This is a genomic window from Burkholderia sp. Ac-20344, assembly GCF_017104975.1.
Taxonomy (GTDB): domain Bacteria; phylum Pseudomonadota; class Gammaproteobacteria; order Burkholderiales; family Burkholderiaceae; genus Burkholderia.
Genome location: NZ_JAAGPP010000077.1, coordinates 1 through 42,622, shown reverse-complemented (window position 1 = coordinate 42,622; position 42,622 = coordinate 1). Strand labels below are relative to the sequence as shown.

At 65.9% G+C, this 42,622-nt stretch carries 40 protein-coding genes; 23 read left to right on the top strand and 17 right to left on the bottom strand.

What is annotated here, in order from left to right:
• From G3N64_RS23055 to G3N64_RS23045, 3 genes are all read right to left on the bottom strand, one after another.
• Positions 1-1,056, bottom strand: a 1,056-nt coding sequence (locus G3N64_RS23055; RefSeq protein WP_205785973.1) for an ATP-binding cassette domain-containing protein, incomplete at its 3' end; no start/stop codon positions are given.
• 18 nt (positions 1,057-1,074) lie between these two features.
• Complete coding sequence (locus tag G3N64_RS23050; RefSeq protein ID WP_205785972.1) at positions 1,075-2,487, bottom strand: LLM class flavin-dependent oxidoreductase; 1,413 nt, start codon at positions 2,485-2,487, stop codon at positions 1,075-1,077.
• Positions 2,488-2,498: 11 nt separating this feature from the next.
• The gene (locus G3N64_RS23045; RefSeq protein ID WP_205785971.1) at positions 2,499-3,329 is read right to left on the bottom strand and encodes a MetQ/NlpA family ABC transporter substrate-binding protein; all 831 of its coding nucleotides are present in this window, start codon (positions 3,327-3,329) and stop codon (positions 2,499-2,501) included.
• Positions 3,330-3,749: 420 nt separating this feature from the next.
• On the opposite strand from G3N64_RS23045, the gene G3N64_RS23040 reads away from it, so the two are divergent.
• From G3N64_RS23040 to G3N64_RS23020, 5 genes are all read left to right on the top strand, one after another.
• Entirely contained in the window at positions 3,750-5,114 is a 1,365-nt protein-coding gene (locus G3N64_RS23040; protein WP_205785970.1) for a 2-hydroxycarboxylate transporter family protein, read from the top strand.
• Between the two features lie 127 nt (positions 5,115-5,241).
• Entirely contained in the window at positions 5,242-7,125 is a 1,884-nt protein-coding gene (locus G3N64_RS23035) for an ATP-binding protein (RefSeq protein WP_205785969.1), read from the top strand.
• Positions 7,115-8,476 carry a sigma-54 dependent transcriptional regulator gene (locus tag G3N64_RS23030; protein WP_205785968.1) on the top strand — a complete coding sequence of 454 codons (1,362 nt, stop codon included), beginning with the start codon at positions 7,115-7,117 and terminating at the stop codon, positions 8,474-8,476. The genes G3N64_RS23035 and G3N64_RS23030 overlap by 11 nt, the downstream gene beginning before the upstream one ends.
• Positions 8,477-8,498: 22 nt before the next feature.
• Complete coding sequence (locus G3N64_RS23025; RefSeq protein WP_205785967.1) at positions 8,499-8,828, top strand: DUF3579 domain-containing protein; 330 nt, start codon at positions 8,499-8,501, stop codon at positions 8,826-8,828.
• A gap of 273 nt (positions 8,829-9,101) precedes the next feature.
• The gene (locus G3N64_RS23020; RefSeq protein ID WP_205785966.1) at positions 9,102-9,953 is read left to right on the top strand and encodes an alpha/beta hydrolase; all 852 of its coding nucleotides are present in this window, start codon (positions 9,102-9,104) and stop codon (positions 9,951-9,953) included.
• 127 nt (positions 9,954-10,080) lie between these two features.
• Here G3N64_RS23020 and G3N64_RS23015 read toward each other — a convergent pair whose 3' ends face one another.
• The gene (locus G3N64_RS23015) at positions 10,081-10,524 is read right to left on the bottom strand and encodes a PACE efflux transporter (protein WP_205785965.1); all 444 of its coding nucleotides are present in this window, start codon (positions 10,522-10,524) and stop codon (positions 10,081-10,083) included.
• A gap of 101 nt (positions 10,525-10,625) precedes the next feature.
• Between G3N64_RS23015 and G3N64_RS23010 the strand changes: the two genes are divergently transcribed.
• A complete protein-coding gene (locus G3N64_RS23010; protein ID WP_205785964.1) occupies positions 10,626-11,516 on the top strand; it encodes a LysR family transcriptional regulator in 891 nt (296 codons plus the stop codon).
• Positions 11,517-11,654: 138 nt separating this feature from the next.
• Entirely contained in the window at positions 11,655-11,867 is a 213-nt protein-coding gene (locus G3N64_RS23005) for a hypothetical protein (protein WP_241021160.1), read from the top strand.
• Between the two features lie 90 nt (positions 11,868-11,957).
• On the opposite strand, the gene G3N64_RS23000 is transcribed toward G3N64_RS23005, so the two are convergent.
• Positions 11,958-12,371 carry a hypothetical protein gene (locus G3N64_RS23000; protein WP_205785963.1) on the bottom strand — a complete coding sequence of 138 codons (414 nt, stop codon included), beginning with the start codon at positions 12,369-12,371 and terminating at the stop codon, positions 11,958-11,960.
• 208 nt (positions 12,372-12,579) lie between these two features.
• On the opposite strand from G3N64_RS23000, the gene G3N64_RS22995 reads away from it, so the two are divergent.
• Entirely contained in the window at positions 12,580-13,179 is a 600-nt protein-coding gene (locus tag G3N64_RS22995; protein WP_205785962.1) for a GNAT family N-acetyltransferase, read from the top strand.
• Between the two features lie 154 nt (positions 13,180-13,333).
• Here G3N64_RS22995 and opcM read toward each other — a convergent pair whose 3' ends face one another.
• The 4 genes from opcM to G3N64_RS22975 are packed head-to-tail and all read right to left on the bottom strand — an operon-like array spanning position 13,334 to position 20,235.
• Positions 13,334-14,869 (bottom strand): multidrug efflux transporter outer membrane subunit OpcM, encoded by a 1,536-nt coding sequence (opcM, locus tag G3N64_RS22990; protein ID WP_205785961.1) that lies wholly within the window; start codon positions 14,867-14,869, stop codon positions 13,334-13,336.
• A 10-nt stretch (positions 14,870-14,879) separates the two neighbouring features.
• The gene (gene ceoB / locus G3N64_RS22985) at positions 14,880-18,080 is read right to left on the bottom strand and encodes a multidrug efflux RND transporter permease subunit CeoB (protein ID WP_205785960.1); all 3,201 of its coding nucleotides are present in this window, start codon (positions 18,078-18,080) and stop codon (positions 14,880-14,882) included.
• Positions 18,081-18,125: 45 nt separating this feature from the next.
• Positions 18,126-19,343: a multidrug efflux RND transporter periplasmic adaptor subunit CeoA gene (gene ceoA, locus G3N64_RS22980; RefSeq protein WP_205785959.1), complete on the bottom strand. Its 1,218-nt coding sequence runs from the start codon at positions 19,341-19,343 to the stop codon at positions 18,126-18,128.
• 31 nt (positions 19,344-19,374) lie between these two features.
• Positions 19,375-20,235 carry an alpha/beta hydrolase gene (locus G3N64_RS22975; RefSeq protein ID WP_027790468.1) on the bottom strand — a complete coding sequence of 287 codons (861 nt, stop codon included), beginning with the start codon at positions 20,233-20,235 and terminating at the stop codon, positions 19,375-19,377.
• 174 nt (positions 20,236-20,409) lie between these two features.
• On the opposite strand from G3N64_RS22975, the gene ceoR reads away from it, so the two are divergent.
• Positions 20,410-21,414, top strand: a complete 1,005-nt coding sequence (gene ceoR / locus G3N64_RS22970) for a putative multidrug efflux transcriptional regulator CeoR (RefSeq protein WP_205785958.1) — start codon at positions 20,410-20,412, stop codon at positions 21,412-21,414.
• 18 nt (positions 21,415-21,432) lie between these two features.
• On the opposite strand, the gene G3N64_RS22965 is transcribed toward ceoR, so the two are convergent.
• Both G3N64_RS22965 and G3N64_RS22960 read right to left on the bottom strand, forming a co-directional pair.
• Positions 21,433-22,140 (bottom strand): hypothetical protein, encoded by a 708-nt coding sequence (locus G3N64_RS22965; protein ID WP_205785957.1) that lies wholly within the window; start codon positions 22,138-22,140, stop codon positions 21,433-21,435.
• 265 nt (positions 22,141-22,405) lie between these two features.
• The gene (locus G3N64_RS22960; protein ID WP_175884551.1) at positions 22,406-22,723 is read right to left on the bottom strand and encodes an H-NS histone family protein; all 318 of its coding nucleotides are present in this window, start codon (positions 22,721-22,723) and stop codon (positions 22,406-22,408) included.
• Positions 22,724-23,053: 330 nt separating this feature from the next.
• Between G3N64_RS22960 and G3N64_RS22955 the strand changes: the two genes are divergently transcribed.
• Complete coding sequence (locus G3N64_RS22955) at positions 23,054-23,740, top strand: response regulator transcription factor (protein WP_175884550.1); 687 nt, start codon at positions 23,054-23,056, stop codon at positions 23,738-23,740.
• Positions 23,741-24,123: 383 nt separating this feature from the next.
• Positions 24,124-24,417 (top strand): DUF4148 domain-containing protein, encoded by a 294-nt coding sequence (locus tag G3N64_RS22950; RefSeq protein ID WP_124595390.1) that lies wholly within the window; start codon positions 24,124-24,126, stop codon positions 24,415-24,417.
• A gap of 223 nt (positions 24,418-24,640) precedes the next feature.
• Here the strand turns inward: G3N64_RS22950 and G3N64_RS22945 are convergent, their stop codons facing one another.
• From G3N64_RS22945 to G3N64_RS22930, 4 genes are all read right to left on the bottom strand, one after another.
• Positions 24,641-25,720: a purine nucleoside permease gene (locus G3N64_RS22945; protein ID WP_205785956.1), complete on the bottom strand. Its 1,080-nt coding sequence runs from the start codon at positions 25,718-25,720 to the stop codon at positions 24,641-24,643.
• Positions 25,721-25,975: 255 nt separating this feature from the next.
• Positions 25,976-26,566, bottom strand: coding sequence for a LysE family transporter (locus tag G3N64_RS22940; RefSeq protein WP_205785955.1), 591 nt, complete (start codon positions 26,564-26,566; stop codon positions 25,976-25,978).
• A 73-nt stretch (positions 26,567-26,639) separates the two neighbouring features.
• Positions 26,640-27,704: a selenide, water dikinase SelD gene (gene selD / locus G3N64_RS22935; protein ID WP_205785954.1), complete on the bottom strand. Its 1,065-nt coding sequence runs from the start codon at positions 27,702-27,704 to the stop codon at positions 26,640-26,642.
• Between the two features lie 145 nt (positions 27,705-27,849).
• Entirely contained in the window at positions 27,850-29,361 is a 1,512-nt protein-coding gene (locus tag G3N64_RS22930) for a PLP-dependent aminotransferase family protein (protein WP_205785953.1), read from the bottom strand.
• A gap of 126 nt (positions 29,362-29,487) precedes the next feature.
• On the opposite strand from G3N64_RS22930, the gene G3N64_RS22925 reads away from it, so the two are divergent.
• Both G3N64_RS22925 and gabD read left to right on the top strand, forming a co-directional pair.
• The gene (locus tag G3N64_RS22925) at positions 29,488-30,771 is read left to right on the top strand and encodes a 4-aminobutyrate--2-oxoglutarate transaminase (protein WP_205785952.1); all 1,284 of its coding nucleotides are present in this window, start codon (positions 29,488-29,490) and stop codon (positions 30,769-30,771) included.
• A gap of 102 nt (positions 30,772-30,873) precedes the next feature.
• Positions 30,874-32,343: an NADP-dependent succinate-semialdehyde dehydrogenase gene (gabD, locus tag G3N64_RS22920; protein ID WP_205785951.1), complete on the top strand. Its 1,470-nt coding sequence runs from the start codon at positions 30,874-30,876 to the stop codon at positions 32,341-32,343.
• 133 nt (positions 32,344-32,476) lie between these two features.
• On the opposite strand, the gene G3N64_RS22915 is transcribed toward gabD, so the two are convergent.
• On the bottom strand, positions 32,477-32,794 hold the full coding sequence (locus G3N64_RS22915) for a hypothetical protein (protein WP_205785950.1): 318 nt from the start codon (positions 32,792-32,794) through the stop codon (positions 32,477-32,479).
• Between G3N64_RS22915 and G3N64_RS22910 the strand changes: the two genes are divergently transcribed.
• The 10 genes from G3N64_RS22910 to G3N64_RS22865 all read left to right on the top strand — a co-directional run bounded on the left by G3N64_RS22910 (position 32,793) and on the right by G3N64_RS22865 (position 41,514).
• Positions 32,793-33,920, top strand: a complete 1,128-nt coding sequence (locus tag G3N64_RS22910) for a phosphoribosyltransferase domain-containing protein (protein ID WP_205785949.1) — start codon at positions 32,793-32,795, stop codon at positions 33,918-33,920. The genes G3N64_RS22915 and G3N64_RS22910 overlap by 2 nt on opposite strands.
• Positions 33,910-34,668, top strand: a complete 759-nt coding sequence (locus tag G3N64_RS22905) for a trehalose phosphatase (RefSeq protein WP_205785948.1) — start codon at positions 33,910-33,912, stop codon at positions 34,666-34,668. The genes G3N64_RS22910 and G3N64_RS22905 overlap by 11 nt, the downstream gene beginning before the upstream one ends.
• Positions 34,661-35,755, top strand: coding sequence for a cysteine protease StiP domain-containing protein (locus G3N64_RS22900; protein WP_205785947.1), 1,095 nt, complete (start codon positions 34,661-34,663; stop codon positions 35,753-35,755). Before G3N64_RS22905 ends, G3N64_RS22900 begins: the two co-directional genes overlap by 8 nt.
• Entirely contained in the window at positions 35,752-36,702 is a 951-nt protein-coding gene (locus tag G3N64_RS22895; RefSeq protein WP_241021158.1) for an HpcH/HpaI aldolase/citrate lyase family protein, read from the top strand. The genes G3N64_RS22900 and G3N64_RS22895 overlap by 4 nt, the downstream gene beginning before the upstream one ends.
• Before the next feature lie 257 nt (positions 36,703-36,959).
• Positions 36,960-37,553: a TerD family protein gene (locus G3N64_RS22890; protein WP_205785946.1), complete on the top strand. Its 594-nt coding sequence runs from the start codon at positions 36,960-36,962 to the stop codon at positions 37,551-37,553.
• Positions 37,550-38,758: a TerD family protein gene (locus G3N64_RS22885; RefSeq protein WP_205785945.1), complete on the top strand. Its 1,209-nt coding sequence runs from the start codon at positions 37,550-37,552 to the stop codon at positions 38,756-38,758. Before G3N64_RS22890 ends, G3N64_RS22885 begins: the two co-directional genes overlap by 4 nt.
• Before the next feature lie 48 nt (positions 38,759-38,806).
• Positions 38,807-39,256, top strand: coding sequence for a tellurite resistance TerB family protein (locus tag G3N64_RS22880; protein ID WP_205785944.1), 450 nt, complete (start codon positions 38,807-38,809; stop codon positions 39,254-39,256).
• Positions 39,257-39,267: 11 nt separating this feature from the next.
• Complete coding sequence (locus G3N64_RS22875) at positions 39,268-40,299, top strand: TerC/Alx family metal homeostasis membrane protein (RefSeq protein ID WP_205785943.1); 1,032 nt, start codon at positions 39,268-39,270, stop codon at positions 40,297-40,299.
• Between the two features lie 28 nt (positions 40,300-40,327).
• Positions 40,328-40,903, top strand: coding sequence for a TerD family protein (locus G3N64_RS22870; protein WP_205785942.1), 576 nt, complete (start codon positions 40,328-40,330; stop codon positions 40,901-40,903).
• Positions 40,904-40,935: 32 nt separating this feature from the next.
• Positions 40,936-41,514: a TerD family protein gene (locus tag G3N64_RS22865; RefSeq protein WP_205785941.1), complete on the top strand. Its 579-nt coding sequence runs from the start codon at positions 40,936-40,938 to the stop codon at positions 41,512-41,514.
• A gap of 118 nt (positions 41,515-41,632) precedes the next feature.
• Here the strand turns inward: G3N64_RS22865 and G3N64_RS22860 are convergent.
• Positions 41,633-42,622: methyl-accepting chemotaxis protein (locus tag G3N64_RS22860; protein WP_241021157.1), on the bottom strand; the 990-nt coding region annotated here is incomplete at its 5' end.

Below are 42,622 nucleotides of genomic sequence, written 5' to 3'. Positions count from 1 at the left end.
CCCTTGCGCGTGCCCCTGGATGCGCTCGATCCCGCCGTGCAGGAACCGCACGGAGCCGCCGAGCGCGGCCGCGAGCGCGCCGACATCCGGCTCGCCGCCGCTCTCGCCCGTATAGCGGACGTCGAGCACGACCTGCGCGCCATCGGGCAACGCGGACAGCTCGGGCAGCGGCTGCACGCGCGCGGCCAGTTCGGCCGGCAGGTCGTGCACGAGCGTGCTGAGCAGCGCGCGCGTCGCGCCGTGGCGCGGATCGCCGAACACGCGCCACACGGGGCCCGTTTCGACGACTTCGCCCTGTTCGATCACCGCGACCGTGTCGCACACCGCGCGGATCACTTCCATCTCGTGCGTGATCAGCACGATCGTCAGCCCGAGGCGGCGGTTGATGTCGGCGAGCAGCGCGAGGATCGACTGCGTCGTCTCGGGATCGAGCGCCGACGTCGCCTCGTCGCACAGCAGCACCTCGGGATCGTGCACGAGCGCGCGGGCAATGCCGACGCGCTGCTTCTGCCCGCCCGACAGGCTCGCCGGATACGCGTCGCGCTTCGCGGCGAGCCCGACGAGTTCGAGCAGCGCCTCGACCTTGCGCACGCGCTCGGCCTTCGGCACGCCCGCGATCTTCAGCGGCAGCGCGACGTTCTCGAACACCGTCTTCGCGGACAGCAGGTTGAAATGCTGGAACACCATGCCGGTGCGGCGCCGCAGCGCGACGAGCCCGTCCTCGTCGAGCGCGCCGACGTCGATGCCCTGCACGCGCACGCGGCCCGAGCTCGGCCGTTCGAGCCCGTTCACGAGCCGCAGCAACGTCGACTTCCCGGCGCCGCTGCGGCCGATGATCCCGAATACCTCGCCGCGCCGCACGTCGAGCGTCACGTCGCGCAACGCGGCGGCCTGGCCGCGCGGTGTCGCGAACACCTTGCCGACCTGTTCCAGCGACACGGCGGCCGCGCCGGCCGATGCGGCCGACGTGGCCGCTTCGTCACGCGTCCGGGCAGTATCGCCGGCATGCGCGGCCGATGCGTCGATGAAACCCAGCGTATCGAACAATTGCGTCATCGCTTCGCTCCGTCACGTTCAGGCATGCGCGGGATGCGCGGGTTCGGGCACGGCCACCGGCCGGTGCTGCGCGCCCGTGTGCCACACAGGCAGGCGCGGGCCCGCGCCGAACAGCTTCTCGCGCAGCGTCGGCGCGGGATCGTAGTCCTCCTTGTAGACGCCGCGGGTCTGCAGCTCGGGCACGACCCAGTCGACGAAATCCTCGAACGATTCGGGCATCACGGTGCGCGTCAGGTTGAAGCCGTCGATGCCGGTCTCGTCGATCCACGACTGCAGCTCGTCCGCGACCTGCGACGGAGAGCCGACGATCGGCGCATAGCGGCCGCCGAGCGACATCTGCTCGAGCATCCGCCGCACGGTCCACGTGCCGGTCGTGCTCTTGCGCGAGATCGCGTCGACGGCCGACTGGATCGAATCGGTCTTCACGTACGAGATCGGTTCGTCGAGGCCGTACTTCGCGAAGTCGATCCCGGTCGAGCTCGCGAAATGCGCGAGGCCGGCTTCGGGGCTCGCGTAGCGCCGGTATTCGTCGAACTTTTCGCGCGCGAGCCGCTCGGTTTCCGCCGTCACGACGCTCACGCCCGCGAAAATCCGGATCGATGCCGGGTCGCGCCCCTGCCGGGCGGCGGCCGCGCGGATGTCGAGTGCCGCCGCGCGCGCGGCGGCCTTGCTTTGGCCATTCACGAACACGCATTCCGCATGACGGCCCGCGAACTCGACGCCGCGCGCGGACGAACCGGCCTGGTACAGCACCGGCGTGCGCTGCAGCGACGGCTCGCTCAGGTGGATCGCGTCGATCGAATAGAACGGCCCGTCGTGCTTCACGCGCCGCACCTTGCCCGGCTGCGCGAACACGCGCGCCTGCGCGTCGCGGATCACCGCGTCGTCGTCCCAGCTCTGTTCCCACAGCTTGTAGACGACGTCCATGTAGTCGTCCGCGCGCTCGTAGCGGTCGTCGTGGCCGATCTGCTGCGCGAGGCCCATGCCGCGCGCGGCGCTGTCGAGATAGCCGGTGACGATGTTCCAGCCCACCCGCCCTTTCGTCAGATGATCGAGCGTCGACATGCGGCGCGCGAACAGGTACGGCGGTTCGTAGGTCAGGTTCGCGGTCACGCCGAAGCCGAGGTGCCGCGTGACCTGCGCCATCGCGGGCACGAGCAGCAGCGGATCGTTGACGGGCACCTGCACCGATTCGCGCAGCGCGGCATCGGGGCCGCCGCCGAACACGTCGTACACGCCGACGATGTCCGCGAGGAAGATCCCGTCGAACTTGCCGCGTTCGAGCGTCTTCGCGAGGTCGGCCCAGTAGTCGAGATCGGTGTAGTGCGCGGAGCGGTCGCGCGGATGCGTCCACAGCCCGTGGTTGATGTGCCCGACGCAGTTCATGTTGAACGCGTTGAGCAGGATCTTCTTGCGATTCGCCGTCGTCATGCCCGCCTCCGTCACCACGCGATCGCGTACAGCGAGCCGAACGCGTTGTCGAGCGCACGGCGCACGGCCGGCGACTGCTGGTAGATCGAGATGAACTTGCGGATGCGCGGATCGTTCACGCTGTCCGGCCGCACGACCCACTGGATCGCGAAGATCTTGTTCTCGGTGCCGTCGAACAGCAGTGCGCTGTTCGGGTCGGTCGTACCGGCGAGCTTGATGAAGCTCGGGTAGCCCTGCGCGAGATCGACGTCGTCGAGCGAACGCGCGAGTTGCGACGCCTCGAGCGGAATGATCTTCAGGTGCTTCGGGTTCGCGACGATGTCGTGCGTCGTCGCGCGGTAGTCGGCGCCCGGCTTCAGCGTGATCAGCCCCGCGCGCTGCAGCAGCAACAGCCCGCGCCCGCCGTTCACCGGATCGTTCGCGATCGCGACCTTCGCGCCGTCCTTCAGCTCGCTGAAGCTTTTCACCTTCTTCGAATAGAGGCCGATCTTCATGATGGTGCCGGGCGCGATCGACACGAAGTTGTAGCCGCCCTGCTTGTTCGCGTTCTCGAGGAACGGGATGTGCTGGAAGTAGTTGACGTCGATGTCCTTGTTCGCGAGCGCCGCGTTCGGCGTATTCCAGTCGGTGAATTCGACGATCTTCACGTCGAGCCCCTGCGCCTTCGCCTCCTTGGCGGCGACTTTCAGCGCTTCGATCTGCGGGCTGGTCGAGATGCCGACCTTCAGCGGCGCGGTGTCGGCGTGCGCGCCATCGAGCAGCGCGACGCCCAGCACGGCGGCGGCCAGCAGGCGCGCGACGCGGCCGGCGGAAAAGCGGGCGGAAAAAACGGCATGCAGCATGGAAACCACTCTCCTGTCCAAAGACGGTATCGACGGATGAGCGATGCCGCGGCGAACGCACGGGCGTTCTCCGGACAGGGGTCATCGAGTCGGAAAAGGATCAGCCGATGATAGAGAGCGGCGTGGGGACGGTCTACGAAGCGATTGTGCGAAGAAAATCGCGCGCGGCGATATGGGAGCGGCCGAGCAGGATCGGGGGCCCGACCGCGCGCCAGGCCGAAATCTCGGCCCGGGCGCCGGGCGAATTCCGAAATCTCGGCCAGCCGATCGTTCCACCCTTTCCGCAGACGAAACAAATTCCTTATAAATCAATGCATTGAAAATCTTCCGGCAGGCCGGATTCCTGGCACGAGGGTTGCGTAATAGACCGCACACGATGCCGCGACGCCATGCGAGCATTCCAACATCAGGAGACACGTCTTGCAGACCTCAATCCCTACCCCGTCCCATCCGGAGCCGGTTTCCGACGCCGTCGCCGCCCCGCGCGAGCGCTTCTGGCCTGAAGGCTGGTGGAAACTGATGGAAATCCGCATCGGCATCATTCCGCTGCCCGTCTACTTCATCCTGCTCGCGCTGATCGTCGGCTTCTCGGTCACCGGCAAGGTGCCCGGAGAGATCTCGATGGCGATCGCGGTGCTCGCGTTCTTCGGCTTCACCTGCGCGGAACTGGGCAAGCGCCTGCCGCTGTTGCGCAACATCGGCGCGGCCGCGATCTTCGCGACCTTCGTGCCGTCGGCGCTCACGTACTACCACGTGCTGCCGAAGCCGGTGCTGAACATGACGGTCGAGTTCACGAAGTCGACCAACTTCCTGTACCTGTTCATCGCGTCGATCATCGTCGGCAGCATCCTGAGCATGGATCGCCGCGTGCTGATCCAGGGCTTCGTGAAGATCTTCATCCCGCTCGCGGTCGGCTCGGTCGCGGCCGCGATCGTCGGCACGGCGGTCGGCACCGCGCTCGGCCTCGGCGCGCGCCACACGCTGCTGTACATCGTCGTGCCGATCATGGCAGGCGGTGTCGGTGAAGGCGCGATTCCGCTGTCGATCGGCTATTCGGAACTGATGCACCTGCCGCAGGGCGAGATGTTCGCGATGGTGCTGCCGCCGGTGATGCTCGGCAGCCTGACCGCGATCATCCTGTCGGGCGCGCTCGACATGATCGGCAAGCGCTTCCCGCACCTGACCGGCAACGGTCGCCTGCAGGTCGGCGAATCGGGCGACATGACGCCCGAGAACGAGGAAATCCGCGGCCACGTCGACGTCTCGCACATCGCGGGCGCCGGCATCACGGCCATCACGCTGTACCTGGTCGGCCTGATGGCGCACAAGCTGTTCGGCCTGCCCGCGCCGGTCGCGATGCTGTTCCTCGCGGTGCTCGTGAAGCTCGCGCGCGCGGTGTCGCCGCCGCTCCAGGAAGGCGCGTTCGTCGTCTACAAGTTCTTCTCGACCGCCGTCACGTATCCGCTGCTGTTCGCGATCGGCGTCGCGATGACGCCGTGGGACAAGCTGACCGCCGCGTTCACGATCGTCAACGTCGTCACGATCGTGTCGACCGTCGCGACGCTGATGGGCACCGGTTTCGTGGTCGGCCGCCTGATGAAGATGTACCCTATCGACACCGCAATCGTGAACGCCTGCCACAGCGGGCAAGGCGGCACCGGCGACGTCGCGATCCTGACCGCCGCGAACCGGATGCAGTTGATGCCGTTCGCGCAGATCGCGACGCGTATCGGCGGCGCGATCGTCGTCACGATCACGCTGATCCTGATCGCCCACTTCGGATGACGCGCCGCCGCGCGCGCCGTCGCGCCGGCCGCTTCGCACGCGCCGCCGCCGGCCCAGCCGGCGCGCGGCGCGCGTCGTTCAGGGCGTCGTTTCGGACGTCATGCCGTGCGGACGGTTGCTGGCTTCGATGAGGGCGAACGTGCAGAAGAGCTTCAAGGGCATCCCGTGGTGGGGCTGGGCATCGGCCGGCGTGCTGTATGTGTGCGTGGCGGCCGTGGCCGTCGATTTCGCGTGGGAACGCGCGATCGACGCGCTCGAGGAAACCGGCGCGCACCGGCTCGACCTGTATGCGTCGAGCCTGAAGAGCGAACTCGGCCGCTTCGAAATCCTGCCCGGCCTGGTCGCGCGGCAGGACGGCGTACGCGCGATGCTGAAAGCCGCGCCGCATGACGCCCCCGCGCTCGTGCACACGGTCGACACCTACCTCGAAGCCGTGAACCGCGACGCGGGCAGCGGCGCGGTCGACGTGATCGATCTGCAGGGCGACGTGATCGCCGCCAGCAACTGGAACGAGACGCTCAGCTTCGTCGGCACCAACGTGTCGTACCGGCCGTACTTCAAGGACGCGCTCGCGCGCGGCAGCGGCCGCTTCTTCGGCATCGGCACCAACACCGGCGTGCCGGGCGTCTACTTCGCCAGCGCAGTGCGCGCCGACGGCGTGGCGATCGGCGTGGCCGCCGTGAAGATCAGCGTCGATCCGCTCGAATCGGCGTGGCGCGCGCCGGGCGTCGCCGCGATGGTCGTCGACAGCAATGGCGTGGTCGTGATCTCGACCGAACCCTCATGGAAATTCACTGCGCTGCGCCCGATCACCGCGCAGCAGCAGCGCGACATCCAGGCGTCGCGGCAATACGCGGGCCGCACGGTCGACGCGCTGCCGTACCGCCATATCGGCGACCGCAGCACGGCCGCCTGGTTCGGCACCTTCCCCGATCCGCGCCACGCCGGCCGCACCACGCGCTATCTCGTGATGTCGCGCCCCGCGCCGCAGGCCGGCGATTCGCTGATGGTGCTGCTCGACATCGCGGGCGCGCGGCGCCAGCAGCAGACGGCCTTCGTGTTCGTCACCGGCGCGTTCCTGATCGCCGCGCTGCTGGCCGGCTACGCGATCCAGCGCCGCCGGGCGATCGTCGCGCGGCTGAACGCGCAGGACGCGCTGCGGCGCGCGAACGACCAGCTCGAGCTGACCGTCGCGCAGCGCACGGCCGCGCTGACGGCCGCGAACGAACGGATGCAGCGCGAGATCGTCGAGCGCGAGCGCACCGAGCAGCGGCTGCGCGCGTCGCAGCAGGAAGTCGTGCACGCGGGCAAGCTCGCGGTGCTCGGGCAGATGGCCGCCGGCCTCACGCACGAGCTGAACCAGCCGCTCGTCGCGATCCGCACGCTGTGCGACAACGCGCGCACGTTCTTCGAGCGCGGCCAGCCGGCGCCGGCGCTCGCCAATCTCGAACGGATCGGCAAGCTCGTCGACAGCATGGCCGTGCTCACCGGCGAGCTGAAGACCTTCGCGCGCAAGCCCGACGTCGAGCGCGTCGCGGTCTCGCTGAACGAGGCCGTCGCGCATGCGCGGCTCATCTACGACGCGCGGATCCGCGACGAAGGCGTGCAGCTCGACGTGAACATCGCGCCCGGCACCGCCGTGTCGGCCGAATCGAGCCAGCTGCAGCAGGTGATCGTGAACCTGCTCGGCAACGCGCTCGATGCGGTGCACGATGCGCCCGTGCGCCGCATCGTCATCGAGGCCGCCGGGCCGGACGAAACCGGCCGCGTGCGCTTCACGCTCGCCGACAGCGGCGCGGGCATCGCGCCCGAGGTGCTGCCGCACCTGTTCGAGCCGTTCGTCACGACCAAGCCGCGCGGCCAGGGCCTCGGGCTCGGCCTCGCGATCACGTCGCGCATCGTCGAGGCGTTCGGCGCGAAGATCGCCGCGACGAACCGCGACGAAGGCGGCGCGCAGTTCAGTATCGAATTCGCGGCGGCCACGCTGCAAAGGACAGAGCATGGAAGATGAGATTCGGGTGCTGGTCGTCGAGGACGATGAAAACGTCCGGATCGGCGTCGAGCAGGCGGTTGCGCTGGCCGGCTTCGCGGTCGACGCATTCGCATCGGCCGCCGACGCGCTGCATCACGTCGCGCCCGGCGCGCCGGTCGTGATCGTGTCGGACGTGCGGATGCCGGGCATCGACGGGCTGCAGCTGCTCGATCGCGTGATGGCCATCGACGCGCAGATCCCGGTCGTGCTGATCAGCGGCCACGCCGATATCTCGACGGCCGTCGGCGCGATGCAGGTCGGCGCGTACGACTTCATCGAGAAGCCGTTTTCGTCGGACGTGATCGCGGGGCGCGTCGCGCGCGCGGTCGAGAAGCGCCGCCTGACGCTCGAGGTGCAGGGGCTGCGCGCCGCACTGAACAACTGGCAGGGCATCGAGGCATTCGTGCTCGGCAAGTCGCCCGCGATGGCCGACGTGCGCAAGAAGATCCTGCGCCTCGCCGATACGTCGGTGTCGGTGCTGATCACCGGCGAAACGGGCACCGGCAAGGAACTGATCGCGCGCAGCCTGCACGACTTCGGCGGACGGCGCGACGCGCATTTCGTTGCGCTGAACTGCGGCGGCCTGCCGGAGCAGATCTTCGAGAGCGAGCTGTTCGGTCATGAAGCCGGCGCATTCACCGGCGCGATCAAGAAACGCATCGGCAAGATCGAATGGGCGGACGGCGGCACGCTGTTCCTCGACGAGATCGAGACGATGCCGATCACGCTGCAGATCAAGATGCTGCGCGTGCTGCAGGAGCGCGTGGTCGAGCGGCTCGGTGCGAACGAGCTGATTCCGGTCGACTGCCGCGTGGTCGCCGCGTCGAAGGCCGATCTTGCCGAGCTCGCGGCCGACGGCCGCTTTCGCGCGGACTTGCTGTATCGCCTCAACGTCGCGCAGATCGAGCTGCCGCCGCTGCGCGAACGGCGCGAGGACGTGCCGCTGCTGTTCGAGCATTTCGTGCTCGCGGCCGCGCGGCGCTTCGGGCAGCCGGCGCCGGTCGTCACGGCTGCGCAGGTATCCGAACTGATGACGCACGCCTGGCCCGGCAACGTGCGCGAGCTGCAGAACGTGGCCGACCGCTTCGTGCTCGGCCTGACCGGCGACAGCCTGCTGTCGTCCGGCGATACGCCGGCTGCGGGCGGCACGCTCGCGGAACAGCTCGCATATTTCGAACGGATGCTGATCGAGGACATGCTGCAGCGTCACAACGGCAACGTCGCGGAGGCGAGCGAAGCGCTCGGGATGCCGAAGAAGACGCTCTATCACAAGCTGCGCAACCTGCGGATTCCCGCGCGCGGCGACGCGGCGGCCGATGGCGGCGAATGACGCGAACGAGGACACGCACAGCATGGATCGCATCGAAGTCACCGAACAGGGCCGCATCGCCGGCCACCTGATCCGCGGCGTCACGCGCGCGCAGAAAACCTTCCGCCCGAGCGACTGGCCCGAGCGCCTCGCGGGCGTCATCACGCTGTTCGTCGGCGAACGGCGGCCCGGCTATCCGTGCGCGCTGTCGCGGCTCGCGATGCCCGTCGTCGACGGCGGCGTCAAATGCCTGTTCGTGTCGGACGAATTGCGCACGGTATGCGCGGACGCATTCGACTTCGCGATGCAGTTCGCCGCCGACAACGACCTCCCCGTCGAGCTTCAGACCGCGCCTGCGCTGGCGGTGCGGTGAAACGCGGGCCGCTTTCGCGGCTCGCGTCCTCCCCTTTTTCCACGGTTGCGATGCGCGGGTGCGCAGGCCGCCGCACGCCCGTTTCAGGCCTGTCCGGCTTCGCGACCCATCGTTAGACGATTGAAAGCATCGACACCCCTCCCCCCATCCGACAAGGGTTTGCGACCGAGCCATCAATAAAATTGATCGTCACGATGAAAATTATGCGTTTTCCTTGCAGATCGCCGTGATGCATAGTTGCGTCGTGTTGACGCACCTTTGAGTCTTTCAGTCATGAACATGCGAATCGAGCCGTCCGTGCTCGCGAACCCCGACCTGCAATTTGCGACGCTTTCGTCAGGCATCAGCCTGCCGTATGTCGAGCGGGGCAGCGGCGCGCCGATGGTGTTCGTGCACGGCTCGCTGTGCGACTACCGCTACTGGGATCCGCAGCTCGCCTCGCTGTCGGCCCACTACCGCTGCATCGCGCCGAGCCTGAGCCACTACTGGCCGGCCGTCGAAGCGGGCATCCAGGACGAGTTCGGCTGGCAGAACCATGTCGACGAGCTCGCCGAATTCATCGACGCGCTCGATCTCGGCCCCGTGCACCTGGTCGGCCACTCGCGCGGCGGCAGCGTCGCGTTCAACGTCGCGCGCCAGCATCCGCACCTCGTCGAGTCGCTGACGCTCGCCGATCCGGGCGGCCCGCTGCAACAGCCGGGCGTGCGCGAAGCCGCGCTGCCCGCCGCCGCGATCGCGCTGCGCACGAAGGCCGTGAACCTGATCGGGCAAGGCGACGTCGAATCGGGCCTCGAGATGTTCGTCGATTCCGTGAGCCTGCCGGGCGCGTGGAAGAAGAGCACGTCGCGCTTCCGCACGATGGCGATCGACAACGCGAGCACGCTGCCGAAGCAGTTGCAAGATCCGTTGCCCGCGTATTCGCAGCACACGGCCGGCGACATCGCATGCCGCACGCTGCTGATCGATGGCCAGCGCAGCCCGAAGATGTTCCGCAATAACGTCGATACGCTGTCGCAGTGGATCGGCAACGCGCAACGGCAGACCGTCGCCGGCGCGTCGCACGGGATGAATGCGGCAAGCCCCGCCGTGTTCAACCGCTACGTGCACGAGTTCGTCGCCGCGTAAGTGCCCTCGGGCGGCTTCTGCGCCGCCCGTTCTCCTCGCTGTTCAACGACGATGCGGATACGCGCCGCATCGCCGCTTCTTCAACCGCTGTCCCGTCAATCTGCCTGCGCAATTCAGCCAGCGCGGCTCACCATGCAGCCGGCTCCGCCTTGCGCGTCACAGCATCCGGCAACCCGAACACGCTGTCGAACGCCCAGTTGTACGTGAACGTGAAGATCGGGAAGAACACGATCAGCACCGCGTCGTACAGGAATGCCTGTAGCAGCGACACGTCGAGCCACCACGCGATCAGCGGAATCAGGAACGTCACGAGCGCGATCTGGAACCCGATCGCATGCACGACGCGCCGCCCGACGGTGCGCATCGTTTCCGCACGCCGTCGCTCCCACGCCTCGAACCCCAAGTTGTACAGAAAATTGACGGTGACGCCCGTCGTCGAGATCATCACGCCGAGCAGGCCGCTCGTCTCCGCGCTCGCGCCGCTCAGCATGCCGAGCACCGTCGACGCGATCAGGATGCCGAGCACCTCGAACATCACGACGTAGACTATGCGTCTCTTCCATCCTTGCATGACCGACCACCTTCGTTTCGAACAAGGTGGCGAGACTACAGCGGGCCTTGCGTCCGCAAAAGTCAGGTCCTTTCAATTTTTCTGACAGGAGGCGGCCGACCATGCTGACCAGCGATCACATCGACATGCTGCTGACCGTCATCGACAAAGGCTCGTTCTCGGCTGCCGCGCGTGCGCTCGGCCGTACGCCGTCGGCGGTCAGCATGGCGATCGCGAACCTCGAGGCCGAACTCGGCCTCGTGCTGTTCGACCGCGGCACGCGCGAGCCGACGCCGACCGCCGCAATGGCCGCGCTGCTGCCCGACGCGCGCTCGATCGCCGAACGGCTGCACGCGCTGCGTGCGCACGCGCAGCATTTGTCGGAGGGAGTCGAGGACACGCTGCGGCTCGGGCTCGCGGCCGAACTCGACGGCGCGCCGGTCGCCCGCGCGCTCACGGCCGTGGCCGCGAAATATCCGGCGCTCGCGATCAGCATCGTCACGGCGCCGCAGGATGCGATCGTCGATGCGCTGCATCGCGGCGCCGTCGACCTTTGCGTCGCGTACGGCGGGCTCGATCTGCATCCGCAGGAACAGATTCATGCATTGTGGACCGAGACATTGATCGCGGTCGCCGCGCCCGACCATCCGGCGATTGCCGAAGCCGCGCATCCGGAGGCGATCGAGCGATTGTCGGGGTTTCGGCAGATCGTGATCGCCGATCCGGAACGGCCGTTGACCGACGTGCGGCCGTTGATCGGCAACCGCACGTGGAAAGTGACCGACATGGCGACCGCGATCGCACTCGTAAAGGCCGGTCATGGCTGGGCGAACTTGCCGGAATCGATGATCGGCCGCTACGTGGCCGATGGCGAACTCGCGGCGCTCGTGTTCGCGAACATCCGCAACGGGCTGCCGTTGCCCGTGTTCCTGCGGCGACCGAAGCACACGGGGCTCGGCAAGGCGGCCAGCGAACTGGTGCGGGCCCTGCGGGCTGGCGGCGACGAGCAATGACCGGAGTGGCGGCGCAGGCCGCCACTCCGCCGGTCAACGCATGACGGGCTGACCGTTAGTTGCGATTAATGCGCGACCAAGCCTGTCCCGGAAGTGATGTGCGCCGACGACGAGACGCGCGACGCGTAAGAGCAGGCATTGCGGCAGATCGTCAATGAAGTGTCGTCCAGGCTCGGCGAGACGCCCGACGACGATCGCGCGATCGCGTTCCTCGCGCTGCTGTCGGGCGGCGTCACGCTCGCGCGCGCGGTGCGCGATCCCGAACTGGCGCAGCGCATCGCCGATGCGGTCGGCCGCTACGCAGTGGTGATCGCCGAGCGCTCCGACGTGCGGCCCGAGCAGCAGGCATGACGGACGGCCTACAGAAAGATTCTTCGTGGATTTCCGTGGACATCGCCTTCCGACCCGGCGTGGTCGCTTGTCGACCCGCTGCTCGAAAAGTCAGCGGATAAGCTGTCTGGAAACCCGAGCCCACACCGCGCGAAGGCGTCGCGCACGGTCCTCGAAGAGATAGGAAGCCGCAAGCGTCAAGAGACCTGAAATTGCACCCGTCACGATGTGCTCGACATACGGGACACGGTAGTGACTCGTATGCGAGTATGCATCGCCCAACGCTGTCAGGACACCAACGACCAGCGCATTGCCGTATCGATGCGCGTAGAGTTTCCCCACAGGCGTGAAAGTCAGAAGTACGGCCAGGAGTCCGGTCAGCAGCCCCGTATGAAATGCGATGGTCCAGTGGGCCAGGCTCGCGATGTTTCCCCAACTCCCCGGCATGCACGTCATGCACGCACTGGTCGGCTGCCAGAAACGCTGGACAAACAGTCTGACGCGGTGCTTCCACTCGGTTGACATGATGTGTTCCCATCAACGCCGTCGTCGCGGATGGGTCCGCTGTGCCCCGTCGAGTCCGGGCAATAACGACATGGGGAAATACTACTCCACGAATAGGCGGCAGCTGTGTAGACAGAGATTCGACTCTCGCGTCTATCGGCGTGGGCCCGTCCGCGACGCGCGTCGAATGAGGCGCTTGCGCGCGAAGTCGACGGCAGGCACCCTGAAGATGCCACTCGACTTTCCTCCAAGCGGACGTTCGCGCAACGGTGCAATGCACCACTGCCGAATGAGCCGGCTTAGAATCGAATTTTCCATTTCGCTCAAGTACCCGATGCTCACAGCGCGCCCGCTTGTCAGCGAATCCGCTAGCGACCGCGCAAACGTCTTGCGCGTCTTCATTGAAGCACCTTCGTACACGGAACTCGTTGCAGGCCGATCGCCCTCCCCGGAAGACGTCAACGATTTCTTCTTCGGCAAGCCAGTGGGCACGGATGCAGCACAAAAATCAGTCTTCGGATTCTTTGTCGAACGGGAGATGATCGGCTGCGCAGACGTGATTCGTTCGTATCCAACGGACGACTGCATATGGATTGGCCTGATGCTTCTCACCGAAGCGAATCAGGGTCGAGGCCATGGAAAGGCAGCTTTAAGGCTGTTGATCGAGATGGCAGACGAGTGGGGCTATCGCGCCGCACAACTCGCAGTCGTTTCAACCCATCCTCGGGCATATGCATTTTGGCAACGCGAAGGCTACGAGGAGATTCGACGCGCGAGCAGTCCGGAATTTACCGGTGATCTGATCGTCATGCAGCGCTCAATTGGATAGCGCGCTCGATCGGCTCGAAATGGTCAATCGCCGACGCGCCTCACCGACAGTTCGCGACGAACCATAAAAAACCCCCGGCATGCAGACCTGCGCCTGCATGCCGGGGTTCTTCGCGTCACGGCCGGCGAGCGACGAATCGCCCGCCGTTCACGCCTCAACGCGCTGCGACCTCCGCCTTGACGGCCGCCGCATCGCCGACGGCCGTCGGCGCCGCGCCCCACCCGCCGCCGAGCGCGCGGATCAGGTTGACGGTCGATACGGCCTGCGCGCCAGTGAGCTGATTCGCCTGCAATTGCGACTGCAGCACCGAGCGCTCGCTGTCGATCACGTCGAGATACGCGACCTCGCCTTCCTGGTACTGCGTGCGCGACAACGTCGCCGCGCGCCGCGACGCGTTGACGGCCGCATCCTGCGCGCGGATCTGGTCGTCGAGCAGGCGCAGGTCGGCGAGATTGTCCTCGACCTCGCGGAACGCGACGAGCACCTGCTGCCGGTAGTTCGCGACCTGCTCGTCGTACTGCGCGCGCGCCTGCTGCACGCCGGCCGCACGGCGCCCGCCGTCGAACAGCGGCAGCGTCAGCGCGGTGCCGGCGAACGGCCCGAGCAGGAACGTGCGGCTCGACCACAGGAACAGGTTGCCGAGCGTCGACGCCTCATAGCCGAACGCCCCCGTGATGTCGAGCTTCGGGAAGTACGCCGATTTCGCGAGGCCGATCCGCGCGTTCGCGGCTGCCATCGCGCGCTCGGCCGCCGACACGTCCGGGCGGCGTTCGAGCAGCGCGGACGGCAGGCCCGGCGGCACCTTCACCGCAACCGGCACGATCGGCGTTTCCTTGAACGCGAAATCCGCGGGCGCCTTGCCGAGCAGGATCGCGAGCGCATGCTCGGATGCCGCGCGCCGGCGCGCGACGCCGACCGCATCGGCCTGCGCGGTCGCCAGCTCGTTCTTCGCGCGCGACACGTCGAGCTCGCTGATGTCGCCTTCGTTGAAGCGGCGCTGCACGAGCTTCAGTGCCTGGTCGCGCAGTTCCACCGTGCGGCGGTACAGATCCTGGTCGGAATCGAGCTGACGCAGTTCGAAGTAGTTCTGCGCGACGTCCGCCTGCAGCGCGAGCTGCACCGAACGGAACAGCGCCTCGCTCTGCGCCTGGTCGGCACGCGACGCCTCGACGTTGCGGCCGACGCGGCCGAACAGGTCGGCTTCGTACGACACCGTGCCCTGCGCACGCCACAGCGTCGCATTGGTCGGGCCCGTGCCCTGCGGCTGGAACTGCGACGCCGACGACAGCCCTTGGCGCGTCGGCCCGAAGCCGGCACCGATCTGCGGGAACCACTGCGAACGTGCCGAACGCGTCGCCGCGCGCGCTTCCTCGACACGTGCGGCTGCGGCCTTCAGGTTCTGGTTCGCGGCGAGCGCCTGCGTCTCGAGCGAATCGAGCACCGGGTCGCCGAACACCTTCCACCATTCGCCGCGATGCGTGCCGTCCGACGGTTCGGCCGTCTTCCACGTGCCGGCCTGTTCGCCGGCGGCGAGCGTCGGCGCTTCCTTGAACGCGGCGGGCGTCGGTGCATCCGGACGCTTGTAGTCGGGGCCCACCGCGCACGCGGCGAGCAGCGTCGCGAGCAGGGTGCTCGCGGCCGCGACCTTCGCGAAACGCATCAGGCCATTCGTGTTGTGCAGGTTATTCATCTTCTTGTCCTCAAGCATCCGATGCCGGTACGCCGGGTGCCGGCACGCCGTAACCCGCCGAATCCTTGCCGGCGACGTGAATCTTGCCGCCCGCGAGCGTGCGCAGCACCACGTAGAACACCGGCGTCAGCATCAGCCCGAACAGCGTCACGCCGAGCATCCCGAAGAACACCGCGACACCCATCGCATGGCGCATTTCCGAACCGGCGCCCGTCGACGTGACGAGCGGCACCACACCCATGATGAAGGCGATCGACGTCATCAGGATCGGGCGCAGCCGCAGCCGGCTTGCCTCGATCGCGGCCTCGAGCGGCGTCCTGCCGTCGTGTTCGAGTTCGCGCGCGAATTCGACGATCAGGATCGCGTTCTTCGCCGACAGCCCCACCAGCACCATCAACCCGATCTGCGTGAAGATGTTGTTGTCGCCCTGCGTGAGCCACACGCCCGTCAGCGCCGACAGAATGCTCATCGGCACGATCAGGATCACCGCGAGCGGCAGCGTCAGGCTTTCATACAGTGCCGCGAGCACGAGGAACACGAGCAGCACGCTGATCGGGAACACATACATCGCCGAATCGCCCGCGAGGATCTGCTGGTACGTGAGGTCGGTCCACTCGAACCGCACGCCGCGCGGCAGCGTCTCGTGCGCGATGCGCTCGACCGCGGCCTGCGCCTGGCCCGACGAGAAGCCCGGCGCCGGGCCGCCGTTGATGTCGGCCGCCGTGTAGCCGTTGTAGCGCACGACCATTTCCGGGCCGAACGTCGGCGTCACCGTGACGAGCGACGACAGCGGCACCATCTCGCCCTTGTCGTTGCGGGTCTTCAACTGCAGGATGTCGTCCGCGCGCTGGCGGAACGGCGCATCGGCCTGCACGCGCACCTGGTACACGCGCCCGAAGCGGTTGAAGTCGTTCACGTACAGCGAACCGAGATACACCTGCATCGTGTTGAACACGTCGGTGACGGGCACGCCCAGCTGCTTCGCCTTCACGCGGTCGAGATCGACGTTGAGCTGCGGCACGTTGATCTGGTAGCTCGTGAACAACGGGCCGAGTTCAGGCGCCTGCTGCGCACGCTTGATGAAGTCGTTGGTCGCATCCGCGAGCCGCGCATAGCCGACCGCACCGCGATCCTCGATCTGCATCTTGAACCCGCCGAGCGTACCGAGGCCGAGCACCGGCGGCGGCGGGAACACCGCGACGAACGAGTCCTTCATCGCGCCGTACTTCTGGTTCAGCGCACCGGCGATCGCACCCGCCGACAGTGCCTTGCCGTGCCGTTCCGAGAACGGCTTCAGCGTGACGAACACGATGCCCGCGCTCGAGCTGTTCGTGAAGCCGTTCACCGACAGCCCCGGGAACGCCACCGCGCTCTCGACGCCCGGCTGCTTCAGCGCGATCGAGCCCATGTCGCGGATCACCTTCTCGGTGCGGTCGAGCGATGCACCGTTCGGCAGCTGCGCGAACGCGATCAGGTATTCCTTGTCCTGCGCGGGCACGAAGCCGCCCGGCACGACCTTCGATACGAGCACGGTCGCGCCCACCAGCACGAGGTACACGCCGAGCATCAGCGTCTTGCGCGACAGCACGCCGCGCACGCCGCGGCCGTAGTTCTCCGCACCGCGATGGAACACCTTGTTGAAGCCGCGGAAGAAGCCGCCGAGCACGCGGTTCATCACGCGCGTGAGCCAGTCTTCCTTGTCGCCATGGCCCTTCAGCAAAATCGCGGACAGCGCCGGCGACAGCGTCAGCGAGTTGAACGCCGAGATCACCGTCGAGATCGCGATGGTCATCGCGAACTGCTTGTAGAACTGGCCGGTCAGGCCCGACATGAACGCGAGCGGCACGAACACGGCGACGAGCGTCAGCGCGATCGCGATGATCGGCCCGCTCACTTCCTGCATCGCCTTGTAGGTCGCCTGCCGCGCGTTCATCCCGCTCTCGATGTTGCGCTCGACGTTCTCGACCACCACGATCGCATCGTCGACCACGATCCCGATCGCGAGCACCATCCCGAACAATGACAACGCGTTGATCGAATACCCGAATGCGAGCAGCAGCGAGAACGTGCCGATGATCGACACCGGCACCGCGATCAGCGGAATCAGCGACGCGCGCCAAGTCTGCAGGAACACGATCACGACGATCACGACGAGCGCGATCGCTTCGAGCAGCGTGTGCACGACGGCCTTGATCGACGAACGCACGAACTGCGTCGGGTCATAGACGATCTTGTAGTCGACGCCCGCCGGCATGTCCTGCTTCAGCTCGGCCATCGTCTTGCGCACTTCGTCCGAGATCTGCAGCGAGTTCGCGCCCGGCGACTGGTTGATCGCCATCGCGACGGCCGGCTTGTTGTCGAGCAGCGAGCGCAGCCCGTATTCGGATGCGTCGAGCTGGATCCGCGCGACGTCGCGCAGGTGCGTGACGCCGCCGTCCGGCGTCGTCTTCACGACGATGTCGCCGAACTCGTCTTCCGTCTGCAGGCGGCCGCGCGCGTTCACCGACAGCTGCAGCGGCGTGCCGGGCAGCGACGGCGACGCGCCGATCACGCCGGCTGCAACCTGCACGTTCTGCTCGCGGATCGCCTGCACGACGTCCTCGGCCGACAGCCCGCGCTGCGCGACCTTCTGCGGATCGAGCCACACGCGCATCGCGTAGTCGCCCGAACCCCACAGCTGCACCTGGCCGACGCCCTGGATCCGCGACAGGCGATCCTTCACGTTGATCAGCGCGTAGTTGCGCAGGTAGGTCATGTCGTAGCGGTTGTCCGGCGAGATCAGGTGGACCACCATCGTCAGCGTCGGCGAGCTCTTCACCGTCGTGATGCCGAGCCGCTGCACGTCCTCCGGCAGGCGCGGCAGCGCCTGGTTCACGCGGTTCTGCACGAGCTGCGTGGCCTTGTCCGGATCGGTGCCGAGCTTGAACGTGACGGTGATCGTCATGTTGCCGTCGCTGTTCGCCTGCGACTGCATGTAGAGCATGTCCTCGACGCCGTTGATCTGCTCCTCGAGCGGCGACGCGACCGTCTCGGCGATCACTTTCGGGTTCGCGCCCGGGTACTGCGCCTTCACGATCACGGAAGGCGGCACGACTTCCGGATATTCCGAGATCGGCAGCAGGAACATCGCGATCACCCCGCCGAGCAGGATGATCACCGATAGGACTCCTGCGAAGATCGGCCGGTCGATAAAGAATTTTGAAATGTTCATGGGTTGCTCTGTCTGGTTGAACGCGGATGCGAAGCGGCGGGCCGCTTACGAATCCGCCTTCGCCGGTGCGGCCGGCTTCGCGTTGTCCGCCAAAGGCGCGGACGGCGCGTCACCGCCGGTCATCGGGACCATGTGCGGCTTCACCTGTTCGCCGGGGCGCACGCGCTGCGTACCGTTCACGATCACGCGATCGCCGGCCGTGAGGCCGCTCACGATCACGCGCCGGTTGCCGTGCTGCAGCCCCTGCTGCACTTCGCGGTACGACACGCGGCCCTGCTGGTCGACGACGAACACGAACTTCTTGTCCTGGTCGGTGTTGATCGCCGCGTCGTCGACGAGCAGCGCCTCGTGCGGCGCGCTGCCGCCCACCTTCACGCGTGCGTAGAGGCCCGGGACGAGCGCACCGTCCGCATTGTCGAAGCGCGCGCGCACGCGGATCGTGCCGGACGACGTGTCGAGCCGGTTGTCGACCGAGTCGATCTCGCCGCTGCGCGAGTAGCCGGTTTCGTTCGCGAGGCCGAGCTCGACCGGCACCTTGCGGCCGTTGCGCGCACCGTTGATGTATTGCAGGTAGGTCTGCTCGTCCGCGTCGAACGATGCGTAGATCGGCGACACCGACACCAGCGTCGTCAGCGGCGCGGCCGCTGCGCCGGCCGACACGACGTTGCCGAGCGTGATTTCCGCACGCGACACGCGGCCCGAAACGGGTGCGGTGATCCGCGTATAGCCGAGGTTGATGCGCGCCGTTTCCAGCGCGGCTTCGGCGGCCTTCAGGTTCGCCGTCGCCTCGCGGGCCGCATTCTGCTTCTCGTCGTAGTCGCGCTTCGCGATCGCGTTGTCGCCGATCAGCCGCTGCGCGCGCTGCCAGTCGGTCTGCGCGTAGCCGTTGCGCGCCTGCGCGGCCGCGAGCTGCGCGGCCGCGCGATCGGTTTCGGCCTGGTAGGGGCGCGGATCGATCACGAACAGCACGTCGCCTTTCTTGACGAGCGCGCCGTCCTTGAAGTTCACCGCGACGATCGTGCCCGACACCTGCGGGCGCACGTCGACTTTCTCGACCGCTTCGAGGCGGCCCGAATAACTCTGCCAGTCGGTCACGGTCTGCGGCACGACGGTCGCGACGTCGACTTCGGGCAGCGGCGCGGCCGCTTTCTCGGGTGCGTTCGCGTTCACGCGCATCGCGCCGAACGTTCCGAGGCCGACGACGGCGAGCGTCACGATCGCCGCTGTCGCGATTCGGGAACGGGAGGTGCGTAGGATGGCCATGTGGATCTCCAGTAAACGTGGATTGGTTTGGTTATTCGGAACGGTTCGGCTGGCGCGCCTGGAAGCGGCACTGGAAGAAGCGCACGGCTTCCTCGAAGGCGGCTTCGTGCGTCGCGAGCGCGGCGTGCGTGATGTCCGGGTAGCGGATCACCTGCGTGAGCACGCCCGACGAGATCAGGCAGCCCGCATATTTCTCCGCCTCGACGTGCAGCACGTCGTTCTGCGCGGTCACGACGAGCGTCGGCGGCAGCCCCGCGAGGCGCACCGATTCGAGCGGCGCCGCGTACGGGTGCATGCGCTGCGCGGCCTGCGGCAGATACGCGCGATAACAGGCCGCGCATTCGCGCGCGGTGATGTCGGATGCGAGGCGCTCGGCGTCGCCGATGCGCGTCATGCTCGGGTCGAGCATCGGCCCGAACAGCGCCTGCGCGACGATCGACACTTCGCCGCGATCGCGCGCGATGAACGCGAGGCAGTTCGCGAGCTGGCCGCCCGCGTCATGGCCTGCGACTCCGATCTTCTTCGGGTTGCCGCCGAACGCACGGGCGCGCGTCGCGGCCCATACGGCGGCGCGATACGCGTCCTCCGGCGCGGCCGGAAAGGGAAAGGCCGGCGCGAGCGAATAATCGACCGACACTACGAGCGCTGGTAAGCGTTCTGCTAAAAAACGCGCGGCGAAATCGGCGTCTTCGAGCGAACCGCGGACGAAGCCGCCGCCGTGGAAGTAAAGCACTACTGGCAACCCGGTCTTGTCCGGGCGCCGGTAGAGGCGCAGCACGATGTCCTGCGCGTAGCCGGGAATTTCCACTTCGGCGACCGTCAGCGCCGCGCCCGCCGTGGCTTGCGCGGGCAATGCGGCCTTCAGGAATTTGCTGAATTCAGAAGCGTCCATGACGATGCAGCATCCATTTCGAGATGGAACGAATTCTGGGTCCGGCAGACATTGGGATAAATGCCTATAATCCGGCAACACAATTCAACGCCCCCGAACAATCCGAGGCTGCGTTTACCCACGAGGTAGCGCAGCCTTGTCGTTCCGGAGGCTCATTAGATTGCGGAGGTTGTGATGGACCGGCTTCAGGCCATGCAGGTGTTTACTCGCGTCGTCGATACAAGCAGCTTCACCAAGGCAGCAGAAACGCTCAGCTTGCCGCGGGCGTCCGTCACGACGATCATCCAGAATCTCGAAGCCTTCCTCGGGGTACGGCTGATGCACCGGACCACGCGCCGGCTGTCGCTCACGCCGGACGGCGCCGCGTACTACGAACGATGCGTGCGGATCCTCGCGGACGTCGAGGAAACCGAAGCGAGCTTCCAGGCGAACAACCGGAAGCCGCACGGAAAGTTGCGTATCGACATGCCGGGTTCGATCGGGCGGCTGCTGGTGATTCCGTCGCTGTGCGAATTCCATACGCGCTATCCGGACATCGACCTGCAGCTCGGTTTGTCCGATCGGCCGGTCGATCTGCTGCAGGAAGGCGTCGATTGCGTGATCCGCGTCGGTGCGCTGCAGGATTCGTCGCTCGTTGCGCGCCGGGTCGGCCTGTTCGAATGCGTGACGGTTGCGTCCCCCGACTATCTCGAGCGCCATGGCGAGCCGCAATCGATCGACGACCTGAGCCAGCACAAGGCCGTCAACTACTTCTCGAGCCGCACCGGCCGCACGATCGACTGGACGTTCCTGATCGACGGCAAGGAAGTCGAGATGAAGATGGAGGGCATCGTGTCGGTGAACGACGCAGATGCGTACGTGACCTGCGGGATCGAAGGCTTCGGGCTGATCCAGCCCCCACTCTTCATGGTGCTGCCGCATCTGCGCGAAGGCCGGCTCAAGGAAGTGCTGCCCGGCGTCAAGCCGCTGCCGATGCCGATCTCGGTCGTGTATCCGCACAGCCGCCATCTGTCGCCGAAGGTGCGCGTGTTCGTCGACTGGGTCGCCGAGGTGTTCGACCGCTGCCCGCTGTTGAGCGGCAAGGGCAGCCTCGACGCGACGTGCAGCAAGCGCACGTTCGAGGAAGCCGAACGCGCGCCGGCGCTCGACACGCCGGTCATCAACGAGTGGGTTGCCTGAACGCGGCGCACCGCCGCGTCACTTCGCCCGCCAGTTGCGGATGAACGCGCCCACCTGCACGTGACGCGCGACGCGGCCGGGTCGCACCTCGTGCGCCAGCAACCGCGCGAACGCGTCGCGCTGCGTGTTCACATGCCGCGCGCAATGGCGATCGACCACCGCGATCTGGTGTTTCAGGAACGCGATCGTCTGCACGATGCCGTTGCGCACGCTCCCGTGACACAACGTCAGCAGTTGATATTCCGCGATCTGCATGCGCGCCAGTTGACGTCGGCGCTGAACCAGCGCCTGCACGTGCCCCAGTTGCGGATCCGACAGCGGCTCGACGAGGCGCCCGCCCGACGGATGCCGGTTCAGCGCATCGGCGAGCGCCGCCAGCACGCGTGCCCGCGCCCCTTTTCCGTCGAGCGGTAGCGTCGCCGAATCCGGGAGCCAGTCCCGCGCCTGATGCGGCTTGACGATGGCGAGCGGCAATCGCAGCGCCTGAAGCGCACACGCCACTTCATGCTCGGCCCCGCCGGCCGACTCCAGCACGATGAGCGCCGGCGCCCACGCGACGATCCCATCGGCCAGCGACTCGATGCCGAACGTCTCGTTCCGGTAGCCGAAAATCACGCTCAGCGACGAAATGCACATCTCTAGCGTGTCGTGCGTCACGCCGATACCCACGCAAATGGGTTCGGGCGCCAGCCCCGGTTGATCCCGACCGGCCATTCCGTCGTTCATACGCATTTCCCCTCGCTACGACCGCGTATCCCGCCTCGTTGCCGGCAGGACCTTGGTCAGTTTCACGAAATGTCATAATGAAGATGTAATATGTTTGTATTGGAACCGGTCCCATTTGTGATGACGATCGGGCCCTAACAAGCCAGCCAACCGACCGGCGATCGCGCTGTCGGTGACCGGCCTGCCAGGCGGGAGGAACGCACGGGGAAACATCAGCGTTACCGCACCGCCCGCACCCACATGCCGATTCATCATTCATACAAGATCAGGAGTACTCAGGTTGATTCGAATCGACGGGCGGCGCATCGATCGCGAACCGGCTTCGATCCTGACCGCGTATCCATGCCGGTTCACGGCCGACGCCGGACCACGTCTGTCCGGTCTCCGGATTGAAGTATTTCGCGCGACGCCTTCTTCCGGGTGTACCGCCGTCACCGGAAAAAATCTCGTGCGGTGTGAAACCGAACTCTTCGACGCAACGTCGCACTTCGATCAACACCGTCGCCGCAATGGCAAGACGTTCCCGCTCCAGCTGGGCCTCGAGCAGCGCCTTCTTTTCCACAAACGACTTGTAAATCAACATGCCCGCCCCCTGAATCGCTCGTTCCCGTCGTCGCGCCGACCTGCAGCCGGCACGATCAAGCGTAATCGCGCCGTTCGCGGACATTGACAACCTTTGTCAACAAAGAGACCCAACCTCGTGCCTTCCACACACCCAAAAAAATTATCAATAGCACTAACTTAACGAATTCCACACGTTCAAAATCGTTGACAATTTTTCCGACGCATCGAGACGAATATCGCGGCAAATTACGTGCTGTCGATCGTCGCGTGCGTGAGCCGGATCTCCCTTTCCCGCCAGGACGCTCGATACGGATTGGCCGTTACGATCAATATTGAAGGAGTACGTAACATGAACGTTCTCTATCTCGAGGACGATCCCGCCTATGTCGAGTTGATCACGTCGATACTGGAACCGGCCGGCTATCGCATGCACGTGGTCAGCAACGGAGATCAGGCCATTCGCCATCTGGAGAGTTCGGTGGTCGATCTGCTGATACTCGACTGGAGGGTGCCCGGCATGTCCGGATTCGAAGTGCTCCAATGGACACGCGAACGCATCGGCGGCCATCTGCCGATCCTTTTTCTGACCAACCGGACGCGGGACGACGAGATCTTCTCCGCGATCAACGCAGGCGCGGACGACTACATGTCGAAGCCGATCAATCGGTTCGAACTGCAGGCACGGATCAATGCGCTGCTGAGGCGCGCCTATCACGGCGGCGGCAGCCGGCACGATGCGCTCAATCTCGGCTGCTACCTGATCGACACGAAGACGCGCACCGTGCTGTTGAACGGGGCGCCGGTCAAGCTGACGCCGCGGGAATTCGATCTCGCCGTGCTGCTGTTTCGCAATCCCGGGCGGATCATGCCGCGCGACGCGCTGATTCGCTCGCTCTGGGGGCGCGACATGGCTGGCGTGTCGCGCAGCCTCGACACGCATATCTACCGGCTGCGGATGAAGCTCGCGCTGCAGCCGTCGAACGGCGTGCGCCTCAGCGCGGTCTATACGCTGGGCTACCGGCTCGAAGCGATCTGATTCGCCGTCCCATCATCGCGTACCGCAGCCGGCCGTTCCCGTCGACACGATGCGCGATGAACGGCGCGCGCCGCGGCATCCTGACACCGTACGCAATGGACTGTTGCTGAACACGCGCCGATCGTCGCGGCGCGTTCCGGCGGACCTGCCGTATCTCGCTGTCGGCGCCGCCGGGCAAGGCTGCGCGCATGTCCTCACTGCGTGTGCGGATTCCAATTGTTCCTGTACAGCGACAATTCAATTCGCGTCTGCCGCATTTATCGCGACGGAACAGACACCTAGAGTAAACCCTGTCGCGCACCTCGTTGCGCATCGAACAGATCCCGCCGCGCGGGACCGGAGTCAGCGCTCGGGCGCCAGCTCCGACTTCCAGGAGTCATGCCATGAACCGCCGCCATCTTCTCTCGGCCCTTGCTCTCACACTTGCCGTGTCCGCACCGGCCTTTGCCGACTCGGGCACCCCGCATGCCGGCGACTACGCCAACACGTCGTGGTACTCGCAACACAACGGCCCGCGTACGCGCGCCGAAGTCAGCGCGGAAGTCGAGCAGGCACGCAAGGACGGCACGCTCGCGTACCTGCGCAAGGCGACCTCGTATCCGCAAGGGCTCGAACTCGCCCAAGGCCCGTATCGCCCGATGCCGGAAGGCAACCAGCTCGCCGGCGGGGGCCGGTAAACGCGCGACGCCGCGCAGCGGGTTGCCCCGTGCGCGGCGTCTCGAACAACCTTATCGACGACTTTGCTGAATCAGTTAGTTGCAGGAGCACATGATGAACGATCACCTTCCTTCGCCGCTCGATCACTGGGACGACACCACGCCGGTGTGGACGCCGTTCCGTTCCGGGCCGCAATCGCATTAAGGCTCGCGTCGACGCGTCGCTGATACCGTCCTGCGGCGATCAACGACGCGGCACGCCATCACGCCATTCGCCCCAGTGCGTGGCGATGTCCTGCACCAGCGGATTGCCGGCGCGATACAGGTTTTCGGTCGCCGGGGCGAAGCCGCCCTGGTCCGCATAGTTCAGCAGATTGTCGGCACTCGTCTGCCCTGCATACGGCCGATCGAAATCGGACCCGGTACGCAGCACCGCCACGCGCGACAGGTCGACCCGCTTCACGCTCGCCGCGCGCTTGAGCGCTTCATACGTCGCGTTGTCTTCCTGCGCGGTCATGCAGTACGTGCCCTTGCCGTCGGTCAGGATCTTCGTCCACTGGCGCGCGCGCTCGCCGATCAGCGTGCCCGAGAACCACGTGTTGCCCGATGACGTGTCGCACTGGATCACCGTTGGCGGCCGGTTCGCCGGCGCATACGTGAACTTTGCGCGCGCGGCCTGCGCTTGCGCGCTGTCGGCGAGCACGACGTTGCGCGACAGCGCGACAGCGGCGTCGGTCAGCTGCGGGTTGAGCTGGAACACTTCGGTGCGATAGTCGAGCGGCGGCTTGTCGTTCGGGCTCTTCGTGTTGATGCCGAGAAAGCCGGTATTCCAGCCGGCCGGGATCTCGCGCGCATCGAGCTCCCACTGCAGGCTGAAATCGACGAGGTATTTCGACCACGCAGCCGAACCCACCGTGCCTTGCGCAGGGTCGACGCCCGCAATGCCGGAGATCAGGAAGTACGTGCGGCGCAGATCGAAGCGCTGCGAGAACGTGAGCGCCATGATCGTCGCCGACGCGTTCGCATAGCCCATGCCGGTCGTGACCACGCACACGTCCTGCTTGTTGCAGTGAACGTTCGGGTAGTCGGGCGACAGGCCGGGCACGGCGACGTCGCGCCACGGGCCGAGCCGGTCGAGCCACGCCTGGCCCTCCGGCCCGAACATCGTGATGATCATGACCTTGACCGGGCGGCCCTGTGCACCGGTCTCGGCGAATGCATTGTTGCCCGCGTTGTTGCCCTGGTTGTCCTGCGCGATCGACGGCGCGGTTGCACAGGCTGCGAGCGAGAATGCAGCGGCGGAAAGAATGGAGCGAGTCAGCATCGGCGTTCCTTGTTTCGATGATGTTGGGTGAGAACGACTCTCGTAGACTGCGCGACGGAGTATAGAACGGGCGTGCCCGATGCGGAACCCGACTACGAAACGGCATAGGTATGCCGGTGCGCTGGTGCGGGTGGAGTGCGCGCGTGAATCATGACGAAAAAGGGTTCCACACGTCGACATATCGTCAGGAATACTATCCGGTTGATCGACACCGACACGCCAATCGCACCTGCACGCTCATCATCCGGCAACCCGTTACAGCCGCGCCAGCCCCGCCACTCCGTAACCCAGCACGACAAGCGCCGCAACCACATGGCTCGCCGCAAGCAGCCCCGGCGACTTCACGATCCGGCCGATCACGCTGCCGCCGAATGCGAACACGAGCTGCCCCGCGAGGCTGCCGGCAAACACGCACGCGACTCCGAGCAGCCAGTGCCGATGCGCACCGGCGGCGGCCGTTGCATAGCCGTAGAACAACAGGATCGTCAGCGGGTTCGCCAGCGTGACGAAGAACATCGATGCAAACGGGCGGCTGCCCGGCGGCCGCGCATCGCCGTCGAGCGTGCGACGGCGATCCCGCAGCGCCTGCCACAGCATCCGCGCGCCCATCGCGAGCAGCACGAGCGCGCCGACCAGGCGAAACAGCGACAGATGCGCCGCGAGCGTGCTCGCGAGCATCGCGCCGAGCGTGAACGCGACGACTGCATAGCAGCCGTCGGCCGTCGCGACACCCACCGCCGCGCGCACGCCGCTCGCGGTGCCGGCGCGCATCCCGTAGTTCGCGATCATCAGCGCAACGGGCCCGACCGACAGCGCGATCATCAGCCCGAACAGGAAATCGCTCATCGGTCGTCGAAGCCTTCGATGGACGGCATTAATTCTAGCGACCGCCAAAAAAAAACGGTGTGGTGCTTCAGCGTCACGCGACCTCGACGCGCGCAGGCCCGTCCACCATCTCGCCGATCACGCCCGCGCGGTCGAAGCCATCGGCACGGAAGCATGCGAGCACGTCATCGACGGCCTCGGGCGCGCACGCGACCAGCAGGCCGCCCGACGTCTGTGGATCGGTCAGCAGCGCCTGCGCGACGGGCGGCAGCGTATCGGCCAGCTGCACGTCCGCGCCGTACGCGGCCCAGTTGCGGCCCGACGCGCCGGTGAACACGCCGTCGGCAACGAACGCCTCGACGCCCGCGAGCCACGGCAACGACGCATAGTGCACACGCGCGGTGAGGTGCGCGCCGCGCGCCAGCTCGAGCGTATGGCCGAGCAGCCCGAAGCCCGTGACGTCGGTCAGCGCATGCACGCCCGCCAGCGCGGCGAGCTCGGTGCCCGGCCGGTTCAGCTTGGTGGTCGTCGCGACCATCTGCGCATAACCCGCGGCGTCGAGCTGGTTCTTTTTCAGCGCGGCCGACAGCACACCGACGCCAAGCGGCTTGCCGAGCACGAGCACGTCGCCCGCGCGCGCGGCCGCGTTGCGCTTCACGCGCGACGGATGCACGACGCCGATCGCCGCGAGCCCGTAGATCGGCTCGACCGAATCGATCGAATGGCCGCCGGCGACCGGAATGCCGGCCTCCGCGCACACCGATTCGCCGCCGCGCAGCACGGCCGCGATCGTCTCGTGCGGCAGTACGTTGATCGGCATGCCGACCAGCGCGAGCGCGAGAATTGGCTTGCCGCCCATCGCATAGACGTCGGACAGCGCGTTGGTCGCGGCGATGCGGCCGAAGTCGAACGGATCGTCGACGATCGGCATGAAGAAGTCGGTGGTCGCGACGATCGCCTGCTCGTCGTTGAGGCGGTAGACGGCCGCGTCGTCGGACGTCTCGGTGCCGACCAGCAGATCGGGGAACAACGCGGGCGGCGTCGCGCGCTTCAGCAGCTCGGACAGCACGCCCGGCGCAATCTTGCAGCCGCAGCCGCCGCCGTGCGACAGGCTCGTGAGGCGCGGAATGGCAGGCTGGGCTTGGGTGGCTTCGGTCATCGTCGGCATCCGGTGAATAACAACATTCTATTATCGACAATTCGGCGCGAGCGCGCCTGATACGCACTCCACGTTGCGGAGAGAATCGCGCTTCGAACGGCCTTTGACGGAATCGTAACGCGTCGATATCGCTTGTGCTCACCCGTCAAGCCAGCGCAACGGCCCCGCCGAACGCCCGCTCGTCGATCGCCTCGGCAAGCGTCGCGAACGCGGTCGCGATCTCGTCTTCCGGCACGCACGCATAGCCGAGCAGCAATCCCGATGCAGCGCGCGAGCGATCCGCGTAATACCCGGACAACGGCCGCACGACGATGTTGCGTTCGAGCGCGGCCTGCGCGACCGCACGATCGTCGACGCCCTCCGGCAATTGCGTGACCAGATGCAGCCCCGCATCGCTGCCGAGCGCGTGCAGCGTGTCGCCGTAACGTTGCGCGACCGCGTCGAGCAGCACCTCGCGGCGCTGCCCGTACAGCGTGCGCATCTTGCGGATATGCGACACGAAGTGCCCTTCGGCGATGAATTCGGCCAGCACGGCCTGCTGCAGCAGTTGCCCTTCGCGATACAGCTCCGCGCTCGCGGTCGCGAAACTTTCCGCGAGCGGCTCCGGCGCGACCAGATAGCCGACCCGCAGCCCCGGGAACAGCGTCTTGCCGAAACTGCCGACATAGATCACCTGCCCGGCCGTATCGAGACCCTGCAGCGACGCAAGCGGCCGGCTGCCGTAGCGGAATTCGCTGTCGTAGTCGTCCTCGATGATCCAGCAGCCGTGCTGGCGCGCGTATTCGAGCAGCATCCGCCGCCGCGCAAGGCTCATCACCATGCCGAGCGGATACTGGTGCGACGGCGTGACGAGCATCAGCTTCGGCGGTTCGGCGAGATCGGCGGCGGACGGCGCGATGCCTTCGTCGTCGACCGGAATCGGCCGCGTCGTCAGCCCCGACACGTTCAGCACGCTGCGCACACCCCAGTAGCACGGATCCTCGGTCCAGATCGCGTCGCCCGGATCGGTCAGCAGCCGCACCGCGAGGTCGATCGACTGGTGGATCCCGGTCGTGATCACGATCTGCTCGGGCGTGCAGCGCACCGAGCGCGACGTGCGCAGGTAGTCGGCCAGCGCCTCGCGCAGCAGCGCGAGCCCGCCGCCCGGCGCATAAGTCAGCAGGTCGGGGCGCAGCCGCCGCCAGTACTTGTTGTGCAGCCGCGTCCACACGCGCGCCGGAAATCGCGACACATCGGGCACGCCCGGCATGAACGCGCCGCCCTGCCGTTTCGACACGCCGGCCCCTTCGACGAGCCGCGTGCCGCGCGCGGACAGCCGCCGCGCGGACGGCTGCACGAACGCCGGGTGGGCGGCGGCCGCGTCGGGCGGCGCACCGACGATCTCATCCGGCGCGCTGTCGGCGACGAACGTGCCGCGGCCCGTCGCCGAGTTCACGTAGCCTTCGAGTGCAAGCTGTTCGTAAACCTGCGTGACCGTGTTGCGGGCGATCCCGAGCTCGGCGGCCAGGAGCCGCGACGACGGCACGCGCGTGCCGGCCGGCAGTTCGCGCGACAGGATCGCCTGTTGCAGCAGCCGGTGAAGCTGCCGGTAGATCGGCTGTTCGCCGCCGCGCACGAGGCGCTGCGCCAGCCAGTCCGACAACACGCTCGCGCGCATGATTGGCTCCTGAATATTTATTGAAATGGCTCTGATTGTCAGAGCCAAATGTGATTATAGTCGGCTCCATGGGCTGTCGAAGCGCCCGATTTTCTACCCACCGGAAAGAACATCAAGGAGATGACCGTGAAGAATGCCGACCTGCAGGCCCGCAAGAACGCCGCCACCCCGCGCGGCGTCGGCGTGATGTGCGATTTCTACGCAGCCCGTGCCGAGAACGCGGAACTGTGGGATGTCGAAGGCCGCCGCTTCATCGATTTCGCCGCCGGCATCGCGGTGCTGAACACCGGCCACCGCCACCCGAAGATCGTCAAGGCGATCGCGGATCAACTGAACAACTTCACGCACACCGCTTACCAGATCGTCCCGTACGCGTCGTACGTCGAGCTGGCCGAGAAGATCAACGCACGCGCGCCGGGCGATTTCCCGAAGAAGACCGCATTCTTCACGACCGGCGCCGAAGCCGTCGAGAACGCGATCAAGATCGCACGTGCAGCCACCGGCCGTCCGGGTGTCATCGCGTTCTCGGGCGGCTTCCACGGCCGCACGATGATGGGCATGGCGCTGACCGGCAAGGTCGCCCCGTACAAGCTGAACTTCGGCCCGTTCCCGGGCGACGTGTTCCACGCACCGTACCCGAACGCCGTGCACGGCGTGACGACGGCCGACTCGATCAAGGCGATCGAGATGCTGTTCAAGGCCGACATCGATCCGAAGCGCGTCGCCGCGATCATCTTCGAACCGGTCCAGGGCGAAGGCGGCTTCAACCCGGCGCCGGCCGAGTTCGTGCGCGCACTGCGCAAGATCTGTAACGAGCATGGCATCCTGCTGATCGCCGACGAAGTGCAAACGGGCTTCGCGCGTACCGGCAAGCTGTTCGCGATGCAGCACTACGACGTGCTGGCCGACCTGATCACGATGGCGAAGAGCCTCGCGGGCGGCATGCCGCTGTCGGGCGTCGTCGGCCGTGCGGACGTGATGGACGCGGCAGCGCCCGGCGGCCTCGGCGGCACGTACGCGGGTAACCCGCTGGCCGTCGCATCGGCACACGCGGTGCTCGAGATCATCGACGAAGAGAAGCTGTGCGAGCGCGCGACGCAACTCGGCGACGTGCTGAAGGCGAAGCTGAACGCACTGCAGGCCGACGTGCCGCAGATCGCCGACGTGCGCGGCCCGGGCGCGATGATCGCGGTCGAGTTCCTGAAGCCGGGCTCGGGCGAGCCGGATGCCGACTTCACGAAGCGCGTGCAGGCGCGTGCGCTCGAGCGCGGCCTGCTGCTGCTCGTGTGCGGCGTGTACTCGAACGTCGTGCGCTTCCTGTTCCCGCTGACGATCCCGCAAGCCGTGTTCGACGAAGCACTCGTGATCCTCGAGGAAGTGCTGAAGGAAACGGTCGGCGTGCCGGCCTGAGTTTCCGTCGACTTCATCAACTGATTGCGCCGCCGCCGTCTTCGTGACGGCGGCGGCCGTTTCATCCGTCCCTATCCGTCCTTTTCAAAGCAGGCGATTCATATGAGCACCGTTCAGGAAACCCTGGCACTGAAAGATCCTTCGCTGTTCCGCCAGCAGGCGTACGTCAACGGCGAATGGCAAGGCGCGGCGAACGGCGAGTCGTTCGAAGTCCGCAACCCGGCAACCGGCGGCCTGCTCGGCACCGTGCCGGCGATGGGCACGGCCGAGACGCGTCACGCGATCGAGGCCGCGAACGCCGCATGGCCGGCGTGGCGCAAGAAGACCGCGAAGGAACGCGCGGTGATCCTGCGCAAGTGGCACGACCTGATGATGGAAAACGCCGACGACCTCGCGCTGATCCTGACCACCGAGCAAGGCAAGTCGCTGGCCGAAGCGAAGGGCGAGATCGGCTACGCGGCGTCGTTCCTCGAGTGGTTCGCGGAAGAAGGCAAGCGCGTGTACGGCGACACGATCCCGACGCCGGCGAGCGACAAGCGCATCGTCGTGACGAAGGAAGCGATCGGCGTGTGCGCGGCGATCACGCCGTGGAACTTCCCGGCGGCGATGATCACGCGCAAGGTCGGCCCGGCGCTTGCCGCAGGCTGCCCGATCGTCGTGAAGCCGGCTGAAGCCACGCCGTTCTCGGCACTCGCGATGGCCGTGCTGGCCGAGCGCGCGGGCGTGCCGGCCGGCGTGTTCAGCGTCGTCACGGGCGACCCGAAGGCGATCGGCGGCGAGCTGACGTCGAACCCGATCGTGCGCAAGCTGTCGTTCACCGGCTCGACGCCGGTCGGCCGCCTGCTGATGTCGCAATGCGCGGCGACGGTCAAGAAGGTGTCGCTGGAGCTCGGCGGCAACGCACCGTTCATCGTGTTCGACGACGCCGATCTCGATGCGGCCGTGCAGGGCGCGATCGCGTCGAAGTACCGCAACAGCGGCCAGACGTGCGTGTGTACGAACCGCTTCTACGTGCATGAAGCCGTGTACGACCCGTTCGCGCAGAAGCTCGCGGCAGCCGTCAGCCAGCTGAAGGTGGGCCGCGGCACGGAGCCGGGCGTCACGCAAGGCCCGCTGATCAACGAAGCCGCGGTGCTGAAGGTCGAGGCGCACATCGAGGACGCGCTCGCGAAGGGCGCGACCGTCGTGACGGGCGGCAAGCGCCACGCGCTCGGCCACGGCTTCTTCGAGCCGACCGTGCTGACGGGTGTCACGCCGGCGATGAAGGTCGCGAAGGAAGAGACGTTCGGGCCGCTCGCGCCGCTGTTCAAGTTCGGCAGCGACGATGAAGTGATCCGCCTCGCGAACGACACCGAGTTCGGCCTGGCCGCGTACTTCTACAGCCGCGACATCGGCCGCGTGTGGAAGGTGGCGGAAGCGCTCGAATACGGGATGGTCGGCGTGAACACGGGCCTGATCTCGAACGAAGTCGCGCCGTTCGGTGGCGTGAAGCAGTCGGGCCTCGGCCGCGAAGGCTCGCACTACGGCATCGACGATTACGTCGTGATCAAGTACCTGTGCCTCGCCGTCTGACGGTTCGGGGCCTGCCGCCGCTTCGGTGACAGGCCCTGACCGCCCGGCCGGAACCGGGCGGTCCGACGCGGGCCGGTGGCCCTCTCCGCCGCGCCCGCGTCGCCTCGCCCCCTCCTCACCTCCCCCTTCCCCGTCACCTCACCGCTTTCACCGGACCGCGATCACCGCATCGCCTTTGGTCGAACGGCTGACCGTCGTCCTCAGGCCGCATCAGGCCCACCAAGCCCCTCCTCTCGTACAAAGCCGAAAAGCGAAACCCATCGCGATATCGATACACGCCTGCACCCACCGACCTTTCAAATTTGATACGATTCAATTTCATTTTGAAAGGTTTCAGGATACCGGACCGAGGGTGCCGGCGCCCGGCGCGAACGCGGTTTGACCGACTGCGCACCAGGTGCAGGCGGTCGTCGTGGATCTTCGAGCCACGCTCAACGAGGATGCTGTTCATGGAAAGCCACGTAGGACCAACGTGCCTGCGCGCCCAACTCAAGCGGGGGCTGCTCAAGATCAGAGTCGACGCCGCCGCCCTGCCCCCTGCGAACCTGTTCGGTTTCGCAGAGCGCCAGAATCCCAAGCGAGCATTCCTCTTCGTATCCAAGGTCCTGGGCCGTCACATCCCGGTGCGCCCGTCGATCATGGCGGCCAGCTTCGAGCGCTTGGCGGCCGGAATTCCGGCGGACCTGCCCGGACCGGTACTGGTGATCGGCATGGCCGAAACCGCAGTGGGCCTCGGTGCCGGCGTGCACCGCGCCTATCGTGCGGGCCGCCCTGACAGCGTGTACCTCACCAGTACCCGTCATCCGCTGGGTACCCGCGTCTTTGCTCGATTCGAGGAAGAACACAGCCACGCGAGCGCTCATCTGATCCACTGGCCGGTCGATCCCGAGATTCGTGACCTGATGCTGAAGGCTCGATCGCTGATCCTGGTGGATGACGAAGCCTCCACCGGCAAGACCTTCCTGAACCTGCACCGCGCGCTGGTCGAAGCAGGTCTGAGCAACGTCGAGCGAGTGGTCACCTGCGTCCTGACGGACTGGACTGGCGGTGCCACTCGCCACGCGATCGGGGAACCGGTCACCGCGGTATCGCTGCTGACCGGCTCCTACCAGTTCCACGAAGATCAGTCCGCGCCCCTCCCGGATATGCCGAACGTCGGCGCCGTTTCCATGGGCGAATGGCCTCTCTCGCCCCGCAACGACTGGGGACGTCTGGGCGTTCGGGATGTGGACGACACGCTCGCGCCGGACGTTCAGGTCCAGCCCGGCGAGAAAGTCATTGTCGTCGGTACCGGCGAGTTCGTCTGGCGTCCTTTTCTGCTGGCGGAACGCCTGGAGCGATCTGGCGCGGAGGTCCACTTCAGCTCGACCACGCGGTCCCCCATCGCCCTGGGCCACGCCATCGAGCACGCGCTGTCGTTCCCCGACAACTACGGCCTCTGTATTCCGAACTTCCTCTACAACGTGAAGCCCGGCCAGTTCGACCGGGTTCTGATCTGCACGGAAACCCCTGCCCAGGCACTCCCCGTAGAACTCGTCGACGCACTGAGCGCAGAGGTGATTGTCGATGAGCGGTAACCGCCCCCTGGCATTCGTCGACCTCGACGACACCCTGTTCCAGACCGCTCGCAAGATGGCGGAAGGCGTCCCGCGAACCGCGGCCACGCTGGACGTGCACGGTCAGCCAAACGGCTTCATGGACCCGGTCCAGCACGCGTTCATCACGTGGTTGCTCGCCACCGCCGACGTCGTTCCGGTCACCGCGCGCAGCGTGGAGGCATACGGCCGCGTCATGCTTCCCTTCGCCGAAGGCGCAATCTGCTCGCACGGCGGCGCCATGCTCCGCCCCGACGGATTACTCGATCGAAGCTGGCACGAGCGAATGATCGAAGTCCTCCAGAACGTTCAGGAGCGACTGCCGGCACTGTGCGAGGCCACGCTGGCGATCGGCAGGGACCTCGGCTACTCGCTCCGCGGCTGGGTGGTGGAAGAAGAAGGCTTGCGCCACTACGTGGTGGTCAAGCACAACGAGTCCGACGACGCGGTGCTCGCCGAAGTGCTGGCCGGCGTTCGGTCCCGGCGCATGGTGGACGGCATGCACGTTCACGCCAACGGCAACAACCTCGCCTTCCTGCCCACGGGGCTGGCCAAGCGCGCGGCCGTTCAGGCGTGGCTGCGCCGCGACCGTGAGATCCACGGCGAGCGACCGGTCCTGGGCTTCGGCGACAGCATCACCGATCTGGGGTACATGGACCTCTGCCACATGTGGGGGACACCGGCGCGCAGCCAGCTTGCGAATTGGGTGACGGGGACGATCCATGGGTAATCGCCTCGCGAGCCTGAACAACGTCGGCAGCGGCAGCTATGCCCCCGAAGACGTGCACTTCCTGCTGCGACACGTGCGGATGAGCGTCACCGACGTCGAGGAGAAGGAGCATCTGATTCAGACGAATCAAAAGCACTACTCGGAAATGATCGGCCTCGAGCAGGCGCCCAGCGACGTGCACAAGCGCCTTTACGCCCGCGCGCTGGTGCAGAACGGCGCCCGCATGGCTTCGGATGTGCAGTCCCTGGCGATGGCGCTGAGTGCCGCTTACACCGGGCCGGGCATCGCTCTGGTCTCATTTGTTCGCGCTGGCCTGCCGCTTGGCGTGCTGCTGCGCCGGGCACTCGTGGAGATGGGGCGCGACGCCCGCCACTACGGGATCAGCATCATTCGCGATCGCGGGATCGACACGGTTGCGCTGGAAGCCATCGTCCGGCTGCATGGCGCCGAAAACATCGTCTTCGTCGATGGCTGGACCGGCAAAGGTGCCATTTCAGGCGAGCTCGCGCGGACCCTGGCGAACGACACGCGCTTCCCTGAAGGTCCGCGCCTCGTGGTTCTGGCAGATCCTTGCGGCCGCGCGTGGCTGGCTGCCTCCGCGCAAGACTGGACAATTCCGTCCGGCATTCTAGGTGCAACCGTTTCCGGGCTGGTGTCCCGCACCATCTGGCCGGCTCAAGGCGGCCTGCACGGCTGCGTGGTCTACGAACACCTGCGCGAACACGATGTAACGCGCGAGTTCATCGACAGGATCGACGCCGAACGTCGGGCGCTGGCAGACGCTCGTCCCGCCGTTCCATGGACCGACGATCAGCGACTGACGCTCCAGGCGTCGGCGGACGACGTGGTATCCGCGTTGGCAACCCGCTTCGACATCGGCAACCTGAACCGCGTGAAACCGGGTATCGCCGAGGCAACCCGAGCGGTCCTGCGCCGTGTGCCGGATCGCGTACTGGTACGTGACCGCAATGACAGCGACGTTCAGTTGCTGCTGCACCTCACCGAACGCGCGGGCGTGACCGTAGAGGAAGCTGGCGCCGATCTGGGTCCGTACTGCGCGGTCACAATCATTCGGAACGCGAATTGATTAAAACCATCTCTCCGTTCGCCCTCGGCGCGACGCTGTACATGCCGGCCACCCGCAGCGACATTCTGGATGTGGTTTCCGGCACCAGGCTCCCGGAGCTGCGCTCGCTGGTGGTCTGTCTGGAAGACGCGGTGGCGGCAATCGACGTCGAAAGCGCGCTGGTGAACCTGCGGGCGCTCCTCATGAATATCGATGCCCGGGGAGGGCGCGCGGATTCCGGTCCCTTGTTGTTCGTTCGGCCACGTGATGCCGCGATGGCGGCGGTACTGAACGACTGGCCGCTGATGAAGCATGTCGATGGGTTCGTCGTACCCAAGTTGACCCTGCAATCCCTTTCGTCGTGGGAGAACGCGGTCAGTCATCCTGACCTGTACCTCATGCCGACACTGGAGACGGCCGACGTCTATGACCCGGGCGCAATGGTAGAGCTTGGCTGGGCCCTGAAGGCCAACCTGAACCGACGCATCATCGCGCTGCGAATCGGCGGCAACGACCTGATGGGATGTCTTGGTCTGCGGCGCAATCCGGCCACCACGCTCTACTGCACGCCCCTCAGCTACGTGATTCCCATGCTTGCCGGAATCATGGGGGCCCAGGGATTTTCCCTGACCGCGCCCGTCTTCGAGCAACTCGCCACGCCCCATCTCCTGAACGAGGAACTGGCACTGGACATCGCTCATGGCCTCGTAGGGAAGACGGCCATTCACCCGAGCCAGATTCGCATCATTCAGGAGGCGCTGCGCGTGAGCCTCGAGGACTTCAACTGCGCCACGCTGATCGTCAACGATGCGGCCCCTGCCGTTTTCAAGCACAACGACGCGATGTGCGAGCCGGCAACCCACTACAAGTGGGCGGTCAACATCCTCGAACGCGCCAAGTGGCATGGGGTGAAGCCCACCGCCCCGAGTAGTAGCGAGCACGGCGTCCGACTGGCGGAGGCCGGCTGATGAGCGTGGCAATGCGTGAGGCTGCCCCCAAAGGCGCACGTTCTACTGTCCGCCGACTCGTTGTCGGCCGAGCAGCAGCGGCGACTCGCGTCCGAACGGTGAGTGAGCAGTTGCCGCGCACCTCAGGTCATCGCGACGCGTTCCCCGTGTGGCGGCAATCCCGCTCGCGGTTTAGCAAAGCCGGGAGCTCGCGAATGTGACTCCGTCCGATCCCTCGCACGAACCCTGAACATTGAAAATCAACAAGGAGCGTAAAGATGGCACTCACCCTGAGCAAGAATCAGAGCATCTCGCTGGAAAAAACCGCGGGCCGTGGCTTGACCTCGATTAGTCTGGGCCTGGGTTGGGACCCGGTAAAGTCCGGCGGCTTCTTCTCCAAGATGCTGGGCGGCGGCGGCAACGACATCGACCTCGATGCTTCCTGCATCCTGCTGGACGGCGACATGAAATCCGTCGACCTGGTCTGGTTCCGACAACTGGAATCCAGGGACGGCGCCATCGAGCACTCCGGCGACAACCTGACGGGTGAAGGTGACGGCGACGATGAAACCATCCACGTCGACCTGCAGCGCCTGCCGGGCACCGTCCAGCACCTGGTGTTCACCGTGAACAGCTTCCGCGGTCAGACGTTCGACCAGGTCGAAAACGCCTACTGCCGCATCGTCGACGCCTCGAAGAACCAGGAGCTGGCACGCTTCAACCTGGCGGAGAAAGGTCGCCACACCGGTGTTGTCATGGCCAGCCTCAGCCGTGGCGCCGGCGGCTGGGAATTCAAGGCGATCGGCCAGTCCACCCACGGCCGCACCGCGGACGATCTCGTCAATCTGGCGATTCAGGCGGTGCGAGCATGACGACACTGGTACCTGGCGGCAATGCGCCGGTGGCCACCGGTCAATTGCGCGTGGACATCAACTACGCGCCGATTCCAGGCGCGGAGATCGATATCTCTGCATTCGCACTCACCGCTGCCGCGAAAGTCCGAGGCGATGGCGACATGTGCTTCTACGGCCAAACCAGTGTCCTGGGTGGCGCGCTTCAGTTGACCACCACGACGGCCGGCCGGGCAACGTTCACCGTGGATCTCGCCCGGATCGACCCTGCCGTCGAGAAAGTCGCGCTCACCGCGACCATCCATGAGAACAAGGCGACCTTCGATCGCGTTTCGATGCTGGCACTCGCCGTGACGGGAGGGATCGAGGCGCAGATCCCGACTGCCGGGATGAACGAGACTGCGCTGATCCTCGGTGAGTTTTACCGCCGTCAGGACGCATGGAAGTTCCGCTGTGTCGCACAAGGCTTCGCGGGCGGCCTGGAGCCGCTGGCCAAGCACTTCGGCGTCGACGTTGCCGCGCCTTCCGGCAGCCCGACGCAAAGCCCTCCCGCGCCGCCCCCGGGGCCCGTACCGGCGCCGGCGCTCGCACCGGTACCGGCTGGCGCGCCGACGTCCACGATCCGACTCAGCAAAATCACGCTCGACAAATCACGGCCCAGCATCAGTCTCGAGAAGACCGCTGCCGGCTTCGGTGAAATCAAGGTGAACCTGAACTGGAACCAGGGTACGAGTGGCCTGCTCGGCGGCTTCCTCGGAAAACGCGGTGCCATCGACCTGGACCTGGGTTGCCTGTTTGAAATGCAGGATGGACTCAAAGGGGCCGTGCAGGCGCTCGGCAAGCGCTTCGGCAATCTGCGGGAGGAACCCTACATCCAGCTGATGGGCGATGACCGTACCGGCTCGGTTGCCGATGGCGAGTGGCTTCGCATCAATGGGCAACAGTGGAACAAGATCGAACGCATCCTGATTTTCGCGTTCATCTACGACGGCGCGCCGAACTGGAAGGCCACCGACGGCGTTGTAACCATTTTCGTGCCCGGCCAATCCGAAATCGAAGTTCGCATGAACGAGGAGGGAGGCCGTCACGGCATGTGCGCGATTGCCCTGCTTGAAAACGTGAACGGGGCCGTCAAGGTCTCTCGTCGAGTCGACTTCCACCCCGGACACGAGGAAATGGATCGTGCCTACGGCTGGGGTATGCGCTGGAAAGCAGGCTCCAAGTAACCATTGACCCGGCGGGGCCGCCCGGCCCCGCGCACTGAGAGGAAACACATGCTCGACTGGCTGAAAACCAACGCGGCCAAAGCCCGCGAAACCTTGACCATCGAAGTCGCCAAATTCAAGAACCGGACGTTCATGGAGGCAACCGCCAATGCTTGCGCGCTGATCTCCGCCGCGGATGGCGAGATCAAATCCGAAGAGAAGCTGAAGATGGTCGGCTTCATCAACAACTCCCCGGAATTGAAGGTCTTCAACCTGAGCGACGTGATCGCGGTGTTCAGCGACGCCTGCGGCAAGTTCGAATTCGATTTCCTGATCGGCCAGGCCGAGGCGCTGAAGGCCATCGGCAAGATCAAGGGCAAGGACGGCGAAGCGCGCTTGCTGGTGCGCGTGGCCTGTGCCATTGGTGCATCCGACGGCCATTTCGACGACAAGGAAAAGGCAGCTTGCCGGTTGATTTGCCTGGAGCTCGGCTTGAACCCGGCTGACTTCGAACTGTAGGAAACCGAAACGTGGAAACGACACACATTGGCTTCCCGCCGTTGACCATGGCGGTATTCGTCGGCCTGGCGCTGGCCGCCCTGCTGCTCGACATGGTTACCCACCGCGACGACAAGCCGATCACTCTCGCCCGGGCGTCCATCTGGTCGGTATTCTGGGTGGCCATCTCCCTTGCATTCGCTGGCTTCCTGTACGTGCGGCATGGCGCGGAAGTGGCCAGCCTGTTCCTTACCGGCTATGCGCTGGAGAAAGTCCTCTCCGTCGACAACCTGTTCGTCTTCATGGCGATCTTCGCCTGGTTCAAGGTCCCGGACGGCTTGCGTCACCGCATCCTGCACTGGGGCATCATCGGGGCCATCGTATTCCGTGGTGTCTTTGTCGTCATCGGTACCGGCCTGCTGGCATTCGGGCCCTGGGTCGAGATCGTCTTCGCGCTGATCGTGGCGTGGACCGCCGTCATGATGCTCAAGGGCGGTGACGACGATGACGAGACGAAGGATTACTCGCAGCATCTTGCTTGCCGCTTCGCGAAAAAGCTCTTCCCCGTATGGCCCAGGCTGCACGGCCACAAATTTTTCGTGAGCCGCAAGCAGCTCGAGGCGGAAGTACGGACGCCCGAGAGGGACATGAGCCTGGCGGCCAAAGGCGGCCTTTTCGCTACGCCGCTGTTCCTCTGCCTGGTCGTGATCGAAGTGTCCGACGTCCTGTTCGCGTTCGACTCGGTCCCGGCGGTCATCGCAGTCAGCCGTGAACCGCTGATCGTCTACTCGGCGATGCTGTTCGCCATTCTTGGCCTTCGCACGCTGTATTTCGTGCTGGAAGCGCTGAAGCGCTACGTGGTGCATCTGGAAAAGGCCGTGGTCGTATTGCTGTTCTTCATCGCGGCGAAGCTGGGCTTGAACGCGACCGACCATCTGTTCCACCACGGTATCAGCATCTCCCCGAACACCAGCCTGCTCATCGTCATGGTGGTCCTGGCAATCGGAATCCTGGCCAGCGTGATCTTCCCGAACAAGGAAGAAGCGCGAGCCGAAAATCAGTAACCCGTCACAACCCAAAGGAGCTGTTTTCATGGCACTGACTCTTCAAAAAGGCGGCAATCTCTCCCTGTCCAAAACCGACCCGAGCCTGACCCGAATCCTGGTTGGCCTGGGCTGGGACCCGCGCGCGACCGATGGTGCCGAGTTCGATCTGGACGCCAGCGCCTTCCTGCTGGGGGCCAACGGCAAAGTCCGCGGTGAAGCCGACTTCATCTTCTACAACCAATTGCGCAGCCAGGACGGCTCTGTCGAGCATACCGGCGACAACCGTACCGGCGCGGGGGACGGCGATGACGAAGTCCTCAAGGTCGACCTGAGCCGCGTTCCGGCCGACATCGACAAGATCGCCTTCACGGTCACCATCCACGACGCGGAAGCGCGCAAACAGAACTTCGGCCAGGTCAGCAATTCGTTCATCCGCGTCGTGAACGAGATGTCCGGCGCCGAGGTGGTCCGCTACGACCTGGCGGAAGACGCCTCCACCGAAACCGCGATGATCTTCGCGGAGTTGTACCGCAGCAACGGCGAGTGGAAATTCCGCGCCGTTGGCCAAGGCTACGCCGGCGGCCTGCGTGCCCTGGCAAACGGCTACGGCATGAACTTCTGAACGGTCTCCTCACCTGAACAAGGAATCACACCATGGCTGTAAGTCTGTCCAAAGGCGGTAACGTCTCCCTGTCGAAAGAGGCCCCGGGCCTGAGCGAAATCGTCGTCGGCCTGGGCTGGGACCCGCGCGTCACCGACGGCACCGAATTCGACCTCGACGCCTCGATCTTCGTCACCGGTGAAAACGGCAAAGTCCTGAACGACGCCAGCTTCATCTTCTACAACAACAAGAAGTCCGCCGACGGTTCCATCGAGCACCTGGGCGACAACCGTTCCGGCCAGGGCGATGGCGACGACGAGCAGGTCAACGTGAAGCTCACGGGTCTGGCGGCCGACGTGAAGAAGCTGGTCTTCGCCGTCACGATTCACGATGCCGAGGCTCGCAAGCAGTCATTCGGCCAAGTGAGCAACGCCTATATCCGCGTCCTGAACAAGGCCGACAGCAAGGAAATCGCCCGCTACGACCTGTCCGAAGACGCTTCCACCGAAACCGCCATGATCTTCGGCGAGCTGTATCGCCACAACGACGAATTCAAGTTCAAGGCGATCGGACAAGGTTTCACGGGTGGCCTGAAGCCTCTGGCAGAAGCCCACGGGGTGAGCATCGGGTAATCCGAAACGCAGGAAAATCCGTGGCTTGGCCAATCACGCCGTTCAGTTCACAACTGAACGGCGTACTCCACGCATGAGGTCGGTCGGGATGCGTGAAGACCAACGGTTCAAGCCACGATCACCGAAACACGTTCACCGCCTCCACCAGCCGCGTCGCCTGCTGCTTCAGGCTTTCCGACGCCGCCGTGCTCTGCTCGACGAGCGCCGCGTTCTGCTGCGTGATGTTGTCGAGATGCACCACCGCTTGATCGACCTGCGCGACCCCCGTGCTCTGCTCGGCCGTCGACGAGCTGATCTCCGCGATCAGGTCCGACACGCGCTTCACCTGCGTGACGATGTCCTCCATCGTCTTGCCTGCGCCGTCGACGATCCGCGCGCCCGATTCGACCCGATCGACGCTCGCGCCGATCAGCGTCTTGATCTCCTTTGCCGCGTTCGCGCTGCGTTGCGCGAGCGCCCGCACCTCGCCGGCAACCACCGCGAAACCGCGCCCCTGATCGCCGGCCCGCGCCGCCTCCACCGCCGCGTTCAGTGCAAGGATGTTGGTCTGGAACGCGATGCCGTCGATCACGCCGATGATGTCCGAGATCTTGCGCGAGCTGGCGGTGATGTCGTTCATCGTCGTGACGACTTCGCTCACCGCCTGTCCGCCACGCTCGGCCGCCTCGCTCGCCGACACCGACAACTGGTTCGCCTGCAGCGCCGTCTCCGCATTGCTCGACACGGTCGCCGTCATCTCGGCCATCGATGCGGCCGTCTGCTGCACACTCGTCGACGCCTGCTCGGTGCGCGCGCTCAGGTCGTTGTTGCCCTGCGCGATCTCGTTGCTCGCGCGCTGCACGTTGTGCACCTGCTCGCTGACGTCATCGACGAGCCAGCGGAACATCAGCCCGAGCTGGTTGATCGTGCGCAGCGTCATGCCGATCTCGTCGACGCGGTTCATCCGCACGCCGCTGCGGCTCTCGCCGGTCGCGACGCGCAACGCCTCGTCGCGCAACTGCATGAGCGGGCGCGCAATCTGCGCATCGAGCCACAGCCCCGCGGCGGCGGCCGCACCTGCCGTCACCGCCGCGAACGCGGCGAGCCCGCCGCCGGCCAGCCCGCACGC

What these genes read in the sequence shown, in the direction of transcription:
- G3N64_RS23035 (WP_205785969.1), top strand. Translation starts at nt 5,242, where the DNA reads ATGAGGGCGAACGTGCAGAAGAGCTTCAAGGGCATCCCGTGGTGGGGC.
- G3N64_RS22995 (WP_205785962.1), top strand. Translation starts at nt 12,580, where the DNA reads ATGCCACTCGACTTTCCTCCAAGCGGACGTTCGCGCAACGGTGCAATG.
- G3N64_RS22965 (WP_205785957.1), bottom strand. Translation starts at nt 22,140, where the DNA reads ATGAACGACGGAATGGCCGGTCGGGATCAACCGGGGCTGGCGCCCGAA.
- G3N64_RS22880 (WP_205785944.1), top strand. Translation starts at nt 38,807, where the DNA reads ATGCTCGACTGGCTGAAAACCAACGCGGCCAAAGCCCGCGAAACCTTG.
- G3N64_RS23050 (WP_205785972.1), bottom strand. Translation starts at nt 2,487, where the DNA reads ATGACGACGGCGAATCGCAAGAAGATCCTGCTCAACGCGTTCAACATG.
- ceoB (WP_205785960.1), bottom strand. Translation starts at nt 18,080, where the DNA reads ATGAACATTTCAAAATTCTTTATCGACCGGCCGATCTTCGCAGGAGTC.
- G3N64_RS23045 (WP_205785971.1), bottom strand. Translation starts at nt 3,329, where the DNA reads ATGCTGCATGCCGTTTTTTCCGCCCGCTTTTCCGCCGGCCGCGTCGCG.
- G3N64_RS22900 (WP_205785947.1), top strand. Translation starts at nt 34,661, where the DNA reads ATGGGTAATCGCCTCGCGAGCCTGAACAACGTCGGCAGCGGCAGCTAT.
- G3N64_RS22915 (WP_205785950.1), bottom strand. Translation starts at nt 32,794, where the DNA reads ATGAACAGCATCCTCGTTGAGCGTGGCTCGAAGATCCACGACGACCGC.
- G3N64_RS23020 (WP_205785966.1), top strand. Translation starts at nt 9,102, where the DNA reads ATGAACATGCGAATCGAGCCGTCCGTGCTCGCGAACCCCGACCTGCAA.
- G3N64_RS22945 (WP_205785956.1), bottom strand. Translation starts at nt 25,720, where the DNA reads ATGCTGACTCGCTCCATTCTTTCCGCCGCTGCATTCTCGCTCGCAGCC.
- G3N64_RS22870 (WP_205785942.1), top strand. Translation starts at nt 40,328, where the DNA reads ATGGCACTGACTCTTCAAAAAGGCGGCAATCTCTCCCTGTCCAAAACC.
- G3N64_RS23015 (WP_205785965.1), bottom strand. Translation starts at nt 10,524, where the DNA reads ATGCAAGGATGGAAGAGACGCATAGTCTACGTCGTGATGTTCGAGGTG.
- ceoA (WP_205785959.1), bottom strand. Translation starts at nt 19,343, where the DNA reads ATGGCCATCCTACGCACCTCCCGTTCCCGAATCGCGACAGCGGCGATC.
- G3N64_RS23030 (WP_205785968.1), top strand. Translation starts at nt 7,115, where the DNA reads ATGGAAGATGAGATTCGGGTGCTGGTCGTCGAGGACGATGAAAACGTC.
- G3N64_RS22975 (WP_027790468.1), bottom strand. Translation starts at nt 20,235, where the DNA reads ATGGACGCTTCTGAATTCAGCAAATTCCTGAAGGCCGCATTGCCCGCG.
- G3N64_RS22910 (WP_205785949.1), top strand. Translation starts at nt 32,793, where the DNA reads ATGGAAAGCCACGTAGGACCAACGTGCCTGCGCGCCCAACTCAAGCGG.
- G3N64_RS22865 (WP_205785941.1), top strand. Translation starts at nt 40,936, where the DNA reads ATGGCTGTAAGTCTGTCCAAAGGCGGTAACGTCTCCCTGTCGAAAGAG.
- G3N64_RS22905 (WP_205785948.1), top strand. Translation starts at nt 33,910, where the DNA reads ATGAGCGGTAACCGCCCCCTGGCATTCGTCGACCTCGACGACACCCTG.
- G3N64_RS22890 (WP_205785946.1), top strand. Translation starts at nt 36,960, where the DNA reads ATGGCACTCACCCTGAGCAAGAATCAGAGCATCTCGCTGGAAAAAACC.
- G3N64_RS22930 (WP_205785953.1), bottom strand. Translation starts at nt 29,361, where the DNA reads ATGCGCGCGAGCGTGTTGTCGGACTGGCTGGCGCAGCGCCTCGTGCGC.
- gabD (WP_205785951.1), top strand. Translation starts at nt 30,874, where the DNA reads ATGAGCACCGTTCAGGAAACCCTGGCACTGAAAGATCCTTCGCTGTTC.
- ceoR (WP_205785958.1), top strand. Translation starts at nt 20,410, where the DNA reads ATGGACCGGCTTCAGGCCATGCAGGTGTTTACTCGCGTCGTCGATACA.
- G3N64_RS23010 (WP_205785964.1), top strand. Translation starts at nt 10,626, where the DNA reads ATGCTGACCAGCGATCACATCGACATGCTGCTGACCGTCATCGACAAA.
- selD (WP_205785954.1), bottom strand. Translation starts at nt 27,704, where the DNA reads ATGACCGAAGCCACCCAAGCCCAGCCTGCCATTCCGCGCCTCACGAGC.
- G3N64_RS22960 (WP_175884551.1), bottom strand. Translation starts at nt 22,723, where the DNA reads ATGTTGATTTACAAGTCGTTTGTGGAAAAGAAGGCGCTGCTCGAGGCC.
- G3N64_RS22940 (WP_205785955.1), bottom strand. Translation starts at nt 26,566, where the DNA reads ATGAGCGATTTCCTGTTCGGGCTGATGATCGCGCTGTCGGTCGGGCCC.
- G3N64_RS23025 (WP_205785967.1), top strand. Translation starts at nt 8,499, where the DNA reads ATGGATCGCATCGAAGTCACCGAACAGGGCCGCATCGCCGGCCACCTG.
- opcM (WP_205785961.1), bottom strand. Translation starts at nt 14,869, where the DNA reads ATGAATAACCTGCACAACACGAATGGCCTGATGCGTTTCGCGAAGGTC.
- G3N64_RS23000 (WP_205785963.1), bottom strand. Translation starts at nt 12,371, where the DNA reads ATGTCAACCGAGTGGAAGCACCGCGTCAGACTGTTTGTCCAGCGTTTC.
- G3N64_RS22885 (WP_205785945.1), top strand. Translation starts at nt 37,550, where the DNA reads ATGACGACACTGGTACCTGGCGGCAATGCGCCGGTGGCCACCGGTCAA.
- G3N64_RS22950 (WP_124595390.1), top strand. Translation starts at nt 24,124, where the DNA reads ATGAACCGCCGCCATCTTCTCTCGGCCCTTGCTCTCACACTTGCCGTG.
- G3N64_RS22955 (WP_175884550.1), top strand. Translation starts at nt 23,054, where the DNA reads ATGAACGTTCTCTATCTCGAGGACGATCCCGCCTATGTCGAGTTGATC.